The sequence below is a fragment of the Halonotius pteroides genome (assembly GCF_003605635.1).
Classification (GTDB): domain Archaea; phylum Halobacteriota; class Halobacteria; order Halobacteriales; family Haloferacaceae; genus Halonotius; species Halonotius pteroides.
The window spans coordinates 56,982-107,439 of the sequence record NZ_QMDW01000010.1 but is presented as its reverse complement, the minus strand read 5'-3'; the positions used below and the strand labels follow the sequence as shown (position 1 = coordinate 107,439).

57 protein-coding genes, 2 tRNA genes and 2 pseudogenes (1 of these 61 running past the window's edge) are annotated in these 50,458 nt (G+C 61.0%); 34 read left to right on the top strand and 27 right to left on the bottom strand.

Annotated features, from left to right (window positions below; genetic code table 11):
* Positions 1 to 1,067 precede the first annotated feature (1,067 nt).
* From DP106_RS08820 to DP106_RS15835, 4 genes are read right to left on the bottom strand one after another with little or no spacing between them, the layout of a single operon-like run.
* Positions 1,068 to 2,441: a glutamate-5-semialdehyde dehydrogenase gene (locus tag DP106_RS08820; RefSeq protein ID WP_120084761.1), complete on the bottom strand. Its 1,374-nt coding sequence runs from the start codon at positions 2,439 to 2,441 to the stop codon at positions 1,068 to 1,070.
* Entirely contained in the window at positions 2,434 to 3,351 is a 918-nt protein-coding gene (gene proB / locus DP106_RS08815) for a glutamate 5-kinase (RefSeq protein WP_120084759.1), read from the bottom strand. Before proB ends, DP106_RS08820 begins: the two co-directional genes overlap by 8 nt.
* Complete coding sequence (gene proC, locus DP106_RS08810) at positions 3,344 to 4,114, bottom strand: pyrroline-5-carboxylate reductase (RefSeq protein ID WP_120084757.1); 771 nt, start codon at positions 4,112 to 4,114, stop codon at positions 3,344 to 3,346. The genes proB and proC overlap by 8 nt, the downstream gene beginning before the upstream one ends.
* 47 nt (positions 4,115 to 4,161) lie before the next feature.
* A complete protein-coding gene (locus DP106_RS15835) occupies positions 4,162 to 4,332 on the bottom strand; it encodes a hypothetical protein (RefSeq protein ID WP_165857856.1) in 171 nt (56 codons plus the stop codon).
* 200 nt (positions 4,333 to 4,532) lie between these two features.
* On the opposite strand from DP106_RS15835, the gene DP106_RS08805 reads away from it, so the two are divergent.
* The 3 genes from DP106_RS08805 to DP106_RS08795 all read left to right on the top strand — a co-directional run bounded on the left by DP106_RS08805 (position 4,533) and on the right by DP106_RS08795 (position 5,754).
* On the top strand, positions 4,533 to 4,937 hold the full coding sequence (locus tag DP106_RS08805; RefSeq protein ID WP_120084756.1) for a CBS domain-containing protein: 405 nt from the start codon (positions 4,533 to 4,535) through the stop codon (positions 4,935 to 4,937).
* A 173-nt stretch (positions 4,938 to 5,110) separates the two neighbouring features.
* Positions 5,111 to 5,527, top strand: a complete 417-nt coding sequence (locus DP106_RS08800; RefSeq protein ID WP_120084754.1) for an AbrB/MazE/SpoVT family DNA-binding domain-containing protein — start codon at positions 5,111 to 5,113, stop codon at positions 5,525 to 5,527.
* The gene (locus tag DP106_RS08795; protein ID WP_165857855.1) at positions 5,431 to 5,754 is read left to right on the top strand and encodes a PIN domain-containing protein; all 324 of its coding nucleotides are present in this window, start codon (positions 5,431 to 5,433) and stop codon (positions 5,752 to 5,754) included. Before DP106_RS08800 ends, DP106_RS08795 begins: the two co-directional genes overlap by 97 nt.
* Here the strand turns inward: DP106_RS08795 and DP106_RS15510 are convergent.
* From DP106_RS15510 to DP106_RS08785, 3 genes are all read right to left on the bottom strand, one after another.
* Positions 5,715 to 5,906 carry a hypothetical protein gene (locus DP106_RS15510; RefSeq protein ID WP_133305120.1) on the bottom strand — a complete coding sequence of 64 codons (192 nt, stop codon included), beginning with the start codon at positions 5,904 to 5,906 and terminating at the stop codon, positions 5,715 to 5,717. The two genes, DP106_RS08795 and DP106_RS15510, sit on opposite strands and share 40 nt — an antisense overlap.
* 176 nt (positions 5,907 to 6,082) lie before the next feature.
* Positions 6,083 to 7,051, bottom strand: coding sequence for a hypothetical protein (locus DP106_RS08790; RefSeq protein WP_120084751.1), 969 nt, complete (start codon positions 7,049 to 7,051; stop codon positions 6,083 to 6,085).
* Between the two features lie 45 nt (positions 7,052 to 7,096).
* On the bottom strand, positions 7,097 to 8,008 hold the full coding sequence (locus tag DP106_RS08785) for a serine/threonine-protein kinase RIO2 (RefSeq protein WP_120084750.1): 912 nt from the start codon (positions 8,006 to 8,008) through the stop codon (positions 7,097 to 7,099).
* A 202-nt stretch (positions 8,009 to 8,210) separates the two neighbouring features.
* Between DP106_RS08785 and DP106_RS08780 the strand changes: the two genes are divergently transcribed.
* Both DP106_RS08780 and DP106_RS08775 read left to right on the top strand, forming a co-directional pair.
* On the top strand, positions 8,211 to 9,077 hold the full coding sequence (locus tag DP106_RS08780) for a deoxyribonuclease IV (RefSeq protein ID WP_120084749.1): 867 nt from the start codon (positions 8,211 to 8,213) through the stop codon (positions 9,075 to 9,077).
* 3 nt (positions 9,078 to 9,080) lie between these two features.
* Complete coding sequence (locus tag DP106_RS08775) at positions 9,081 to 9,887, top strand: class I SAM-dependent methyltransferase (protein WP_120084747.1); 807 nt, start codon at positions 9,081 to 9,083, stop codon at positions 9,885 to 9,887.
* Between the two features lie 3 nt (positions 9,888 to 9,890).
* On the opposite strand, the gene DP106_RS08770 is transcribed toward DP106_RS08775, so the two are convergent.
* Positions 9,891 to 10,553, bottom strand: coding sequence for a DUF7095 family protein (locus tag DP106_RS08770; RefSeq protein ID WP_120084746.1), 663 nt, complete (start codon positions 10,551 to 10,553; stop codon positions 9,891 to 9,893).
* Between the two features lie 187 nt (positions 10,554 to 10,740).
* On the opposite strand from DP106_RS08770, the gene ncsA reads away from it, so the two are divergent.
* Positions 10,741 to 11,712: a tRNA 2-thiolation protein NcsA gene (gene ncsA, locus DP106_RS08765; protein WP_120084745.1), complete on the top strand. Its 972-nt coding sequence runs from the start codon at positions 10,741 to 10,743 to the stop codon at positions 11,710 to 11,712.
* A 39-nt stretch (positions 11,713 to 11,751) separates the two neighbouring features.
* On the opposite strand, the gene ftsZ is transcribed toward ncsA, so the two are convergent.
* The 3 genes from ftsZ to DP106_RS08750 form a co-directional block, all read right to left on the bottom strand.
* Positions 11,752 to 12,933, bottom strand: coding sequence for a cell division protein FtsZ (gene ftsZ, locus DP106_RS08760; RefSeq protein WP_120084744.1), 1,182 nt, complete (start codon positions 12,931 to 12,933; stop codon positions 11,752 to 11,754).
* 2 nt (positions 12,934 to 12,935) lie between these two features.
* The gene (locus tag DP106_RS08755) at positions 12,936 to 13,118 is read right to left on the bottom strand and encodes a ribbon-helix-helix domain-containing protein (protein WP_120084743.1); all 183 of its coding nucleotides are present in this window, start codon (positions 13,116 to 13,118) and stop codon (positions 12,936 to 12,938) included.
* Between the two features lie 189 nt (positions 13,119 to 13,307).
* Positions 13,308 to 13,889, bottom strand: coding sequence for a double zinc ribbon domain-containing protein (locus DP106_RS08750; protein ID WP_120084741.1), 582 nt, complete (start codon positions 13,887 to 13,889; stop codon positions 13,308 to 13,310).
* A 117-nt stretch (positions 13,890 to 14,006) separates the two neighbouring features.
* Between DP106_RS08750 and DP106_RS08745 the strand changes: the two genes are divergently transcribed.
* The 17 genes from DP106_RS08745 (at position 14,007) to DP106_RS08665 (ending at position 27,729) form a co-directional block, all read left to right on the top strand.
* Positions 14,007 to 14,080, top strand: a tRNA-Tyr gene (locus DP106_RS08745).
* A gap of 490 nt (positions 14,081 to 14,570) precedes the next feature.
* Positions 14,571 to 15,179: a translation initiation factor IF-2 subunit beta gene (locus DP106_RS08740; protein ID WP_120084771.1), complete on the top strand. Its 609-nt coding sequence runs from the start codon at positions 14,571 to 14,573 to the stop codon at positions 15,177 to 15,179.
* 60 nt (positions 15,180 to 15,239) lie between these two features.
* Positions 15,240 to 15,884 carry an HAD family hydrolase gene (locus DP106_RS08735; protein WP_120084740.1) on the top strand — a complete coding sequence of 215 codons (645 nt, stop codon included), beginning with the start codon at positions 15,240 to 15,242 and terminating at the stop codon, positions 15,882 to 15,884.
* Complete coding sequence (gene cbiB, locus DP106_RS08730) at positions 15,875 to 16,804, top strand: adenosylcobinamide-phosphate synthase CbiB (RefSeq protein WP_120084739.1); 930 nt, start codon at positions 15,875 to 15,877, stop codon at positions 16,802 to 16,804. The genes DP106_RS08735 and cbiB overlap by 10 nt, the downstream gene beginning before the upstream one ends.
* Positions 16,797 to 17,573 carry an adenosylcobinamide-GDP ribazoletransferase gene (gene cobS, locus DP106_RS08725; RefSeq protein ID WP_240625371.1) on the top strand — a complete coding sequence of 259 codons (777 nt, stop codon included), beginning with the start codon at positions 16,797 to 16,799 and terminating at the stop codon, positions 17,571 to 17,573. The genes cbiB and cobS overlap by 8 nt, the downstream gene beginning before the upstream one ends.
* A complete protein-coding gene (locus tag DP106_RS08720) occupies positions 17,558 to 18,205 on the top strand; it encodes an NTP transferase domain-containing protein (protein ID WP_321167547.1) in 648 nt (215 codons plus the stop codon). Before cobS ends, DP106_RS08720 begins: the two co-directional genes overlap by 16 nt.
* Before the next feature lie 66 nt (positions 18,206 to 18,271).
* Positions 18,272 to 19,276, top strand: a complete 1,005-nt coding sequence (gene cobD / locus DP106_RS08715) for a threonine-phosphate decarboxylase CobD (RefSeq protein WP_120084738.1) — start codon at positions 18,272 to 18,274, stop codon at positions 19,274 to 19,276.
* Between the two features lie 56 nt (positions 19,277 to 19,332).
* Entirely contained in the window at positions 19,333 to 20,025 is a 693-nt protein-coding gene (locus DP106_RS08710; RefSeq protein WP_120084737.1) for a cob(I)yrinic acid a,c-diamide adenosyltransferase, read from the top strand.
* 1 nt (position 20,026) lies between these two features.
* Positions 20,027 to 21,616 carry a cobyric acid synthase gene (locus DP106_RS08705; RefSeq protein ID WP_120084735.1) on the top strand — a complete coding sequence of 530 codons (1,590 nt, stop codon included), beginning with the start codon at positions 20,027 to 20,029 and terminating at the stop codon, positions 21,614 to 21,616.
* A 24-nt stretch (positions 21,617 to 21,640) separates the two neighbouring features.
* On the top strand, positions 21,641 to 22,375 hold the full coding sequence (locus DP106_RS08700; RefSeq protein WP_120084734.1) for a hypothetical protein: 735 nt from the start codon (positions 21,641 to 21,643) through the stop codon (positions 22,373 to 22,375).
* A 66-nt stretch (positions 22,376 to 22,441) separates the two neighbouring features.
* Entirely contained in the window at positions 22,442 to 22,711 is a 270-nt protein-coding gene (locus DP106_RS08695; protein ID WP_120084733.1) for an eL43 family ribosomal protein, read from the top strand.
* 2 nt (positions 22,712 to 22,713) lie between these two features.
* Positions 22,714 to 22,848 (top strand): DNA-directed RNA polymerase subunit P, encoded by a 135-nt coding sequence (locus DP106_RS08690; RefSeq protein ID WP_021040784.1) that lies wholly within the window; start codon positions 22,714 to 22,716, stop codon positions 22,846 to 22,848.
* Between the two features lie 8 nt (positions 22,849 to 22,856).
* Complete coding sequence (locus DP106_RS08685; RefSeq protein WP_120084732.1) at positions 22,857 to 23,135, top strand: KEOPS complex subunit Pcc1; 279 nt, start codon at positions 22,857 to 22,859, stop codon at positions 23,133 to 23,135.
* Positions 23,136 to 23,273: 138 nt separating this feature from the next.
* Positions 23,274 to 23,666: a prefoldin subunit beta gene (locus DP106_RS08680; RefSeq protein WP_120084730.1), complete on the top strand. Its 393-nt coding sequence runs from the start codon at positions 23,274 to 23,276 to the stop codon at positions 23,664 to 23,666.
* Positions 23,667 to 23,912, top strand: a complete 246-nt coding sequence (locus DP106_RS08675) for a DUF3194 domain-containing protein (RefSeq protein WP_120084729.1) — start codon at positions 23,667 to 23,669, stop codon at positions 23,910 to 23,912.
* A gap of 78 nt (positions 23,913 to 23,990) precedes the next feature.
* Positions 23,991 to 26,177: a phosphoribosylformylglycinamidine synthase subunit PurL gene (gene purL, locus DP106_RS08670; RefSeq protein ID WP_120084728.1), complete on the top strand. Its 2,187-nt coding sequence runs from the start codon at positions 23,991 to 23,993 to the stop codon at positions 26,175 to 26,177.
* A 391-nt stretch (positions 26,178 to 26,568) separates the two neighbouring features.
* Positions 26,569 to 27,729, top strand: coding sequence for an ABC transporter ATP-binding protein (locus tag DP106_RS08665; protein ID WP_205738912.1), 1,161 nt, complete (start codon positions 26,569 to 26,571; stop codon positions 27,727 to 27,729).
* A 12-nt stretch (positions 27,730 to 27,741) separates the two neighbouring features.
* Here DP106_RS08665 and DP106_RS15830 read toward each other — a convergent pair whose 3' ends face one another.
* On the bottom strand, positions 27,742 to 27,915 hold the full coding sequence (locus DP106_RS15830) for a DUF7550 family protein (RefSeq protein WP_165857854.1): 174 nt from the start codon (positions 27,913 to 27,915) through the stop codon (positions 27,742 to 27,744).
* A gap of 95 nt (positions 27,916 to 28,010) precedes the next feature.
* Between DP106_RS15830 and DP106_RS08660 the strand changes: the two genes are divergently transcribed.
* On the top strand, positions 28,011 to 29,783 hold the full coding sequence (locus DP106_RS08660) for a glycoside hydrolase family 13 protein (RefSeq protein WP_120084725.1): 1,773 nt from the start codon (positions 28,011 to 28,013) through the stop codon (positions 29,781 to 29,783).
* Between the two features lie 72 nt (positions 29,784 to 29,855).
* On the opposite strand, the gene DP106_RS08655 is transcribed toward DP106_RS08660, so the two are convergent.
* Both DP106_RS08655 and DP106_RS08650 read right to left on the bottom strand, forming a co-directional pair.
* On the bottom strand, positions 29,856 to 30,173 hold the full coding sequence (locus tag DP106_RS08655; RefSeq protein ID WP_120084724.1) for a hypothetical protein: 318 nt from the start codon (positions 30,171 to 30,173) through the stop codon (positions 29,856 to 29,858).
* A gap of 124 nt (positions 30,174 to 30,297) precedes the next feature.
* Positions 30,298 to 31,302: an alcohol dehydrogenase gene (locus DP106_RS08650; RefSeq protein ID WP_120084722.1), complete on the bottom strand. Its 1,005-nt coding sequence runs from the start codon at positions 31,300 to 31,302 to the stop codon at positions 30,298 to 30,300.
* Between the two features lie 318 nt (positions 31,303 to 31,620).
* Between DP106_RS08650 and DP106_RS08645 the strand changes: the two genes are divergently transcribed.
* From DP106_RS08645 to DP106_RS08630, 4 genes are all read left to right on the top strand, one after another.
* Positions 31,621 to 31,959, top strand: coding sequence for a toxin-antitoxin system TumE family protein (locus tag DP106_RS08645; protein WP_120084721.1), 339 nt, complete (start codon positions 31,621 to 31,623; stop codon positions 31,957 to 31,959).
* 18 nt (positions 31,960 to 31,977) lie between these two features.
* Positions 31,978 to 32,412 (top strand): HVO_A0114 family putative DNA-binding protein, encoded by a 435-nt coding sequence (locus DP106_RS16230; RefSeq protein ID WP_120084720.1) that lies wholly within the window; start codon positions 31,978 to 31,980, stop codon positions 32,410 to 32,412.
* Between the two features lie 84 nt (positions 32,413 to 32,496).
* A complete protein-coding gene (locus DP106_RS08635; RefSeq protein ID WP_120084719.1) occupies positions 32,497 to 33,594 on the top strand; it encodes a hypothetical protein in 1,098 nt (365 codons plus the stop codon).
* Positions 33,595 to 33,886: 292 nt separating this feature from the next.
* A complete protein-coding gene (locus tag DP106_RS08630; RefSeq protein WP_120084718.1) occupies positions 33,887 to 34,879 on the top strand; it encodes a deoxyhypusine synthase in 993 nt (330 codons plus the stop codon).
* Here DP106_RS08630 and DP106_RS08625 read toward each other — a convergent pair.
* On the bottom strand, positions 34,876 to 36,567 hold the full coding sequence (locus DP106_RS08625) for a sensor histidine kinase (protein ID WP_120084716.1): 1,692 nt from the start codon (positions 36,565 to 36,567) through the stop codon (positions 34,876 to 34,878). The genes DP106_RS08630 and DP106_RS08625 overlap by 4 nt on opposite strands.
* A 167-nt stretch (positions 36,568 to 36,734) precedes the next feature.
* Here DP106_RS08625 and hisF point away from each other — a divergent pair, with 167 nt between their 5' ends.
* Positions 36,735 to 37,550 carry an imidazole glycerol phosphate synthase subunit HisF gene (gene hisF / locus DP106_RS08620; protein ID WP_120084715.1) on the top strand — a complete coding sequence of 272 codons (816 nt, stop codon included), beginning with the start codon at positions 36,735 to 36,737 and terminating at the stop codon, positions 37,548 to 37,550.
* Here hisF and DP106_RS08615 read toward each other — a convergent pair whose 3' ends face one another.
* The 4 genes from DP106_RS08615 to DP106_RS08600 all read right to left on the bottom strand — a co-directional run bounded on the left by DP106_RS08615 (position 37,551) and on the right by DP106_RS08600 (position 39,696).
* Positions 37,551 to 37,835 (bottom strand): DNA-directed RNA polymerase subunit L, encoded by a 285-nt coding sequence (locus DP106_RS08615; protein ID WP_120084713.1) that lies wholly within the window; start codon positions 37,833 to 37,835, stop codon positions 37,551 to 37,553.
* A 367-nt stretch (positions 37,836 to 38,202) separates the two neighbouring features.
* Positions 38,203 to 38,838: a uracil-DNA glycosylase family protein gene (locus DP106_RS08610; protein ID WP_120084712.1), complete on the bottom strand. Its 636-nt coding sequence runs from the start codon at positions 38,836 to 38,838 to the stop codon at positions 38,203 to 38,205.
* A gap of 47 nt (positions 38,839 to 38,885) precedes the next feature.
* Positions 38,886 to 39,362, bottom strand: a complete 477-nt coding sequence (locus DP106_RS08605; protein ID WP_120084711.1) for a DUF5793 family protein — start codon at positions 39,360 to 39,362, stop codon at positions 38,886 to 38,888.
* 139 nt (positions 39,363 to 39,501) lie between these two features.
* A complete protein-coding gene (locus DP106_RS08600; protein WP_120084710.1) occupies positions 39,502 to 39,696 on the bottom strand; it encodes a cold-shock protein in 195 nt (64 codons plus the stop codon).
* A gap of 266 nt (positions 39,697 to 39,962) precedes the next feature.
* Between DP106_RS08600 and DP106_RS08595 the strand changes: the two are divergent.
* The 3 genes and pseudogenes from DP106_RS08595 to DP106_RS08585 form a co-directional block, all read left to right on the top strand.
* A pseudogene (locus DP106_RS08595) lies at positions 39,963 to 40,199 on the top strand (type II toxin-antitoxin system HicB family antitoxin); the annotation flags it as partial.
* Positions 40,200 to 40,450 (top strand): annotated as a pseudogene (locus DP106_RS08590) (type II toxin-antitoxin system HicA family toxin).
* 80 nt (positions 40,451 to 40,530) lie between these two features.
* Complete coding sequence (locus tag DP106_RS08585; protein WP_120084707.1) at positions 40,531 to 41,712, top strand: type I restriction enzyme HsdR N-terminal domain-containing protein; 1,182 nt, start codon at positions 40,531 to 40,533, stop codon at positions 41,710 to 41,712.
* 102 nt (positions 41,713 to 41,814) lie between these two features.
* Here DP106_RS08585 and DP106_RS08580 read toward each other — a convergent pair.
* From DP106_RS08580 to tuf, 4 genes are all read right to left on the bottom strand, one after another.
* Positions 41,815 to 41,886, bottom strand: a tRNA-Ala gene (locus DP106_RS08580).
* Between the two features lie 4 nt (positions 41,887 to 41,890).
* Positions 41,891 to 42,499, bottom strand: a complete 609-nt coding sequence (locus DP106_RS08575) for a rhomboid family intramembrane serine protease (protein WP_120084706.1) — start codon at positions 42,497 to 42,499, stop codon at positions 41,891 to 41,893.
* A 181-nt stretch (positions 42,500 to 42,680) separates the two neighbouring features.
* Positions 42,681 to 42,989: a 30S ribosomal protein S10 gene (rpsJ, locus tag DP106_RS08570; protein ID WP_021060477.1), complete on the bottom strand. Its 309-nt coding sequence runs from the start codon at positions 42,987 to 42,989 to the stop codon at positions 42,681 to 42,683.
* Entirely contained in the window at positions 42,990 to 44,255 is a 1,266-nt protein-coding gene (gene tuf, locus DP106_RS08565) for a translation elongation factor EF-1 subunit alpha (protein ID WP_120084704.1), read from the bottom strand.
* Between the two features lie 194 nt (positions 44,256 to 44,449).
* Between tuf and DP106_RS08560 the strand changes: the two genes are divergently transcribed.
* Positions 44,450 to 45,025 (top strand): hypothetical protein, encoded by a 576-nt coding sequence (locus DP106_RS08560; RefSeq protein ID WP_120084703.1) that lies wholly within the window; start codon positions 44,450 to 44,452, stop codon positions 45,023 to 45,025.
* 44 nt (positions 45,026 to 45,069) lie between these two features.
* Here DP106_RS08560 and DP106_RS08555 read toward each other — a convergent pair whose 3' ends face one another.
* The 3 genes from DP106_RS08555 to DP106_RS08545 all read right to left on the bottom strand — a co-directional run bounded on the left by DP106_RS08555 (position 45,070) and on the right by DP106_RS08545 (position 48,951).
* On the bottom strand, positions 45,070 to 46,029 hold the full coding sequence (locus tag DP106_RS08555) for a homoserine dehydrogenase (RefSeq protein WP_120084702.1): 960 nt from the start codon (positions 46,027 to 46,029) through the stop codon (positions 45,070 to 45,072).
* Positions 46,026 to 46,556, bottom strand: coding sequence for an amino acid-binding protein (locus tag DP106_RS08550; protein ID WP_120084701.1), 531 nt, complete (start codon positions 46,554 to 46,556; stop codon positions 46,026 to 46,028). The genes DP106_RS08555 and DP106_RS08550 overlap by 4 nt, the downstream gene beginning before the upstream one ends.
* Positions 46,557 to 46,764: 208 nt before the next feature.
* Positions 46,765 to 48,951 carry an elongation factor EF-2 gene (locus DP106_RS08545; protein WP_120084699.1) on the bottom strand — a complete coding sequence of 729 codons (2,187 nt, stop codon included), beginning with the start codon at positions 48,949 to 48,951 and terminating at the stop codon, positions 46,765 to 46,767.
* Positions 48,952 to 49,297: 346 nt separating this feature from the next.
* Here DP106_RS08545 and DP106_RS08540 point away from each other — a divergent pair, with 346 nt between their 5' ends.
* Positions 49,298 to 50,035: a DUF5781 family protein gene (locus DP106_RS08540; protein ID WP_120084698.1), complete on the top strand. Its 738-nt coding sequence runs from the start codon at positions 49,298 to 49,300 to the stop codon at positions 50,033 to 50,035.
* Between the two features lie 4 nt (positions 50,036 to 50,039).
* Here DP106_RS08540 and DP106_RS08535 read toward each other — a convergent pair whose 3' ends face one another.
* On the bottom strand, positions 50,040 to 50,458 hold the 3' portion of the coding sequence (locus DP106_RS08535; protein WP_120084697.1) for a CARDB domain-containing protein. Its footprint extends 910 nt past the window's final position; the window shows 419 of its 1,329 coding nt (coding positions 911–1,329); its start codon lies off the right edge, out of view; the stop codon is at positions 50,040 to 50,042.

The window sequence follows — 50,458 nt, the reverse complement described above, 5'->3', positions numbered from 1 at the left end:
CGAGTGCATATCTTCTCCAAGCAGACACTCAAACTAACCCGATGTGATCGACTGATTGTGTGTCACCGCGATGTTCCTGTTAGTCGGTCTATTCACTCTCACTGCTGTTGCTCCTGAAACGGTTCTCGGGGTCGGTAGCGGGGCTATATCCGGCTCCGCTGTTTCGGGCACCCACCTGTCAGAAATATATAAATTCGACAGACACAAATAGGCATGCGGCGAAACCAAGCTGTGCCCTCCAAGCGAGACATAATCGGCCCGAAGGGCCCATCTACGGGGCTCCGTTGGGCGGATTTCCGATGGCAACGAATCCTGGCTTTCGTCAGCGGACTCGGAGGTATCATCCTATATCTCTGGATTGACCCGTTTCGGCATGTCGCTGACTGGGTTGCTGCCGGAGTTGTGCCCCTTCCGATCGGGTTTATTCTCTACGGGCTTACCGGCCAGTCGTGGCGAACTGCGATGGGTATCGCGGTGGGTGTTAGCGTTGGAAACGTGATCGCAACTGCGCTTAACGCAGCTGGCATCCACCTGCTACCCTGAAACATCTGGATTCGCTATGCTATCTCTGTTGGTATCATATTTTTCGGCATATTCACACCTAAAGCGGCGAGGATGCAGGGCTGTCTATTTTTGCTGTTATCGGTGAATGTGCGGTCAAGCGCGATTCCAGCGTTCACACCACCTAAGAGAACCACTACCGGAAGTTTATCGGCGAGCAGCGTACTAGTTGCTGTCACAAGCATCACGGTGGGCGTCAGCACTCCGATGAGGGTGTACCAATATGTAGCCTGTGAACCCGACCATCTCGTTCGGTACGGAGGAAACCCAAGAAAGGCGTATCCGACAATCGCCCAAACGACCGCAGTGATCCCATCAGATCAAATATCACCTTGTCGAAGGTCGAAAGAATAGCCAACCATAAGGCCGGTTCCGACTCCAATAGGCCATGCGAACCATTCTGTAATATACCACGATTTAGTTGGATGGCTGAGAGAACCTCTACTGTATTGAGCGCAACCGGGTCAAATCGCCGCCTGACAAGGGTTTCAGCGGAGTTCAGTGGGTTATTTCGACAGCTCGCCGGGCACCCACTCGCCGTCGAACTCCTTGTGAGTGAACGGGCGAGGATCGTCGCCGGCGTAGGTCGCCACGAGGTGGCCGTCGCCTTCGAGGTGGTATTTGTAGGTCGTCAACCCTTCCAGCCCGACCGGGCCGCGGGCGTGGATCTTCCCCGTCGAGATGCCGACCTCCGCGCCGAGGCCGAACCGGTAGCCATCGCTGAAACGGGTCGAGGCGTTGTGGAAGACGCTGGCCGAATCGAGGCTCCGCATGAACCGGCCGGCGCGGTCGGCGTCCTCGCTGATGATCGACTCGGTGTGTTTGGAGCCGTGGGCGGTGATGTGGTCGATGGCGTCGTCCAGCGAGTCGACAACTTTGACGGCGACGATGAGGTCGCCGTACTCGGTTTCCCAGTCGGCCTCGCTGGCGGCGGCGACATCGACGATCTCTCGGGTGCGCTCGTCGCCACGAACCGCCACGTCGGCCGCGGCGTAGCGTGTGACGATCTGTGGGAGGAACGCCTCGGCGACCGACTCGTGGACAAGCAGGGTTTCGACCGCGTTGCAGACTGCGGGGTACTGCACCTTGGCATCGAAGGCGACTTCGGTGGCCATATCGAGATCGGCCTCGTGGTCGACGAAGATGTGACAGATCCCCTCGGTGTGGCCCAGAACGGGGATCGAGGTGTTGTCCTGAACGTACTCGACGAAGGAGGAACTCCCGCGAGGCATCAGTAGATCGATCGACTCGTCCATCTCCAACATTGCGGTCACGTCGGCGCGGGCCTCGACGAGTTGCGCCCAGCCCTCGGGGATCGCGTCGTGGTCGGCGGTCGCCTCGCGGATGAGCTCAAAGAGGACGCGGTTGGACTCGCTGGCCTCGCTGCCGCCTTTGAGCATCACGCTGTTGCCGGATTTTATTGCGAGGGCGGCGATCTGGACGAGGGCGTCGGGACGGGACTCGAAGACGGTGCCGACGACGCCGATGGGGACGGCGAGCTTGTAGAGTTCGAGATCTTCGTCGAGTTCGCGGGCGACGAGCGTCTCCCCGAGGGGGTCGTCTTGGCCGGCGACACTACGAACCATCTCGACGATGCTGTCGAGTTTGGCATCCGAGAGTTTGAGGCGATCGACGAGTGCCTGGGTGTACTCGCCGGCTTCGAGCAGCTCCTCGGCGGTCTCGACATCCTCGGCGTTGGCCGATTGGATGGCTTTGCGGTTATCGTCGATGGCGTCGGCGATGGCGTGGAGTGCGGCCTGTCGGTCGGCGTCGTTGACGTTGGCGAGATCGAGCGCGGCGGTTTCGGCGGCGTCAACTTTCGCGTCGATGGCTTGGTCGGTCGCTCCGGCGGCGTCGCCGGTCGCGTCGGGATCACTCATTGTCGACACCGTTGATCGGGAGAAATATCGTTCCTACGGTTTCGCCATCGGCGATCTGCGCCAACACATCGGGCTCGGTTGAGGCCGCGATGATGCCGGGCAGCCCGTGTTCACTGACGCGGCGGGCTCCCTCGACTTTGGTCTGAATGCCGCCGAAGCTCTCGGTCGAACTCTCGTCAACGATAGCCTGTACCTCGTCGTAGTTTTCGCCGACAGCGTCGATCAACGTCGCGTTGGCGTCGGTTTTCGGGTTGCCGGTGTAGACGCCGCCCACGTCGGTCAGCGTCACCAACAGGTCGCCGTCGATGCCGATGGCGACTGATGACGACAGCCGGTCGTTGTCGCCGATCCGCAGCTCCTCGGTGGCGATAGCGTCGTTTTCGTTGATGATCGGCACCACATCCCACTCCAACAGCGTCTCGATTGTGTTGCGAATATTGGTGAAGCGATCCGGGTTGTCAAGATCGTGTTGGGTGAGGAGGATCTGGGCAACCTTCGTGTCGTAGCGGGCGAAGCTCTCGCTGTATGCGGTCATCAGCTGACTCTGGCCGATCGTCGACAACGCCTGGGACTCCTCGATCGTCTCGCTTTCGTAGCCGATCCGGCCGATCCCGGCTCCGACAGCCCCCGAGGAAACGAGGACGACCTGCTTGCCGCGGTCGCGAAGGTCGGTGATGTCGTCGACGAGTTTGTGGAGCTTCGACAGCGAGAGGTTTGATTCGTCGTCGGTCAGTGAGTTGGTGCCGGCCTTGACGACGACGCGGTCGGCGGCGGCAGCCTGCTGGCGGGCGACGGTCACGGCGTCGGCCTCAAGGGTGATCGCAGCGCCGTCGGCGTCGCCAGCGGCGACGTCAGCGTCGACATCGTCGGCGTCAGCGTCGACATCGTCGGCGTCAGGCGCGTCACTCATCGGCAAACTCGGCGGCCATCTCCCGGGAGCGATCCTCGGCGGCGTGGACGGCCGCAGCCACGTCTGCCGCAACATCACTGTCCCACAGCAGTTCCATCCCCTCGATGGTTGTCCCGCCCGGCGAGCAGACCGCGTCGATCAGGTCGTCGATCGATTGCTCGGAGTTGAGGACGGTTTCGGCCGCGCCCTTGAACGTCTGGGCGGCCAGCGTCTCGGCCTGATTCTCGTCGAGGCCGCTGTCGACGCCGGCGTCGGCCATCGCGCCGATGAGATAGAAAACAAAGGCAGGGCCGCTGCCGTTGACCGCGGTGGCGATATCCATCTGTGTCTCTTCTATTTCGGCGTACTCGCCGACCTCCTCAAGGAGTGCCCGCACCGTGTCGTCGACCGCGCCGGTGACCGCGGCGGCCATATTCCGGGTTTCGGCGTTAAGATTCGGCATGAGTCGGACGATATCGGCGTCGGTGAGATCAGCGAGGTGGTCGGTGGAGACGCCGGCTGCGATCGAGATCAGGGTCTGGTCGCCCCCGAGATCGAGGGTCGGCAACAGGTCGCCGACCGAGTCGGGTTTGACCGCCAACACGACGTAATCGGCTTCCGCGGCGACCGCGAGGTCGTCGGTCGTCTCACAGTAGTCGGCGACTGACGCGCGGGCGTCGGGGTCGACATCGCAGCCGACAAGGGTGTGATCCCCGTTTTCGGCGAGGCCCTCCAGCAGGGCACCCCCCATGTTGCCGCAGCCAACAACGCTCAGATGAGTCATGTCTCAGCAAGCGAGCGAGACGACCATAGGCACTTTGATTTTGCTGGCTATCCGCGTTCGAAGATCTCGGTGACGGTATCGCGGGCGATCCACCGGCTGCCGGTGTCGTCTTCGATCATCACCCAGCTCGGATAGATCTCGACGGCAACATCGTGGAAATCACCGGCGGTCGTCTGCACGTCAGCGAGGTCGATCGTCGTGATCGGTTCCTGTGGCATCGACTACAATGTACCCGCCGACCGACCTGGGTTTTGCGACTCGGCGGGGAGAGTGACACCCTGTTTCGGGCGTGGTTTACGAAGTAGCTATATTCCGGCCTAAATTTGTTCTTTTATCTAAAGTTGACAGGTGCGCAGCGTTTTGTTTTGTTCCATGCAGCCGCAGACACTTATTAATAGAAACAGTACATAGAACTAGTATGGAGATTGAAGCTGTTCCCGTTGAGCAACTCATGACGACCGACCTCGTGACTGTCACCCCCGACGAAGGGGTCGAAACGGCCGCCGGCACTATCTTACAGAGGGAAGCAGGCTCGTTGGTGGCCCTTGAGGACGGGCACCTCGCTGGGATTCTCACCTGTACCGATCTCACGGAACTCGTCTCGGATGGGGCCGTCCCCGCGGATGCCACCGTCGACGACTACATGACCGAGGACGTGACGACAGTTGCCCCCGAGGAGTCGATTCAGGACGCCGCGGTGAAGATGATCACCAGACAGATCCAGCATCTACCCGTTGTTGATGAGGAGGAGGTAGTCGGGATGCTGTCAACGACGGATCTCACCGCCCACCTTACCTACATGGACAGCAGCGGGACGGAGTAGAACTCTCGCCCGCGGCGAAAGATATCAGCCAGTACCGCAGAGACATCGTCGTCACCGGTGGCGACAGCCGTAACCGAAGGTACGCACGGTTCGACCTCCTTCTCGCGGGAAGATCGTACACTCGATTAGAGTATTACAAAAATTAGAGTAATACTGCCGACCAGCCAGTACATATGAGCGACGCCGAAGAGGGAACCACCGTCACCGTCACGAGCAAGGGCCAAGCGACGATCCCGAAAGCCTATCGCGAGAAACTCAGCATCGAGACGCCGGGGCGTGTCCGGTTCATCGAAACAGAGGCCGGCGAGATCGTCATCCGACCGGTCAAACGGCCCTCGGAGCTCCGCGGCGCGCTGGCCGCCGAGGCCGACAGCGAGACCGCGGCGACTGATCTGCTCCGGGAGGAACGCGAGCGGGAGCGGGGCGCGCTCGACGAGAAACACGGGCTCGACGAGGAATGGCGGTCGTCTTCGACGGCGACCGCGCGGGCTACGTGGCGACGATCACGCTCGCGGAAGTCCGATATAGTGCAGCGCGGAAGGCGTCTCCCGAGGAGGCCGACGCCCACATTCGTCGCCTGCGGGAGGTAGGCCTTACCGAGTACGAGATCGACGACTGCTGGCAGACGGCGTCGGAGCTGAAACGCAAGCACGCGCTGGCCGTCGGCGACGCCTACGCCGTCGCTGCCGCGGATGCTCTCGATGCCGACCGCGAGGGCGTGACGCTGTTGGTTGGTGCTGACGACGATTTCGACGCTGTTGAGAACGATCCGGATCGTCAACAGCTAATCGAGCGGCTTCGAACCGAAGCCGTGTGAAACGCGCCTCTATATTCGAGGGAATCGTTGGTGATCGTGACCGAGACGGCGGTCACCCCCTCGCGGTCGTGGTTGCGAAACGCCAGTGCGGGCTGGGCCGCGCGGCGACCGGGGGCGTCGACGGTGTCAACCGAGAGCGTCTGGACTGGCATACGAACTGCTACGGGAACGGCGTATGAAAACCGGGGTACTGCGTTTCTGGATGTGAGACTGAGTGGGGCGGTTCGGCGATTGCTTCGAAATAATTGCGGACGACAAGAAATGTTCATCAAACGTAGAGATTGCAACTATGGATTTCGCGAGGACAGACACTCGCTGCCAGCGCAGCCTATGTTAAACTTATTGCAGGCGTAAAAAATAACAGATACACCACGGTGGTATAGACGACTAGCAATCCGACAGAGCGCTTATTCGTCGTAATGAACTGGTCGAATCGAAGAGTTCCGAACGCGATGTAACTGAATCCGACTATGTGTTTAGTCACACGCGTGGTCAAGATCACCAACACCAGCGAACCAAACGTACCCAGCAATAATGACAGGCCCCAAGCGACGCCTCCGAACACAGGAAGTACCACCACCGCTGAAATAACAAACGTCCCAATTATACCCAAATTGCGACCATTACTTTTCAGTCTTCCAGCCTCCTGTACGAACTCATGTAATTCATCAATATACTCATCTCGCCGGTCTGGAATCGCATTACGGAGCACATAGTAAGCCATCTCAAGATACATCCGTCCCAACAAAGTGGTGATGAGAAGCCCGAATAGCGCACGAATTGACTCGATATGCTCAATTACATCCTTGGCTGAGCTTAGGTCGCCGGTCTTTTCTGCCGCGTTTCGATACCGAAGGTAGAATAGTGAACCCCAGCCGAGCTGGTAAATACGGAACACAGATTCCGCGGAAGCAATGTATATCAGTGCACTCAGGATGGCTACTAACGTTGTTGTCTTAGCCAGCATCAATGGTACCAGATGACTCACAGTTGTTGCAGCGTACTGGAATATTTGCACGACGCCGATAATCGCACACAATTCAACGGGACGCACAGTCTTCTCAATAAACAGGTTCTCGTTCGCAAAACGGCCTGTAAACGTCAGCCATCGAAGAAACGATATTATCACTAAACTCAGGACCGCAATGAGGGTGACCACACCCTGAATACCGTCAGGCCTTATTATTCCAACAATTGTGGTCAGCAAAGGAGCGAACACTAACTCAAATTGTAATTGTTGCTTTTTCGAACGCTGAAAGATGATCTCTGACAGGTAGTCAGGATTTTTGTCCTTCATTTGTATCCTCACTTGTAGCTGTTTTATATCGCGCTCAGCAGTTTATCACTCTGTATACGCCGAAATAGAGTCAAACTCGTCGCGCACAAGATCGGCCGCCAGCGCGTCCAGATCGACGGCTTCCGGCGTTTCGTTCGGATACTTCCGACAGAAGTAGTCGTAGACGTTCTCGACGTCCCGCGCCAGCAACTCGCGGGCGTTCTCGTGGTCGGTTCCAACGGCCTGCGGCCAATCAAAGATCGTGATCCCGTCGTCGTCGACGAAGATGTTGTACTCGCTGAGATCCGCGTGGACGTACCCTGCCTCAAAGGCCGCCGCGGCCTCGCGCAGAATGAGATCCAACACACCAACGACCTGCGCAGATTCCAGTTTGGCATGTGAGAGCTCCGCGCCGGTGAGTTTCTCCATGACGATCGCATGCCGGTTTTGATCGACCGGCCGCGGCACCGACACGTCGGGATACAGCCCTTCGAGCGTCTCGAACTCTCGTTCGGCGGCCTGGCGGGCGGTGTAGAGCCACGACACGTGGTCGCGGTCGGCGGTGTACTCGCGTTCGCGTTGGACTTCCCGGAAATTCGTATAGCCCTCACGGTGATACTTCAGCGCCATTGGCCGAAACGACTGCACCTCATAGACATCGCTTTCCTTGCCGACGCCCAGCGGCGCGCCGATGCCCGCAAATGTATCCCGTTCGGCGAAGGTACGAAGCGCGAGGGCGTCATACCCCTCGAAGGTGAGTTGGTAGCCCTCATACTGGATCGTCTTGCGCTCGATCAGCTCGTGGCGCATACAGCGATCAATCCGGTAGTCGACCTCCTCGGCGGTCAACTCCGCGTATTTCGGGATCTCCTCGCGTTGTACCCACTCGGAGAAGCGCATCCCCTGTTCGATCCCCGACAGCAGATAGAAGTCCGCGGGCTCAAGCTCGCGGAAGAAGGACGCGATGTTGTCGACCATAGCAAACGGTCGCTCGCACGGCCTAAAAGCCCGACGAGTCCACGGAGCGATAGCGATAAACTTTATATGGCGATATCAAATCGCTGAATCGGCCGCCGCCGGTGGCTGGAGCACACATCAGAACCACAGTTGCGGGTGCGGAAGGAACAGCCGTCACGATCCCACCGAAGCCGCTTTGAAGGGGCTGACCCAAATCCACCGTATGCACGTCGGCGCACACGTTTCGATCTCCGGATCCCGTGTTTCCTCTGACACCGAAACCCCCGAGTACGACGATGTTCGCAACGCTGTCGACCGCCAGCGCAACTTCGGCGGCAACTGCGGACAGATCTTCACCACCTCACCGCAGGTCTGGCAACAACCCGAGATCAGCGACGAGGCTGCCGCGGGCTTCCGTGAGCTCACCGACGAGCGTCTTGACGGCCCGTGGGTGATCCACGCCGCCTATCTTGTCAATCTCTGTACGCCGAAAGACGACCTCCGGCAGAAATCTCTCGACAGCATGCAGGCCGAACTCGACGCGGCCGCCAAGTTGGGCATCCCGTACGTCAACGCCCATCTCGGGGCTCACACCGGCGCAGGCGTCGAAGGCGGTCTTGACAACGCCGCAAGCGTCATCGACGACCTCGACGTACCCGACGGCGTCCAGATCCTCATCGAGAGCGACGCCGGCAGCGGCACCAAACTCGGCGGCGAGTTCGACCATCTCGCCGGGATTATCGACCGCACCGACACCGACATCGGGATCTGTATCGACACGGCCCACACGCTCGTCGCCGGCAACGACCTCACGACGCCGGAAGCCGTCGACGAGACCGTCCAACGGTTCGACAACATCGTCGGCCTCGACCACCTCGAATACCTCCACCTCAACGACTCGAAACACGACGTGGGCACCCACAAGGACGAACACGCACTGATCGGTGAGGGTTACATCGGTGCGGACGGCATCGCCGCTATCGTCAACCACCCTGATCTCCGCGAGCTGCCATTCGCTCTCGAAACACCGACCGAGAACGGCAAGGGCTTCGCGTGGAACATCGAGCGCGTCAACGAACTCCGCAACTGAGCCGTGCGCCGGTTTTCAGCCGACTATCTCAGCCGGACGCGCGAGGGGATGTGGGCCGACTCCCGAGACGCTCTCGCCGATCTCGATCTCTCGAACCGCGAGCGAATCCTTGATCTCGGCTGCGGCACCGGCGAACTCACGCGCGTGCTGGCAAGCGAGTCTGACGCGGACGTTGTCGGCGTCGACGCCGACCGGCGGCTGCTTGACGTTGCCGGCGATCACGTTCCCTGCGTCGCTGGCGACGCGCTCCGGTTGCCGGTTGCCGACGACAGCGTCGACCTCGTTGTCTGTCAGGCTCTGCTGATCAATCTTCCTGAGCCAGCCGCCGCCCTCAGGGAGTTCGCCCGCGTCTCGACCGATCTGGTCGCTGCGATCGAGCCGAACAACGCCGCCGTCAACGTCGATTCGACCGTCGACAGCGAGGTTGCCCTCGAATCACGGGTTCGAGAGGCCTACCTCCGCGGTATCAGCACCGATGTCGCCCTCGGCGAACAGGTCAAAACACTGTTTGGTGAGGTCGGCATCGAACCGCTCTCGACCCGACAGTACGACCACGAAAAGCGAACAGAGCCACCGTACAGCGAAGACGCGCTACGAAGCGCGAAACGGAAAGCCAGCGGCGAGGGATTGGCCGACCACGAGACCGAACTCCGCCGCGGCGTCGACGGGGAGAGGTATGATACGCTGCGGCGAGCGTGGCGTGAGATGGGCCGAGAGGTCATCGGACAGATGCAAGAGGAGTCATACGAGCGCGTGGAGACGGTGCCGTTTACCGTGACTGTCGGACAGGTCGATAGCGACGCCGACTGAGGATCAGATCACGTCACCGCGCACGCTCGCACCCGTTTGTTCGGTGCGGTAGCGGCTGACAGTGTCAGCAGCCGTATCTGCGGTATCGGCGTCGACACCTAGCTGTTCCAGCGCGCCAGACAACGTCGGAAACGGAAGTTCGCCGCCACGAAGTTTGCCGAGGAGGTCGTCGTCCCACTGGCCGTCAACCCACAGACAGACGCCACGGGGATCAAGGATCTGTTCGTAGGACTCACGATCAAGTGCGCCACGCAGCCGCTGGGTAACGTTTTCGTCAAAACTCGCATTACAGACCTCCAGATGGATTGGCTCGTCGTCACCGAGCAGGTGGGCGGCCAAACACTTCTCGGGGGCAGCGTGGCTGTTGTCGTTGGCACGGATGTATTCCGGGAACTCGTCGGCCCACTCGGCGTCGACGCTCTGGCCGACGCCTTTGACGCCGTGGGATTGGTAATACTCCGCGGCGGCGTCGCTGTCGCCACGCAGTAAAATGTCCTTCGTGAGATAGATATCGAGCCGATCGATCGGATCAAGGCCGAGAGCAACATCACCATAGACCCAGATCTCCCGGACTGGCACCGGCATCGGCTCTGAATCGACCGTTTCGATCAGTTCGACGACGCGGTCGATGGCGGCGTCGCGGTCGAGTGTGACCTCAGCTGTCATTACTGACTCTGGGACTGCGGGACACAAACCGGTTTCGGCGGCGTGGGGTCGGGTTGTTGCGGGGTGAACTGCTGTGTACAGCAACCCGATCGGGTGTCGTGTGACACGCTGTCTCGGTACCGACGAATGTGGCCACTCGCTTCGAAGAGCGAAACGGGTATTCCAGCCGGCCGGCAACGGGCCGGTAATGGAGTGCGACAAATGCGGCCGTGATGCCGTCATGCAGGCGGCGCACTCCGGCAGCCATCTCTGTGAGACACATTTCTGCCGGTCGGTCGAGAAACGCGTCCGACGCCGGATTCGGGCGGATACGCTGCTTGATCCGAAAGCGACGCCTGAGAGCCCCGAAACGTGGGTTATCGGCCTCTCCGGTGGCAAAGACAGCGTCGTCCTCACCCACATTTTAGACGAAACCTTTGGGCAAGACCGCCGCATCGAGATGCTCGCGCTGACGATCCACGAAGGGATCGAGGGCTATCGCGACGAGAGCGTCGACGCCTGTATCGAACTCGCCGCCGAGTTAGAGATGCGTCACGAACTCGTTAGCTACGAGGAGGAGTTCGGGGTTCGGATGGACGATGTTGTTGAGGAAAATCCAGAAAACATGGCCCCCTGCGCCTACTGCGGCGTGTTTCGGCGTGACCTCTTAGAGGGGTACGCCGACAAGTACAATGCCGATAAGCTGCTGACCGGGCACAATCTCGACGACGAGGCCCAGACCGCCTTGATGAACATTTTCGAGGGCGATGTCAAACAGATCGCCAAACACTTTGATGCGAGTATCGGCGACTTCGAGGAGCGCGCCGAGCAGGACGATTTTATTCCGCGTGCCAAGCCTCTCCGGGATATCCCCGAAAAGGAGGTTGCTCTCTACGCCCAACTCATGGAGTTGCCCGCCCACATCACGGAGTGCCCTCACGCCAGCGAGGCCTACCGCGGGGAAATTCAGAAGCTGTTGTGGAACCTCGAAGAGAACCATCCCGGGACACGGCACTCGATCATGGCCGGTTACGAGGAGCTCGCAGAGTTAGCTGCCGACCGCTACGGTGGCGAGAGCGACGATACCAGCGACCTCGGCGGGTGCGAGCAGTGCGGCTCAACGACAAGCAGCGATGTCTGTCGAAAGTGCCGGCTGCTGGAGTCGATACAGGCCGTCTGAGGGGACCGGCTAAAACAGCGAAACAAAAACAGCGCCGCGTCAGCGGATGACGTCGAGACCGTTGTTCTGTTCGACCTCTTGTTTGCCGCCGTCGGACTCCCAGGCTGCGGTGTCGGAACCGACGTTCGTGCTGGCGTCGAACTCGGCGGGCTCGCCTTCGATGCTGGCGCGTGACTGATCGGCCTGTTTTTGGGTTGTGGAGCCGAGCACCTGCGCGCTCTGGACGCCGGTCATGATCGCCATGACGCGGACTTTGCCCTTGTACTCGTCTTGAATCCGGGCCCCCCAGATCACGTTTGCACTCGCCTCAAGCCGTTCGGTGATGTTGTTGGCGATTCCCTCGGCCTCCTTCAGCGTGAGGTCGGGGCCGCCGGTGATGTGGACGAGCCCGCCGCTCGCGCCGCGGTAGTCCACATCCAGCAGTGGATGGTTCATCGCGTCGCTAACCACCTCTTGGGTCTTGTTTTTGTCCTGGGTTTCGCCGACCAGCATGACAGCGACGCCGCCCTGATTCATGATCGTCGACATATCCGCGTAGTCGAGGTTGATCAGGGATGGCTGGGTAATCGTCTCGGAGATCCCTTTGACCGTTTCGGCGATGATCTGATCCATCACCGAAAACGCCTTGCCGATCGGGAGGTTCGGGACGTAGTCGAGCAGCCGGTTGTTGTCCAGCACGATAATCGAGTCAGCCGTGTTACGGAGGCGTTCGAGACCCTCCTCGGCTTTGACCGTGCGGGCGCGTTCGACGTTGAACGGCGTCGAGACCATACCGACGACGATGGCCCCCTGTTCTTTGGCGATATCCGAGATCACCGGGGCTGCACCGGTACCGGTGCCACCACCCATGCCAGCAGTCACAAAGACCAGGTCGGCATCGCCGAGCACCTCCTTGATCGTCCCTTGGGCCATTTCGGTGGCGCGTTCGCCCATCGAGGGGTCGCCACCTGCGCCGAGCCCCTGGGTGAGAGATTTACCGACAAGGATCTTCGTGTCGGCCTCGATCATCTTTAGGTGCTGTTTGTCGGTGTTGACAGCGACGGTTTCGGCACCGTCGACGCCGATGTTATACAGTCGGTTGACCGTGTTGTTGCCGGCTCCGCCCGCGCCGACGATGACGATCCGCGGATCGCCGAACTCATCGTCATCGTCGAAGCTGGCGTCCATGTCACGGTCTTCCGCTTCCGCGTTATCGAGGGCGTCTTGGACGATATCTTGCACCGTTACACCTTCGCCCAGCTGCGCTCGTTTTTGTTCTGCCGCGGCTCTGTACTCTCGGTCTCGTTGAGCATCTCTCGGACGGCCGACCGGATCGCCTCACTCCGGTTTGGGAACTGGCCGGTTTCGACCATTTCCTCGACCTCGTCGATCTGCTGCTTTGGAATTCGTAGTGTCACACGCTCCATGGTTACATTCCCCGGTAAGACAGTCGGCGACGCCGACAGCCCCACAGCGTGCCACCGGTAGGCACACTGTAAGACAGTTGTCTTACGCATTCGTAACACTATGCTGAGGGTATATAAAAATACCGGCGAGTGTAAGACAACCCGCCTATCGTGGCAGACACAGCACCGTGAGGGCGGGAGGTCTGTCTGTCATTGGGTATCCAACACGTCGGCCGCTGGGGTGCGACGGCCGCAGCCGGGACAGAACGCCCAATCCGAGCGAAGCTCGTCGCCGCACTCACAGAACAGCCGTCGAGAGGCTTTTTCGCCGCAGTTCGGACAGTAGACGTGGTCGCTGTCGATGTCCTCACCACACTGATCACAGCTGTGGGCGACAGCCGCGTCAGCCGCCGGCTTGGGCTGTGTGTCGTTCTCAGTATCGGGCGTCTTACGCTCGACGGTTTGATCGGCGACGGCAGCCTCATCGGCGACCCCTTCAAGTGTGATGTTGACCGATACGTCGGTGTCGGTCGCGGTCGGTTCGCGGCGGGCCGCCAGCGCGGAGTCGACGCGGTCGGCGACGAGGCGGTCGATGCGCTCGTCGATGAGGGCGTCGATCGAATCCGTGTCGGACGTTTGGGTGGGTGTGTCCGTCGATTGCGCGGCCGTCTCACGTTCCGGGTCGTCGAGATACCGACGGAGGGCCTCCCGCATCACCTCGGATTTCGAGGCATCGAAGGCCTCCAATCGGCCAACGAGGTCATCGTCGGCGCGGAACGTGATCTTACTCATACCTAACAGGTGTGTTATACAGGGTAATCAATCTTCCCACGCTGTCAGACATCTGGCAGCCGACGCGGCGGTCGGAACAGTAACCCTTAATTGTGCCACCGGGATACGATTGAGTGCCCGCCCTTAGCTCAGCCTGGTAGAGCAGTCGACTGTAGATCGACTTGTCCCCCGTTCAATTCGGGGAGGGCGGATTTTCCTGCGAACAACGTGAGCAGTGTAAACTCCGTCCCGACCCGTATTGAGCAGCGAACGACCGCAGGGAGTGAGTGGGTTCAATTCGGGGAGGGCGGACTTCCTTTCCAGTTGATTCAAAACCGACTGTAGACCGACTTGTCCCCCGTCCTCGTGAGCGGAGCGAATGAGGGCTCGGAAGTCGCGTGAAGCGAAGCGAGCGCGTCTTCCGGCGTTCAATTCGGGGAGGGCGGATTTTCCTACGAACAACGTGAGCAGTGTAAACTCCGTCCCGACCCGAATTGAGCAGCGAACGACCGCAGGGTGTGAGTGAGTTCAATTTGGGGCAGACGCAGTTTCCGGTTGATTTGGTGCCGACACCGTTGACTCTCACAGCGACGCCGATGAGAGCTGTTGCCGGCTATGGGGGTCGTCTTAGGCGCGTCGCTTCCGTACAATGTGTACCGCTGTCTCACAACGCATTTAGCCGACGACGACATCACCACACGTATGGACTACGAGGCGACGCTTGACCGGGCAATGGAGGAGTTGCCGGATTTCGAGGGCTCAGACGAACGGCTGGACGTGCCAGACGCCGAAGCCCAGAAAGACGGCGCGTTTACACGACTGACCAACCTCCCGACGGTCGGCGACGCGCTCAACCGCGAGCCCGACCACATCCACAGTTCGATCCAACAGGAGCTCGGTACCGCCGGCCAGTACGAGGACGGCCGCGCGCGCTACAACGGCGAGTTCTCCGGGGCGGACTTCGATGCCGCCATCGACGCCTACATCGCCGAGTACGTCACCTGCTCGGAGTGTGGCCTCCCAGATACGAAACTCGTCACCGAAAACCGCACCCAGATGCTGCGCTGTGAGGCCTGTGGAGCGTTCCGTCCGGTCGCCAAACGGCAGTCGAGTTCCCAACGTACCGACCGCCCGGATGTTGAGGAAGGCGAAACCTACGAGGTCAAGATCACCGGCACCGGCCGCAAGGGCGACGGCGTCGCCGAGAAGGGCAAATACACCATCTTCGTCCCCGGCGCGGAGGAAGGCGACGAGGTCGAGATCTACATCAAAAACATCAGCGGCACGCTCGCCTTCGCGCGCCTCGCGTAGAACACGCCACCCCCGGCTGGCACCGATGTTTTCAAGCCGCAGGTAGCATATCCATTCATCGTGACCGCTACGGCCGCCTTCGTCTTCGATCTGTTTGGCACGCTCGTCGCTGTCGACGACACACCCCAGCCAGCGGCGGCCGTCGCCGACGCACTCGCCGCCCGCGGGATCAGCGTCCCTGACGACTGGGCGAGTGCCTACCGTGAACCACATATCGACGCCGAGGAAGGAGCCGAGATCCCACTACCAGCCCACGTCGCCGCCGCCCTCGCCAGCCGTGGGGTCGACGTGTCGGACACCACCGCCGGTCAGGCCGTCATCGACGCCTTCGAGCCGGTTGTCGAGACCCGCGCGGGTGCGGTTGAGGCCGTCGCCGCCGCCGGTGAGGCCGGCTCGGTCGGGCTGCTGTCGAACTGTGCGGTGCCTACGTTAGTGGCCCGAACGCTCAGCCGATCAGCACTCGACGACGAAGCCTTCGACGCTATTGTTGTCAGCGTCGACTGCGGCTGGCGTAAACCCGACCCCCGGGCCTTCGAAGCGGTGGCCCGCCAGCTCACCGTTGCGGCTGCCGAGCTTGTCGTCGTCGGTGATACACCTGCGACCGACGGCGGGATCACCGACTGCGGTGGCGAATTCATCGACGTCACCGAAACGTCGCTGCCCACCCTCCAAACAAGCCTCACTGAGAGTCAGCCATGTCGCTGATGGCTGCCGGTGTCGTCCTCGCGGCTGTCAGCCTCGATCACGTCGTCGGCGAGCCGCCGGCTCGGCTGCATCCGGTCGCGTGGTTCGGGCGGCTGGTTGGCCCGCTCGACCGCTCGTGGGACGCGCCTCGACTTGTCGGTGCTGTTGGGGCGTTCTGTCTGCCGTTGCTTGCGGCCGTGGTCGTCGCTCTCGGCGTCGGGCTGGCTGGCGACATCGAACCGCTGGCCGGTGGCGTTGTCGCCACCATCGTTCTGTTTTCAGCGATGAGCCTTCGGTTGCTCTGTACGACAGCCATCGACGTACTTGAGCAAACAGAAACCGACATCGCGGGCGCACGCGCGTCGTTACTCGCCTTGGCTGGTCGAGACGCCAGCGACCTCTCAGCCGGGCACATTCGGAGCGCGGCCGTCGAGAGCGCGGCGGAGAATCTCTCGGACGGCTTTGTCGCGCCGCTGGCCGGCTTTGGTATCGCCGGTGTCGTCGCCAGCCGGTGGCTCACTCCTGTCGCAACGCTGGCGGTGGCGACCGCGGCAGCGGCGTGGATCAAGGCCGTCAACACGATGGATTCGATGGTCGGCTACCGCTCGAAACCGGTCGGCTGGGCGGCCGCGCGGCTCGATGACCTCGTCATGTGGGTGCCCGCACGGCTGACGGCACTGACCCTCTCGGCGGCCGCGCGGTCACCTGATCCGTTGGTGATGGGCCGCCGGTGGGCCCAAACGCCGGCTTCGCCGAACGCCGGCTGGCCGATGGCAACGCTGGCAGCCGCTCTCGATGTCCGCCTCGAAAAGTCCGGCCACTACACGCTCAACTCGGTGGCATCGTTGCCAACGTTGACTGAGGGCCACCACGGGGTCACCCTCGTCGGCCGGGCCGGCTGGCTCGCCGCGCTCACAACGGCGGTGGTCGTCGGTGTCTGACTTGACTCCCGGTGTTGGTATCGGCCGCGCGATTCGTGGCGCGATCGGCTTTCTTACCCGGATTCCGGTCGGCGGCAGCGAAGCCGACTGGAATGCCTTCCGGCGGGCGGTCTACAGCCTTCCGGTGGTCGGCTATCTCGTCGGCGGCCTTGTTGGGGGTGTGTTTTTCCTCCCGGTGCAACCGCCGACGCTGGTGGCGGCCTATCTCGTTGGGCTCTATCTGCTGACAGGCGTCACCCACGCCGATGGGCTGGCAGATCTTGGGGATGCAGTGGCAGTTCACGGCGACGCTGACCGCACACGGGCGGTACTGAAGGATTCGGCTACCGGTGTCGGCGGGGCCCTCCTCTTGGGTGTGACGCTGCTGGTAGTGGCACTCGGCGTCCTGTCGTTTGCGGGTATCGGCTCGTGGCGGGCGTTCCGGCTCGTCGTTGCCGCGGAGGTCGGCGCGAAACTCGGGATGGCCCTCGTCGCGTGTTATGGCCGACCGGCTCACGACGGTCTGGGATCCCAGCTTGTCGGCGAGCTTGATCACCGCTCGTTTGCGTCAGCCATCGTGGTCTCCCTGCCGGCGGTTGCTGCCGCGCCGACCGGGCTGTCGGTAGCCTTGCTGGCGACGGTGGTGACTGGGCCGGCGGTCGGATTGGCGATACTGACGTGGGGGCACCGCGAGCTCGGCGGCGTGAGCGGTGACCTCATCGGAGCGACCAACGAGGTGGGTCGTGCACTCGCATTGCATGTGGGGGTGTCGGTATGGATTCTGAGCTGAACGAGGGGGAGGTGACGACCACAGCCGAGAGACGGGCGACGACCGGACTGGTCATGTGTGGCGGCGAGGGAACACGGCTCAGACCGGCGGTCGGCGATACTGAAAAACCGCTCGTGGAGATCAACGGCGAGCCGATGATCGATCGGGTCGTCGCCACCCTGCAGGCGAGTTCGCTTACAACTGTTGCGGCGGGGGTCTCGCCGGCGACACCCGAAACGGCCGCCCATCTCACCGAAATCGACGGCGTCGACTGTATCGAGACAGCAGGTGACGGGTACGTTGCCGACCTCAACGAGGCAGTTGGTCGGCTCACCACCCCGGTTGTGACCGTCGCAGCCGACCTCCCCCTCGTGGCCGCCGACCACGTCGACCGGGCGGCGGCAACCGCCGGCGAGGAGTCTCTGACGGTCTGTGTACCGGTATCGCTCACAACAGCCCTCGGCGTCAGCGCGGAGACAACCACCGAACACGACGGGACAACGGTCGTGCCAACCGGGCTCAACGTCGTCGGCAGCGAGGATGGTCAGACAGCCGTCTGGGAGGACAGCCGCCTCGCGTTCAACGTTAACCGGCCGGGAGATATCGACGCGGTTGAGCGGTGGGTGGATCGGCGAGATCGAACAAACCGGTAATGCAGCGAAACGGAGCCGTCTGCTCCGGGCTCAGGGTTTTATGTGGCGTACGACCAATTGGCTGCTGTGGATCCAGACGCGATCGACGCCGTGACCCGTGTCCCCCACGGTGGCGAATCCAACCCGGAGCTTGTCGATTTTAGTGCCAACACAAACCCTCGGCGACCGGGCGGCGTCGCTCGTGTCTATGAGGCTGCTCTCGCAGCGGCCGGCCGCTATCCAGGCGATGAGTACTACGCGTTCCGCGCGGCGGCCGCCGAGTATATCGGCGTCACCGGCACCGAGATCATCCCGACAGCCGGCGGGTTAGCCGGCATGCGCCTGCTGTGTTCGATTGTCATCGACAGCGGCGACAGCGTTGCGATCCCAAAACCGAGTTTCAGCGAGTACGCCCGCGAGGTTCGACTCCACGGCGGTGAGCCGGCGTTTGTCCGCCACGACGAGATCGCCGATATCGATCCAGCCGCCCACCGCATGGTGATCGTCTGTAACCCGAACAACCCAACCGGTGAGAGCTACGATCACACGAGACTGCGAGCCCTCGCCGATCGGTGTCAGGCGTCTGAGACGGTGCTGCTGATCGATGAGGCGTTCCTCGATTTTACCACAGAGCCCTCGCTTGCCGGCACCCCCGGTGTCGTTGTCGCCCGATCGCTGACGAAGATCTTCGGACTCCCGGGGCTTCGGGCCGGCTTTCTTGTCGCCACCGGTGACCGCCGAGAACGGCTCGATACCGCCCGGCCAACGTGGGCACTGAGCACGCCCGCCGCCGCCGTCGGTTCTCACTGTCTTGCCGATACCGACTTTGTTGCCGAAACGCGGGAACGTGTCGACGCCGAGCGCGAACGGATGCGACACCGCCTGACCGAGCGGTTTCGAGTCTCCCCCTCCGAGGCCCCGTTTTTGCTCTGTGAGACACGCAAGCCGGTTGAGGCGGTGCTCACAGAAGCCCGCGAGGCGGGGCTCACCGTTCGCGATGCGACGACGTTCCGCGGACTTGACTCACATATCCGCATCGCGGTAAAACGAGCCCACCAGAACGATCGCCTGCTTTCGGCGTTCGACGTATAGCGGCAGCCCAATCGGCTGAACACAACTGAGATACCCCTGGCGTCCAAGAGAGGTGTATGACATCCAACTCCGAAGCTGACCCACCCGGCCATCGCCAAACACCAGGTGGCGGCGTCACCCCTGAGGCCCGACCCATCGAGCCGGCCGCACCCAACGAGTTCGGCCTCGTACAAGCCTTCTGGGGCGACGGTAAGGGCAAGACAACTGCGGCAATGGGAATGGGATTTCGCGCCGCCGGCCACGGCTACCGCGTCCACATGCTACAGTTCATGAAGGGCGGGGCCGACAGCGTCGACGACGTACGCGGCGAGTACAACGCGATCGCCGCAACGGCCGGCTTCTCGTATGAGAACACCGGCCACTACGGCTGGCACAACATGGCCGACGGCAGCCGCGAGGCCGACCACGAATCGGAAGCCGACGCCGGCTTCGAGCGCACTCAAGAGCTTGTTGCCGCCGCAGCCAACGCCGATCTCACCACCCCATTTGCGCTCGACAGCGACCCCGAAGCGGGTGTCCACATGCTGATTCTCGACGAGATCCTCTATGCGGCCGACCGCGACCTCGTTGCGCCCGAGGCGGTCTGTGAGCTCATCGAGACCAAACCCGACGCTCTTGAGGTTGTGCTCACCGGCAGCCACGCGGAGCCCACCTATCTCACCGACCACGCCGACCTGATCTCCGAGATCAGCAAGCACAAACATCCGATCGACGCCGGTCAGCGCGCCCGCTCCGGCACCGAATACTGAGATGGCCCACACGATCCTCGTCGCCGGCACCGCCTCCCACGTCGGCAAATCGACGGTCGCGACGGGGCTCTGTCGGCTGCTGGCTGATCGCGGCGTCTCGGTCGCGCCGTTCAAAGCCCAGAACATGAGCAACAACGCACGGGCGGTGCCGCGTGCACCCGAAACGATGGGTGAAGCGAGCGACGCCGTCAGCGACGACGGTGGCGACAACGACGCCTACGGCGAGATCGGTGTCTCCCAGTACGTCCAAGCCCGCGCCGCCCGCGTCTCACCAACGACCGACTGCAACCCCGTGTTACTCAAACCCCGCGGTGAGGGCGAATCCCAACTTGTCGTCGATGGCGTCGGCGTCGGCCACTACGCCGCCGGCGAGTATTACGACGCCCACTGGGAAACGGCCCGTGCGGCCGCCGTCGCCGCCCACGACCGCTTGGCGGCCGCCCACGACGTGATCGTCGCCGAGGGCGCAGGCTCCATCGCGGAGATCAACTTCCACGACCGCGACCTCGCCAACGTCGAAACCGCCCGCGTTGCCGACGCCGACATCGTCCTTGTCGGCGACATCGAACGCGGCGGCGTTTTCGCCTCGCTGGTCGGCACGCTGGAACTCATGCCCGATGATCTCCGCGACCAGGTTGTCGGCGTCGTCATCACGAAGTTCCGCGGTGACGCCGATCTGTTGGCTCCCGGGATCGACGCCTTCGAGGAGCGAACCGGCGTCGATGTGCTCGGCGTTGTTCCCTACGACGATCCCGGCCTCCCGGCCGAGGACAGCGTCGATCTGCCGGCAACCGATGAGCGCGCCGTCCGCGGTGACGACGACGGCGTCGCCCCTGAGCATTCGGTGACGGTCGCCGTCCCGCGGCTTCCCCGCGTCTCGAATTTCACCGATCTCGAGCCGCTGGCCGCCGCCGCCGGCGTTCGGGTCGCATACGTCCCACTCGACGCGTCGCTCGCTGACGCCGACGCGGTCGTGTTGCCGGGCACGAAGAACACGGTCGATGACCTGCTGGCGATCAAAGACGCCGGCTTCGACGATGAACTCCAAGCCTTCGGTGGCCCCGTCGTCGGCCTCTGTGGCGGGTATCAACTGTTGGGTGAGGAACTTCGCGGCGTCGACACCGAGGCCAGCAGCGCGGCGGCCGCCGAGTTGTCCGCAACGACGCTGCCGGGGATCGGTCTGTTACCCGTGGCAACGACGTTTACCCCGGAGAAACGGGTTGTCGATACGACACTCGACCTCGACGGAACCGGCCCGCTTGCGGGCGCAAGTGGCGCAGTCTCGGGCTACGAGATTCACATGGGAACCACCGAGGCGACAGGAGGTGTCGAAACACCGTTCGCCCGTGGTGACAACGCGAGTGCCGCGCTCGGTGCAAGCGCGGGCGACGTGGTTGGCTGTTATCTCCACGGGCTGTTCGAAAACGAGACGGCGCGTCGGGCGTTCGTCGGTCGGGTCTTTGAGGCGGCCGGTCGTGAGCGACCCACAGGGGCGACGCCCAACGCATCGCCGTACGCACAGGCCGCCGCGCTGGTGGCTGAGAACTGTTCGCTCGACGTTCTTGCTGCACTGCCCGACGATCAAGACTAAGCCACGGCCGCTCCGAGTAAGCCTGTGAGCGTTCTTTCGTTGCTCCGGCTTTACACCGCCGCCGACTTCGCCGACTGGTACCGGATCGGTGCGGAATACGTCGACGGCGTCGCCGAGGAGATGGGGTTCGACACCGCCGAGTTTGTCGACTACGAGGCTGGCGTTGCGGCGATGCGAGACGGGCGACCACCGGCGTCAGTTTCGCCCGCGGTTCGACGGTCGATTGCCGCTGACCTGCTGGCTGACGCCGTTTTCTCCGAACCATTCTGTGAGTGGCTGCCGCTGTGGTATGAGGTGAGCCTCCTGGGGCCGGTACGATACTGTGAGTACCGGCTGCGAGCAGTTGCCGAACCATACTGTCATGAACTGTCCGTCTCGGTGCCGCGATTCAGTCGGCCAGCCAACGCCCTTGTCGACGGCCGGCCGGCCCCGGCCCACCTCGATAGCTTTCGTGAGCAGTTCATACTCGCGGATGCCATCCTCCATCTTGAATGGTTCGTCCACGTTGCTCGTGAATCCGGGATTGTGGTACCACAGGGGTTGATCGATCGTACCCACGAAGAGAGCCTCGCGTACTACACCGGTCACCGCGAGTCGTTGTCGCCACAGGTACAGCGGTTTCAGGCCGCGCTGTTTGCCGACGACAGATGGGTGCGAGAGATCGATGCGGCCTACGGGCTCGACAGCACGCTGTTTGAGCTGTGGGAACGGCTGCTGCGTGCGGAACGAGAGCGGCTTGAAGCGGCGACACAGCGCTAGCGGCGGCAGGGGTCTTCAGACCGACTCAACAGCTTTTTATTCGCGCTGGCGGTATCGTGTTGCACTATGGCTGAGGACAAAGCACGATCTACCGGCAGTGCCGGTCGATTTGGGGCCCGATACGGGCGTGTCTCCCGCAAACGAGTCAAGGAAATCGAAGCAGGAATGCAGAACGCCGAGGTCGACGGCGACGATGTCACCCGCGTCGGCACCGGCATCTGGGTTAACGAGGAGACCGGCGAGAAGTTTACCGGCGGTGCCTACAAGCCGAAAACGCCCGGTGGCCAACAGGCAACCCGTTCGATCCGCGCCGCCCTCGCCGAAGACGAGGAGTAACAATGAGCTACAAGTGCTCGCGCTGTAAACGCGACGTGACGCTCGATGAGTACGGTGGCGTCCGCTGTCCGTACTGTGGGCACCGCGTCCTCCTGAAGGAACGCGGCGGCGGCATCAAGGAAGTCGACGTCCACTGACGGCGGTCGTGTCACAGCTTCATTCTACGCAGTTGCGTTTCAAGTATCCGACAGCAACAGCTGCGCGGCGGGTCGAACGCAGCATCGCTGTCGAGGTCGGCGAACTCGACGACGATCGCTCGGCGGTGAGCGTCGACCGCGACGGGGTTGTTCTCACCGTCGAGATCACCGCGGCCGACCGCGTCGCGCTTCGCGCCGGAATCAACAGTTGGTGTCGCTACGTAGCAACCGCCGAGACGGTCGCCGACGACGTACTGGCTCAGCCACAGCTCCGTGGTTTGCGGTAACAGAAGCCACACCGCTGGAAGCCAACGCTGGCGAGAGCCGACAACGGCACAAACGCAATACGAACCCGACGCCGTCGGTCGATCAGGCGGCCGTCGGAATTGCATGGCTTTTTCCATGTGGCGACCGTCCTGTAGGGTATGCAGGGTAACCTACCGCCGGAAGCGCAGGACAAACTCGAAACGCTGCAGGATCTTCAAGAGACCGCCCAAGAGGTTTCCGAGCAGAAACAGCAGACCGAGGCAACGCTCACCGAAACCAAGGCTGCACTCGACGCCCTCGACGACGTTGACGACGAGTCAACCATGTACCGAGAGGTCGGCGAACTCCTCATCGAGACCGACTACGAGTCGGCGTCCGGCAAGCTCGAAGAGAAGGTCGAGGATCTCGAAGTGCGCGCCGAACAGCTTGACAAACAGGAGACGAAAGTCCAAGAGAAATTCGAGAGCCTGCAGGACGAGCTCCAGCAGATGCTCGGCGGCGCGGGCGGCCCGCAGGGCCCGGCCGGTCCGGGCGGCGCCGGCGGCGCGTAAATGAGTACGGAACCGGACGACGAAACGGTCGTCAGCACCGCTGCGGAGGCCGCTGAGGGGGTTATTCTCTCACGGTTTGCGAACTCCGCGATCACAGATGTCGATATCACCGTCACCTTCGAGGATGGCGTGTTAGATCTCGATATCTATCTGAACACGGTCGACGATGCTGCGGCCGACCCGGAGGCCGTCGCCGACGCGGCGATCGATGCCGCCGAGGACGCCGTCGACGAACTTTTTGCGTGAGCCCGTTGCTGCCGTATTTTGGTGGTCACACCCCGAACATGAAAAGAGATTAAGCCGGCGGTTGGAAAGAGAGGCCAAATGAGTCTCTCGGAGTCCGACCGCGAGTTGATCACCGCCGAGCTCGGCCGTGAGCCGACGCCCGCCGAGGCGAATCTCTTCGAAAACCTCTGGAGCGAACACTGTGCCTACCGCTCCTCGCGGCCGCTGCTCGGAGCCTTCGACAGCGAGGGCGACCAGGTTGTTATCGGCCCCGGCGACGACGCCGCCGTCATCGCCGTCCCCGAACCTGACGCCGCTGACACGCCCGCAGGCGAGCGCACACCCGAAGACTACAGCGAGACCTACATCACGCTCGGCATCGAGAGCCACAACCACCCGAGCTACGTCGATCCCTACGACGGCGCGGCCACCGGCGTCGGCGGCATCGTCCGGGATACGCTCTCGATGGGGGCGTATCCGATCGCACTGGCGGACAGCCTCTATTTCGGTTCCTTCGACCGCGAGCACTCCCAGTATCTCTTCGAGGGCGTCGTTGAGGGGATCAGCGACTACGGCAACTCTATCGGCGTCCCGACGGTCGCCGGCAGCGTTGCCTTTCATTCGGACTACGTCGGCAATCCACTCGTCAACGTTGCCTGTGTCGGCGTGACCGACGAGGAACGCGTCGTGACCGCTGAAGCCCAGCAGGCCGGCAACAAACTTGTTCTCTTCGGCAACGCGACCGGCCGCGATGGCCTCGGCGGCGCGTCGTTTGCCAGCGAAGACCTCGACGAGGATGCCGAAACCGAGGATCGCCCAGCGGTACAGGTCGGCGATCCCTACAGCGAAAAGCTGCTCATCGAGGCCAGCGAGACGCTGATCGACGAGAACCTGGTTCAGTCGGCCCGCGACCTGGGTGCGGCCGGGCTCGGCGGGGCGTCCTCGGAACTCGTCGCAAAGGGCGGCTTCGGCGCGGACATCGCGTTGGATCGCGTCCACCAGCGCGAACCCAACATGAACGCCCTCGAAATCCTGCTGGCCGAATCCCAAGAGCGGATGTGCTACGAGGTCGCCCCCGAGGATGTCGACCGCGTGGCCGAAATCGCCGAGCGGTTCGATCTCGGCTGTTCGGTGATCGGTGAGGTCAACGAAGGCAACTATACGTGTACATTCGATGGCGAAATCGTCGTCGACGTTGCCCCTGAATTCCTCGCGGAGGGCGCGCCGATGAACGACCTCGATAGTGTCGCTCCTGAGCCCGCCGAGCGCGACCTGCCGGACGCCGATCTCGACGCGGCAATCGAGGCCGTCATTGCGAACCCCAACACCGCCTCCAAGCGGTGGGTGTACCGACAGTACGACTACGAGGTCGGCCTCCGAACCGCGATGAAACCCGGCGACGATGCGGCGATCATGGCGGTTCGGGAGACGAGCGATGCCGACGATACAACGGGCGCGGGAACCGGCCTCGCCATCTCGTCGGGCGCGAATCCGAACTGGACGAGTGTCGATCCCTACGGTGGTGCGCAAGCAGTCGCCCTCGAGAACGCGACCAACATCGCCGCCAAGGGTGCGACTCCGCTCGCGGCGGTGAACTGTCTCAACGGCGGCAACCCCGAGAAACCCGACATCTACGGCGGGTTCAAACGGATCGTCGACGGTCTTGCGGAGATGTGTGCGGATCTCTCGACACCGGTGGTCGGCGGCAACGTCTCGCTGTACAACGATTCGGAGGCCGGCCCCATCCCGCCGACGCCGACGCTGGCGATGGTCGGCACAAAAGCCGGCTACGACGCGCCGCCGGCCGCACTCAGCGGCGAGGGCGAACTCCTCGTCGTCGGCAACGCCGGCGACGCCCTCGGCGGGTCTGAGTATCTCAACGCCGCCGGCGGCAGCGATGCGTTCCCAAAACTGCCCGAAAACCCAGCCGAACTCGTCGCCACGGTCGCCGAGGTCGCCCGCGACGAGTCGACACTGGCGACTCACGACGTGAGCCACGGCGGGCTGGCGGTCACGCTGGCGGAGTTGCTGACAGCCGACGCCGGTGCCGACGTTGCCGTCGGCGACGCGGTCGCGCTGTTCGACGAAACGCCCGGCCGGGTCGTCGTCGAGACGACTGATCCCGAGAGCGTGCGCGAGGTCTTCGACGGCGTCGCAGCTGTCGAATCGCTCGGCGAAGCGACCGCTGACGGCGCGTTGTCGCTGACGGTCGGTGACGAAACGGTCGAACTCGAATCGGAGACAGTCACCGATCTGCGAGATGTGATCGCTAAGACAGTGGAGTGACAGTCGCTCTCGCTGTCGATTCGATTGTGGCCGGCGAATGGAGGTAACGAAGGACTGGCGATCACCGTAGTGTCGTTTTAACCTTACAGAGATAATACCGCTGCCGACAGCTATCGCTTGTGGTGGTCGGGTTGAAGCGTGGGGGTGTCGGTATCCTACGTCGACGCCCCGTTGCTTCACCGGAGCCGAGGCGACAGCGGGTAACAACACTGTTGGTGTGGCCGATGGGACGGAAGCCGACATGCTTTTAGGATGTCCTAAAGTAGTGTGGCAGCAAGAACGGAGCGGCCATGGCCACCGTCGCTGGCTTTCGGTTGCTCCATTTCGGATCGCTATGGCAAACAACTCACTCATGCACGGCGCGGTCGCACAGGACGCCGAGCACCCGACGATGGCCGATGAGTCGGAATCAACCGTCGACGATCCGATTCTCGAAGTTGATGGGGTAACCAAGGAGTTCAGCAAGGAGACCGCGGTTTCGGAGGTTTCGCTGGCGGTCGAACGCGGCGAACTCCTCACGCTACTCGGCCCCTCCGGGTGCGGGAAAACAACGACGCTCCGGCTGCTGGCCGGGCTTGAAACGCCGACAGCGGGAGAGATCACACTTAACGACAAGCCGGTGGCACGGCCAGCCGAGGCGACCGACCCTGAGGAACGAGATGTGGGGATCGTCTTTCAGGACTTCGCGCTGTTTCCGCATCTCTCGGTGCGAGAGAACATCGCTTTCGGGGTCGACGACATGGACGCTGTCGACACTGAGGCCCGTGTCGATGAGCTTCTGGAGTTAGTGGATCTGCCTGACCACGGTGAAAAGTCGCCGGATCAACTGTCGGGCGGACAGAAACAGCGCGTCGCGCTCGCCCGGTCGCTCGCTCCTGAGCCTGCGGTGTTGCTGCTTGATGAGCCGTTTTCAAATCTCGATGTTCGGCTGCGGGTCGAGATGCGCGAGGAGGTTCGATCAATTCTCAAGGAAGCTGGCGTCACCGCGATCTCGGTCACCCACGACCAGGAGGAAGCGCTCTCGATCTCCGATCGCGTCGCCGTGATGAACAACGGGGAGATCGAACAGCTCGGTCGCCCTGAGCGCGTATACGAGCAACCAAAATCCCGCTTTGTTGCCTCCTTCCTCGGCCGGGCAAGCTTTGTGACGGCATACGTCCACGACGACACCGTCAAAACCGGGATCGGAACGTTCGATGCCCGAACACTCGACGGCTACGCCGCGGAGTATGACAGTATCGCTGTCGACGTACTCGTCCGACCTGACGACCTCCGGGCTGGCCGGGCCCACGAGGAGCAGACCGACGGCGAGGTTGTCTCCCGACAGTACGTCGGCCCATCATTCATCTACCGGGTCGAACTCGATAGCGGGGATACGATCCACTGCCTACACAACCACGTCGAGGATTTCGAGCTCGGCGAGCGTGTGACCGTTGATCTCGTCGCCGATCACCCGCTGGCGTGGTATCCACGCCCTGGGATCGACGAGACAGGCGAACAGTGTGGGGTCACTGGGGACGGCGATTTCTGTTCGTTCACCGAGAGCCTGTAGTCGACAGCCGGCTCACAGCGCGATCAACGGGAGTCCAAACACGACGAGGAGGCCACCAAGCAGTATGAGCCCGCCGGTCGTCGCTTGCTGGCGGGTAAACGACTGCATCGGGGCAGTAACACGGGTGGCCGTCCCCTCCTCGTGTCGGTCGAACGGATCATCGTCGGTGTGGTCGTGTGCGCTCATTAGCTGACTGTTCGCTGGTAGCATCCTAAAACACACGCATCAGCATTGTCGCCGGAAACAGAGGTATTAACGCAGTCGGACGAACAAGAAGAGATATGACAGCCTCGACGACGGACGAACAGCTTCTTGACCGTGCATGGTGGAAAGAATCGGTTATCTATCAGATCTATCCGCGGAGTTTCAATGATACAGACGGCGATGGGGTCGGCGATATCCCAGGGATCATCGAAAAACTCGATTATCTCGACGATCTCGGCGTCGATATCATCTGGCTCAACCCGGTGTATGAGTCACCGAACGCCGACAACGGATACGACATCGCCGACTACCAGTCGATCATGGACGAGTTCGGGACGATAGACGACTGGGAGGAGCTGCTGGATGGTCTCCATGACCGCGATATCAAGCTCATCATGGATCTCGTGGTGAACCACACCTCCGACGAACACGAGTGGTTTGTTGACGCCCGCGATCCCGATAGCGACTATCACGACTACTACATCTGGAAGCAGGGTCGCACTGATGTCGGGGGCTTCACCGGCCATCTCGGCCCCGAAGACGAGGCCCCACCAAACGAGTGGGAGTCCTTCTTCGGCGGCCCAGCGTGGGCCTACGACGAGGATGTTGGCAAGTGGTATCTCCATCTGTTCGACGAGAAACAGCCCGATCTGAACTGGGAAAATCCCGACGTGCGCGACGAGATCTTCGAGATGATGGAGTGGTGGCTTGAGAAGGGGATCGACGGCTTCCGGATGGACGTGATCAACCTTCTCTCAAAGCCGGATTCGGTGACGAAACACGACCCGCCGCGAAACGATACCGAGGTCTGGGAGACCTTCGACGGCCCACGGATGCAGGAGTTCCTCGATGAGATGCACGACCGCGTGCTCGCCGACCGCGACGTGTTCGCCCTCGGCGAGATGATGGGTCGGATGGATATGGAGACCGCTATCGACTACGTCGGCCGCGATGGGCCGCTGTCGACCTTGTTCCACTTCGATCACGTCCTGCTGGATCACGGCGGCGAGATCTGGGAAACCAACGAGTGGACGCTCAACGACCTGCGGGACTCGTTTAATCGCTGGCAGTACGGGCTCGCCGAGGACGGCTGGAATAGCATCTACCTGAGCAATCACGACCAGCCGCGGCTGGTCTCGCGGTTCGGCAACGACGACGAGTACCGCGAGGCGTCCGCCAAACTGCTGGCAACGCTGATCTTCACGTTACGCGGGACACCGTACATCTTCCAAGGCGCGGAGATCGGCATGACGAACTACCCCTTCGACTCACTGGAGGAGTTCCGCGACGTGGAGACGATCAACCCCGTGCGAAACGCCCTCGAAAGCGGCGAGATCGAGCATTTCGACGACATCAAACACGGCCTGCGGCACAACAGCCGCGACAACGCCCGGACGCCGATGCAGTGGGACGACAGCGAAAACGCCGGTTTCACCGACGGCGAGCCGTGGATCGGCGTCAACCCGAACCACGACGAGATCAACGTCGAGGCCGCCCGCGCCGACAAGGATTCGATCTGGCACTACTACCGCGACCTGATGGACCTCCGGAAGGACAGCGACGTGAGCGACGTGCTGGTCTACGGCGACTACGAGGTGCTGATCAACGACCACGAGGAGGTCTGGTCGTACGTGCGTACGCTGGGCGGGGAGCGACTGCTAGTTACGCTCAACTTCGCCGAGTTCGAGAGCCACACCTGGATTCCGGAGTATGAGGTTGAGTTCAATCCCCACGAGATGGAGGCCGAACTCCTGGTGTGTAACTACGGAGCCGACGAGCGGGCAACCGATGTCGACGCCGCGGCCTTCGATCTGCGACCGTGGGAGGCGCGGATCTATCGGTTGCGCTGAGCTGACGCTGTCGAGTACAACTTTGTCCGTCGAAAACGACCGCAACGGCGATCGACAACAGGTGTGACTGTGTTAGGCCGATATGCGACACCAGGAGTTTGCCGCCTCAAGCGCGGAGACCGCTGAGCTAAAGCCAGCTTGTGTAACCCCGTAGAACAGCTCTCGGCCAGCAGGCGTTTGCAGCTGGAGGATATCAGTATGGTTGGTCACGCGATACACGCTGAGCCGCCACCCCCCCGCAGTGCGGTACCACTCTGACTCAAGTGAGGCTTCAGCGTCGTCGACGACACGCGATCCAAGCTCCCAGCTCAGCCGTGTGGTCGGCTGCAGTGAGTCCGGCACCGAGTCAGGAAGGATCGAACAACTGTGTGAGTCACAGTGAGCTGACATGGGCTAAAAAATGGGGCTATGGCAAATAAAAATAATCCGTTTGTGGCAATGGAGCCGCGTCGGGCGGGAGGCGAGATAGCTCGATGTGTTGAAAACGGGGGCGGTGCTTGGTGTGAGTCGCGGTCTACATCGTAAGTACGGCTCTGAACCGTGCGTCGTTGGAGATCATCCGGTCGTATGCGGTTGCAACGTCGGACAGCGGGTAGGTTTCGATCTGCGGGGTAATCTCTCTGAGAGAGCTAAATTCAAGCGTATCCTGTGAGTCGCGGGCGTCACCGGAACCCCAGCCTTCGACTGATCCGGCAGTACCGATAAGATGCTGGGCGTTCACCGCAACGTCCTCACCGGGGACACCAACGATGATCACCGCACCGTCGTTGCCGATGCCCGCAACAACCGAGGAGATCGCTTCACTGGAGGGAGCTGTTGCGAGCACCCCATCGGCACCGCCGAGCGATTGGATGGCTGCTGCCGAGTCACGCTCGCTGGCGTTGATAAAGTGATCAGCACCCAACTCCATCGCGAGCGATTCCTTGTCCGGGCTGCGGGAGAGCGCAACCGTCTCGTAACCGGCAGCGTGAGCGTACTGGATCCCGAGGTGACCGAGGCCACCAACGCCCTGGACGGCGACGAGATCCCCGGGTTGGAGATCGGCGTTGCGAAGCGCGTTGTACGTCGTGACGCCCGCACACAGAAGCGGGGCCGCATCAACAGCGGCGAGATCGTCCGGCACCGCTGCGATCGCCTCGGCCGGGACGGTGGTGTACTCGGCGTAGCCACCATCGAAAGTCAACCCGGTAATATCGGCGTTGTCGCACTTGAGGAACTCACCGCGTCGGCAGGGCTCACAGCTGAAACAGTGGCCGCCGTGCCAGCCAGCACCAACAAACTCGCCTTCGGCCCACTGTGAAACGTCGTCACCGACCGCATCAACGTAGCCGGTTACCTCGTGGCCCGGCACACGCGGGTAGCTCAGTTGTGGATGGCCGCTCTCTTTGACGAAGGCGTCGCTGTGACAGACGCCACAGGCTTCGACCGCGATCCGTACCTCGTCGGCTGCGGGCACAGGGATATCCCGCTCAACGAGTTCAAACTCAGCACCGGCTTCCGGCACAACGGCTGCTTGCATTGTTTGAGACACACCACTACTTTCGACCGAACGCGAAAAAAGCTAGCTATATCATGAGGGTGTGGTCGAAATGGATCGGGTGTTTGTACGATCACATTGGGCTATCGTTTCATAATCTTAGAATGATATTATCTGAACCCAGACGGCCCAGCGTGGTGCGCTTCGAGACGAACGGGCGACCGATGTCGACGCCGCTGGCTTCGATCTGCGGCCGTGGGAAGCGCGTATTTATCGGCTGAAATAACGCGTTGCCTGCGGTAGCTGTTGGTAGTAGAACCAACAGTCTCACACTGATGGCTCACAAACCAACAGCCGGGGATGAACCTCACGGACGACGAGTTAGACGGGTTCACCTTTCGGAAGCGGTACGCCGACGGGACGTTCATTCGGTTAATGATCCGCCGAACGGCGGCCGACGCGTACCCGTCCGGATGGCGGTACGCGCTCCACTACGGCGCGGTCGCCCCCGATGCCGTCGATAGGGAGACCCTCGACGACGGAACGATCCGCCGGTACGACAACGCTCACGAGGCCACCAAGGGCCACGAACTCCACATTGCACCCGATCCCACACCAACAACGGTCCAGTTTCCCGGCATGGTCGAACTGTACGACCGGTTCTGGAACGAAATCCCGAAAGCCCGAATCAACCCGTGAGGCCACGAGGTGATACACATGACACTATCCGACGCATTCGACGACACGACGACGGCCGACACGCTGCTCGTCACGGTACAGCACGACGACGACCTCTACCGCGACGGCCGCGAGGCAATCGAGCGGCTGCGCCGTAGCGACGGGGTCAACGACCCCGACAGGTTCGCCTTCGAGAGTTCCGACCTGCTGTTCGAGACGTTCAATCCACGTACGATGGCGTTGCTCGAAACCATCGCCGACGCCGCTCCCGAGAGCATCCGCGAGACCGCGCGGCTCGTCAACCGCGACGTGAAAAACGTCCACGAGGAACTCTCCGAACTCGAACGCCTCGGCGTGATTCGCTTCGAGACGAGCGAGCGGGCGAAACAGCCGATCTTCCCCTACGAGGAAATCGTGATCAGTCTCCCGTTCGATCACGGCGGGGCTTATGATATCACTCACACAAGGTCTTAGATGGATTTCTCTCAGTCTATCTCTGCATTGATCTTGAGCTTCTGATCCCCTAACTTGATGTAGTCTGAATTATGAAAAGTGTATATGACTGACAACGGCTGGGTTGCCTCCGATGCGACAAAATATAAATTCCATGATCAAAGACCCAATTGGATTAGTCTCGCGGCAGTTGCAGTTGCTGTTGATGATTTAGATGATTTTAATGAGGCGTATTTCGATGTTGTTAAACAGAAATCCAAACAATATAATATTGAAACACAGCACCCAATAATTAAAGATTCAGATATCACGAGATGGGTTACTGATTGGGATCGTGCAGAAGCACGTCGAGATATTGTTACTGAGCTGTTGTCCATCGATACAATACGTGAGGTGCAGTTTGTTGAAACCTCGTTGTCTCCAATGTGGATTGATATTTTTGATGAAAATGAAGATGATAAGAAAAGAATAGAATCTCAAAAGTTTATGAACAATTTCTTGGAAAAATACTATAACATAATTGCAATATGGGAATACTTACGGAAGAAAGAGACTAGACCGCATCATCTTCCTCACGATGACTGGCCAATACACAAGAACGTAATGACGGACGATTTTGGCGGCCACATTTCTGAAGCGTGGCTTGGAGTAGGTGGCTTGGCAGATCAAATTCAGGTTGTTCCTCAGGGCGATAAAACGTATCCTCTCCTTTCTCTAGCAGATCTAACGATGGATATGGTCAAACAACAGGTAGACGAGTGGGGCGAGAAGGAAATCTACGAATTTTTAAAAAACATAACCCCAGATGAATCTGCGTACGTGGATTCAAAAGCTATTGATCATGGAGATGATTTAGAGAAGATGATCCCACACACTGCAGAGAGCATCCGTAGCATTCTGCATTATCCTAGCCCAAAAATATATTTGGAAACCGGAAGATCGATGGACTCGGCGAAGGCAAAATCCTTAGATATTTTCGATCACGCCTGCAAATTCGCTCAAGAAAATAATGGATGTGTGAAATTTTTTAACGAAAGCAGAGACAGAGATTATATGTGCAAGGAAGATTATCTGATCGTACTAGATAATCCCGGATCGTTGAGTTGTTATCAGGAGCTCAATGATAGAAAAGCAATCACCGTTATGGATCGAAAAGAGGCTAAGAATTTTTTCAGGGATGAAATATCTGCGTATATTGATTAGAGAAGTCACTACGTGGTTTGTGTAACACGGTTCCGGGGAGGGAACCGTAGGAATACGCGTCCCGGGGAGGGACGCGTCGTAAATAATGTTAGTGGCTGAGTGAATAAATAATTTATTGAATACTCTCGTAGATGAACAGGCTGAGTTAACCTGTTTAAAATGAGGATTTTTTGATTTACATTTGGGCATATGAGTATAGATTGTACAGGCTGCAGTTGTCTGATTTTGCGCCAATGACATTGTAGTGGCCCCAACCCGATTCGTTCAAACCCTCGTAGCCCAACGCTCACACATGAGCGACGACACGAGCGAAGAGACCCACGACCACGTCGTGCCGGGCAGCGACAACGAGCCCGATACCGAAGACGTGGCCGGCTACGATTTCCGCGGCGAGTTCGATCTTGACGACTTACTGGACAGCTACGCGACGACCGGCTTTCAGGCAACCCACCTCGCGGAGGGCATCGAGATCAGCAAGCAGATGCAGGACGACGACGCGACGATCTACCTCACCTGCACCTCCAACATCATCTCCTCGGGGCTGCGGGAGGTCGTCGCCTCGCTGATCCGCGAGGGCCACATCGACGTACTCATCACAACCTCCGGCTCGCTGACCGAGGACGTGATCAAATCCGCCCGGCCGTTCAAGATGGGCGAGTGGGACGCCGACGAGGCCGAACTCCGCGAGCGAGGGATCAATCGCTTGGGCAACATCTACGTCCCCTCAGATCGCTACGTCTGGCTCGAACAGTATCTGTATGATTTCTTCGATGACTTCTTCGCCGACGAACAGATTCGCACGCCGACCGCGTTCGCCCGCGAGCTGGGCGAGCGGCTGGACGACGAGGATTCGGTGCTGAAACAGGCCGCCGACCACGACGTGTCCGTCTACTGTCCCGCCCTGACCGACGCCGAGGTCGGCAACTTCCTCTATTACTACAAACAGGCCAACGATGTCGACATCGGCATCGAGATCCTCGACGACTACGACAAGCTCATCGAACAGGGCCTGCTGGCCGATACGACCGGGTTGATCGCCGTCGGCGACGGCGTTCCGAAACACCACGCGATCATGACGAACCTCTTCCGCGGTGGCGCGGATTATGTGGTTTACATCTCGACGGGGATGGAGGGCGACGGCTCACTGTCGGGCGCGCCGCCGGACGAGGCCGTCTCCTGGGGAAAGATCAAACAACAGGAGACAAACTACACTCAGATCGAAGCCGAGGCGACACTGGTGTTCCCGTTGTTGGCGGCCGCGGCGTTCCACAACCGCGACGACTAAGCCGGCGACTGATTGAACCGTAGCGTGATCGTGGTGCCGTTGTCGCCGGTATCGTAGGTGATCGACCCATCGATCTCCTCGACAACCATCGTCACGATCCAGAGGCCGAGCCCGCTCCCATGTGAGAGAACGTCCTCCCGACCGCGCTCAAGCACCGTGAGCTCATTCACTGGAATGCCGGGCCCGTTATCAGCGATCGTGAGCACCACCGCGTCGGCCTGCTGATTGAGCGTGACCCGCACCTCCGCGTCGGCCGCAGGGTTGTGCTCGGCGGCGTTCTCGATGAGATTTTGCAGGGCGGGTTTGATATCCGGCGTCACCTCGACCGTACACGCAGACGGACAGTCGACGACGAATGTTGTCTCGGGATACCCCTGTTCGTACTCGGCGACCGTCTGACTCAGTAGCTCACACATCGCCACCGGGGTTGTGCGCCCGCGGTGTTCGGCGACATCCTTCATCGTCCGCGCTTTGGTGCTGATCGAAAGCAGGTCGTCGGCGGCCTCAAAGGCAGCACGGGCCTGAGTTTCCTCCGTTCCATCGAGTTTGTCAATCAGAGCTTGGCTGTTCGCTTGGACGATGTCGACCTTGTTGCGGATGTTGTGTCTGAGCGCGCGGGTGAGGATCTGTTTGAGGAGTGCCAGATTCTCCGCTCGACGACGCTGAGTGGTGATATCCCGAACCGTGATCGCAACGCCGTAGCTGTCGCCAAAGGAGTCCAGCGGCGCGGCATACAGCCGATGTACTCGCTTATCACCGTCGCGGCTGAGTGTCACCTCGGCGTCGGTTGGAGCGGCAAGATCGGCGGGCACCGCGTTGATAACCGCCGTTGGCAACGCCGTATCCGCGCGTTCGCCGGCGGCCACCGCCGGAAACATCGCCGCCGCCGGGGCGTTGAAATCCACGATCCGCTGTTCAGGGTTGAGGACGAGTACCGGCGCGGTGATCCCATCGATCACATCGGACATATCGACCGGCGTGTAGCCAAACAGATCGTAGCGGTACAGGCCGACCACGTAGGAGACGCCGACACCTGTCACCGCTAACGCAGGGTAGTCGACACCGGAGACCGCGTGTGGAATCCCCGATTCGACCACCTCAATCAAGATCGCGCCGGACGTTGCAACAAAAACGAGGGCGATCTGCCAGGCCTGCACGTAGTTTGCGGTCAGCAGCTTATAGAGGATCAGCCCGGAGCCGGCCGCAAACGCTGCCAGCGCAAGCACCTCGACAACCCCGGAAAGCGCGGTATCAGTCCAGGTGACGAAGGCAAACGGCTCCCTAATGGTCGTTGGATTCGTGTTTGTCCGTGCCGCGATCGGTGGAAACGACTCCACGGCAAGCATGCTCCCCCCGACGGCCGCCAGCGGGTAGGCAACCGACCGACGCATGAGTACCGAGCGGTAGCCAGCATAGACCACAGCAAAATACAACCAGACGAGCGTCATCAACACCTGAAAAAACTGCTCGATGAGGTGGAGCTCCCAGGCAAGGGCAACCGGGCCGACGATCCTGAGCAATACGGTCGCATTCCACGCGACAGTGACCCCAAGGAACAACAAAAATGCCTGTGCGGCATGCTGGTCGCGACGGTGGTATGTCCAGATGGCACTCCCGAGCCCGAGCACACACGCAAGACCGAACACAAGCACGTGCCAGAAGCGCACGCTACCAGATTCAAGAAGCATTGGACGTGATGGAGGGCGCGATACGGTATCCTGTTGTACTTACCGCCGGTGTATAATACCAGCCTTTCCGACGTTGACGAGACAGATCTTACCGGAGATCCGTGCCGTTGTCAGTTCCCCCGTTGCAGACGATTTTTACCCGGTGGTTGCGTAGACGGTCGTATCAGATGACACTCACAAAACGGATTATCCCCTGTATCGATGTCGACCTCGATGAGGACGGCAACGCCGCGGTTTACACCGGGGTCAACTTCGAGGATCTCAAATACACCGGCGACCCCGTCGAGATGGCGAAAGCCTACAACGAATCCGGAGCCGACGAGTTCGTCTTTCTCGATATCACCGCCTCTGCCGAGGGGCGGGAAACCATGCTCGAAACCGTCTCGGCGGTTGCCGACGAATGCTTCATCCCGCTGACTGTCGGCGGCGGAATTCGGACGAAAGACGACATCAAGGAAACGCTGCGCGCTGGCGCTGATAAGGTCTCGATCAACACCGGCGCGTTGGAACGTCCGGAACTCATCACCGAGGGCGCGGAGGCCTTCGGCAGCCAGTGTATCGTCATCTCCGTCGACGCCCGCCGCCGCTCCGACGATGAGGGCGAACAGTACGTCACCGTCGACGGCGAGGAAGTCTGGTTTGAATGCACCGTCAAAGGCGGCCGGGAGGGCACCGGTCGCGACGTGATCTCGTGGGCAAAGGAGGCCGAAGACCGCGGCGCGGGCGAGCTGTTCGTCAACTCCATCGACGCTGACGGCACGAAAGATGGGTACGACATCGCGCTAACGAAGGCGGTCTGTGACAATGTCTCGACGCCGGTGATCGCCTCCTCGGGGTGTGGTGGCCCAGGGGATATGGAGGAAGTCTTCGTCGAAGCAGGTGCAGACGCGGGGCTGGCAGCCTCCATCTTCCACTTTGATGAGTACAGCATCGCCGACACAAAAGCCTATCTCGCTGACAAAGGCCTCCCGATCCGGGGGTAACTACGCCGCCGTCTCGAAGGCGTCTTTGAACGCGTCAGTCGTCTCCCGAACCGCGCTCGCGCCGTCGGCTAAGGCATCCAGCGGATCGCGGCCGTCCTCGGTTGTAATCGACAGGACAGGTTCGGTCTGGCCGCCGGACTGCTCGGGGTTCATGTTGTAGGTCGCGGCGGAAACGCCATCGGCCTCAAGCAGTTCCCCTTTCAGGACGTTCATGAATGTGTGATCCTCGCCGGCGATCTCGATCCGCAGCTCCGTGTCGGTTTTCTCGATAACGCGCAGTTCCATAATCGCCGTTTGGGCGGTCACCGTTTTACGCTTTCGTTGTCCGAGACTGGCGACCGAGAATGAAAGGAACATGCTGACAGCGATAATCTAACCATACCGCAGGGCTGACAGCGCGCGGAAGGCGGCCCGCGAGGGGCCGTCTGACTGACCAAGCCACTGTGGGAGCACTAGTCCACAGCGTGTCGGCGACGCTGACGCGTCAACGCCAGTTCGCCGATAAATGATTGCACGGATGGGCGCAAAAAGGCTTCCGACGGGCTAAATTTCGCCAGCCGACCACGTAATTCTGGGTAAATGCTCATCTAAAAAGCGATACAGCGTGAACTGTCGGATTCAGAGGCGATGCACCGAACGTTCGTCCGCTCGGCTACCGAACGTAGTATGGATCACTGCCGGCAATGAACCGCCCCAGATCGCTCTCTCGACGGAAGTCCGTCGCTTGGAGCCGATCAAGAGCGGTTTTCAACACGTCGCCGTCGTCGGGGCCCCAGTCGGCGGGCTCGGCGACTGGCATCACGAGCCAGCCGCTGCCACGAACCTCCGTCGCATGGAGGTCGGTCATCTCGGTTGCCGGCGTCCACGAGCGAGCGGTACAGGTTTCAAACACATGGCGGGTCGCGCGTTCACCGACCGGGAGCAGGACGTGGGCCGCGATCGCGCGGAGTTCGGCGTCGAAAAACGGCTCCAGCTCAGTGTACTCGCGGTCGGTCGGCCCGCTGTCGGTTGGAGAGACACAGAGATGCAGATACGAGAAGTAGGTGGAGTTGACCATCGGCTGATCGCCGGTTGTGTCGAGTAACCCGGTCGCTTGCAAAGTTGATTGGAGGGTCTCAGCACTTGCTGTCTCGGTAAACGGCACGCCGGTGTCGACCCCGCCGTGGCTGCCTGGATGGTCGCCGATCACGTGAAAGTCGGCGTTGGCATCGCCGTAGCCGGGGACGAACCGCTCACAGGGCGGTTGAAGATCAAAGGGATTGCTCGTCCGATCGGTAACGTTGCGCACGGGAAACGGTTGGGTGGAGGACGCTAACTGTCTATTGGTTTCGGTCGCTACAGCTCAACGCCGGAAGGGATCAGACTCTGGCTGCGCAGCAGATCACCCGCATCGTCGTAGACGAGGAAGGTGCCCTTGTCGTAGGTCATCGTCTTGCCGTCGGCCAACGAGAGCCGGATCCGGTAGCGGGCGTCGGCCGCGTCGGTCGACTGGCCGTACTCCCGGGCCGCGTGGATGAACCCGAAGACATCCTCGGCGTCCTCGTTGGTCTCGAAGATGAACTCGCCGGTCAGCCGGTTGGTGACGCCGACAACGCCGGTAGCGTCATCGGTGTCGTCGAAGGGATCCCGGAGTCGGAAGGCGACATCGATCTCCTCGCTGTCCAGCGGTGTCCCGTCGACGCCGGTCAGACGGTCGATCAGCTCCTCGGCCGGCCCGGAAAACTCGATTAAGGCGAGTGGCTGTTCGGGGTCGTCGTCGGCCTCCACCCACTCAAGATTGCGCACGTCGAGGTCGAAGTGTTCACGCCGCATTCGGTACTTGTGTTTCGGTTTCCGTGGGTATCAAGCTGACGCCCGGTGACCATAGCAGCACCGCTGGACGGGTGAGAAATCAGGAAAATCTGATCGCGTCGATGCCGCGACGCTCGTTGCTGCGCGATTGGAGCTGGCCTTACAGGCGCTCGAGGTTCGTCGCTCGCGGACCCTTCGGGGACTCTTCGATGTCAAACTCGACGTCCTGGCCCTCTTCGAGGTCCGGGCCGCCAACGTCTTCCATGTGGAAGAACACGTCGTCGTCAGCATCGTCAGTATCAATGAATCCGTAGCCGCCAGTGTCGTTGAAGAAGTCAACCGTACCGTTTGCCATTGCAACTTGACCGAAGAGCCGGAGGTATGTAAATCCCCCATGAGAGTCGATAGCTCGGGGCGTGTGAGAGGGCACTACAAGCAGACATGATAGCAACCAAGCCAGCCCACGGAGTCGCTCCGCAGCCACGGGGCGGGTTGTGGCTACTGAACTTCTCGGGTGGATGTCGCACACAGGACACGTGATGCGAAAGAAAGCGGTGGCGGCCGAACCCTTCTCCAGAATTCAAACAGGGGTGCGGGGACACAGCCGGCCGCACATGCGACAACCGCGCCGAGGGGGTCGAATTCATCTACGAGGACGACAGCCGGATCACCGCCCGAGACCTCGAAACCGGCGTGGCGTCCTACGGTGAGATCAAAGCCGAAGCACTCGTGATGCTCGCTGAGGCCTTGTCACTGCATACGGGCGAGGGGGAGCCAGTGACCGACGAGACACTCCGAGAGTTCGGACTTGACCCAGAGAACACGGACGACGAGTCCCTCCCAGAATTTATGCAGTAGATGGTGCGGACAAATTTCTCCGGGCAGGAGATCGCAAATGTACTCCGCAATCACGATTTAGACGGGCAGGCCAGCGAGGGAGCCACCTGAAACTTCGATACGAACACCCCGAAGCCGACGAGGTGCGTGTCGTGTCGATCCCGATGAAATCAGAGGACGAAATTCCGACAGGGACGTCACAGTCGATTGCCGAGCAGTGCGGGGCAGCGGATTTCCACGCATGGTGTGCGTGGATCGATAAGAACTGTTGAGTGGCAACGAACGCATTCATAATTCCAAACAGCCGCCGAGTCGCACTATTTTAAATGGGTTCGCTGACCATACCACTGCCATGCAGCGGGACGAAGTCGAGGAGTACGTCGGGCGGTGTCAACAGCTCATCGAGTCGTCACCGCAGATGGACGAGGAGAACACGAAGGTCAAACTCGTCCAGCCGTTTCTCGAACTCCTCGGCTGGGATCTCTACTCGACGGAGGTCGCCCTCGAATACACGATCCCGATGGCCTCGGGTAGCACGCACGTCGATTACGCCCTCCTCGTTGGCGACTCGCCGGTGGTGTTCGTCGAGGCGAAGCCGGTTCGGTCGTCGCTAACTGATGACGAAGTCAGCCAGTTGCGGAGCTACATGCGACAGGAGCTCGATGTTGACTGGGGGATTTTGACCAACGGCCAGTCGTTCGAAGTGCTCACGAAGAACCGCAACGAGAACGGCGGCGAGGAGGTGTCTGTCGTCCAGTTCGAACTCGGCGATCTGACCGAGAACCCCGGTGTGCTGGAACTACTCACGAAGGAATCGATTCGGTCGGGGAAGTCGGACGAGGTCGCCGAACAGGTCGCCCAGACGAACCGCGCGATCAACGCGCTACAGGACAACGAGGACGGCGTCACCGACGCTGTAACCGACGCCGTTGAACGCGAGGTCGGCGAACTGACGATTGATCTGGAGGAACAGGCCCGCGAGTTCGTCCAAGGGCTCGTCTCGGTGCTTCGAGAGCAACGGCAGTTTGTGAGCGACAAACCACAAGAAGAAATCGAAGAAGAGCCTGACAAAGCGGATGATTCATCCGAAGAAATCAACGCGAAACGTAGTCGAATCGCTGGAACGATCGATCGAACCGAAATCGAGGGTGATGGTGATTCACGCGTTGCAGTGTTCCCAACCAAAGAGTCCGGCGTGCCGTTTCTCGAAGAAAACGAAGCGTGGGGCTTCGTTCGCGTTGGTAGCGAGTTCGATTACGTAGGGATGTACGTCACCGGCGACGTAAGAGAAATCAAGTACGTCGCTCGGGTGGCGGACGTAGTTGATCCCGATGATGCTGAGTTGTTGCGGGAACCGATGGATTACAAAGACGCTGCCAAAATAGACGATGGAAAGAAGGTAATTACCTTCGAACCGGGATCACTCTACGAGCTTGAATATCCAATCCCATTCGAATCAAAATACCCGCAAGGGCTACGATACACGACCCTTGAGAAATTACGGACTGCAGAAACAACCGATGATGTGCTGTAGGCGAATCAGTGTTTAACGATGGACTCGTCGGGACTCCCGCGAGCGAACGCAGTGAGCGAGTGGGAGTAAGACGAGTCCACGAACCGAGCGAAGCGAGGTGAGTGGACTCGTCGGGATTTGAACCCGAGGCCTCTTCCTTGCGAAGGAAGCGATCTACCGCTGATCTACGAGCCCGCATTCAAATTCTGCCGTGGCGCGTACTTGTAGCTTCTGTTTCGGCCGACGACGTATCGAGCACCCCCGCCGCACCAGCCACAAGCCCAACGAACAGCCCGGTGAAATGCGCGACCAGTGCGACCCCCGGCTGGCCGGTCAGCACTGTTACCGCCAGCGCGGCCACCGCGTAAAGGGTCACCTGTGCCCGCGGAGAGAGCCGCAGCCGATCCAGCAGCGTCGTCGACACCGTGTTGCCGGCCAACAGATAGCCGACCAGCCCGAAGACCGCGCCACTGGCCCCGAGCACCGCGGTCGCCGGGCCAACCAATCCGCTAACGACGACCTGGGCAACCCCCGCGAGCGCGCCAACCGTGAGGAAAAACAGATGAAAGCGCAGCCACGTTGTTCGGCGTTCGACCGCGAACCCGGCGACGACGAGGACGACGCTGTTGGCGATGAGATGCCCCAGCGAGGCATGCGCGTAGATGCTGGTAACGATCGTCACCGGATCGGCGGTGATCGGTGGCGCAAGGACGAACAGGCCGCCGAGGCCGACGAACGACAGCGGTATCTGCAGGAGGAAGACGATCAAGACAGCACCGAGTGTATCGATCGTCGGACTCCGATTCATGACTGCTGTTCGGTAGGGACGGACAAAAGCGGACTGTCAGCAGCACCGACGATCCAGTCGGTGATCGAACGATATCGACCCACCGAAGGCGAGCCGCACAGCTCGTGGAGTGATAAAATGAAAAGCGGTGAGCCACGGGTGGCCTTAGCGCGGCAGCAGCTGTGTGAGCAGCCGGGCGGGGTCAGTCTTCAAGAACGATCTCGATGCTGACTTCGTTGGGCACCTGCACGCGCATGAGCTGGCGGAGCGCGCGTTCGTCGGCGTCCAGATCGATCAGCCGCTTGTGAACACGCATCTCCCAGTGCTCCCACGTCGCAGTCCCTTCGCCGTCAGGCGACTTCCGCGAGGGGATCTCCAGGGTCTTCGTCGGCAGCGGGATCGGCCCGCTGAGCGTGACGCCGGTTTTCTCGGCGATTTCCCGCACGTCGTCGCAGATGTCGTCGAGATCCTCGGGGTGGGTGCCGGCGAGGCGGACTCGTGCTTGCTGCATTTATCGCTCGTTGACGTCGAGGACTTTGCCGGCCGCGATGGTCTGACCCATGTCCCGCACCGCGAAGCTGCCAAGCTCCGGAATCTCACCCGAAGGCTCGAGGCTGAGCGGCTTCTGCGGACGCACCGTCACGATGGCGGCGTCGCCCGACTGGATGAAGTCCGGGTTCTCCTCGGCGACTTCGCCCGTCGAGGGGTCAAGCTTCTGATCGAGAGACTCGATGGTACAGGCGACCTGCGCCGTGTGGGCGTGGAAGACCGGCGTGTACCCCGAGGTGATCACCGACGGATGCTGCATGACGACGAGCTGGGCCTGGAACGTCTCGGCGACGCTTGGTGGGTCGTCGGCGGGGCCACAGACGTCACCGCGTCGGATGTCGTCCTTGCCGATGCCACGGACGTTGAAGCCGACGTTGTCACCGGGGCCAGCGCTCGGCACCTCTTCGTGGTGCATCTCGACGGTTTTGACCTCGCCGCCGACATCCGAAGGCTGGAAGGAGACGTTGTTGCCTGGCTCCATCGTTCCGGTTTCGATCCGTCCGACCGGGACGGTACCGATGCCGGAGATGGTGTACACGTCCTGGATCGGGAGTCGGAGCGGCGCGTCCGTCGGCGGCTCGACTTCCGGCAGGTCGTTGAGGGCTTCCAGCAGCGTGTCGCCGCTGTACCAGCCCGTGTTGTCGGAGGCCTCGGCGATATTGTCGCCCTCGAAGGCCGAGATCGGAATGAATTTCGCCTTTTCGGTGTCGAAGCGAACCTGATTGAGGAGGTCGCCGACCTCGTCTTTGACTTCCTCGTATTTGCTCTCGCCGTAATCGACGAGATCCATCTTGTTGACGCCGATGATGAGCTCGTTGATACCGAGGGTGCGAGCGAGGAACACGTGCTCGCGGGTCTGGGGTGCGACACCGTCGTCGGCGGCGACGACGAGAACCGCGTTGTCGGCCTGACTCGCGCCCGTGATCATGTTTTTCACGAAGTCGCGGTGGCCCGGACAGTCGACGATGGTGAAGTTGTACTCGTCGGTGTCGAACTCCTGGTGGGCGATGTCGATGGTGACACCGCGCTCTCGCTCCTCGGCGAGGTTGTCCATCACGTAGGCGAACTCAAAGCCGCCTTTGCCTTTCTCTTCGGCTTCTTCTTTGTGCTGTTCGATCACGTGCTCTGGGACGGAGCCTGTCTCGTACAGGAGGCGTCCCACAAGCGTGCTCTTGCCGTGGTCAACGTGGCCGATGATGGCCAAGTTCTGGTGTAGTTTATCGCTCATGGGTGAAGTCACGCGCTAAGGCGTTCTGTGTGGCTTCTTTCGACAGTTCCCCGTAAAACCATTACGATACGTCTCCCGGGCGATACCGCTGCCGTCTTGCGGTTTGTGCGAGCACGTACCACGCGCTGTGGGGTGTGGCCGGCCCTACCCATCGACAGCAGGGGTATTAACTCGCCGCACGCCAACGACTCTGTATGAACGGCCGGCTCGGGCTCATCGGTGTCGTGTGTGCGGCCGTGCTGCTCGGCGTGACGACCCTTGCGGCCCCGCCCACCACCGGCCAGACGGGGATCGTCGCCCAGCAGAGCAGCGTCAACACCGACAATGTCCGAATCACGGGCACCGTCGGCGACGCTATCGACGACGTCTCTCTCGACGGCCAGACCAGTCTCCGAATCCAGTGGCCCGACGGCTACACCATCCAGTCGGTGACACCCGTGGCCGACAGGAGCCCGGACAACGCGGTTGTGTGGGGTGGTGCGGAGACAGAATTTGTGACGGGTGATCCTCGAATCGTTCTCACCACTGAGGGTGGGGGGCTCACGCCGGCCATGCTGATCGGCGTTATCCTTGTTATCCTGCTGGCGGGCGTCGGCGGCTGGTTCTACCAGCGACAGCCAAGCGGCGGCGGTTCCGTGCGGGCCACCACAGACGGTGACGCCGCTCATGACGACCGCGAGATGACCACGACCGACTCGGCTGGCAAGGCCACAGCAACCACAGCCGATGATGACAAACCTAACCCAGAACGTCTCAGCAACGAGGAGTAGCTGTTCGAACTGCTTGAGGAATTACGGCGACCGCAAAGATCCGCTTAGTCGACGAGACGACTCACGTCCGACAACACCGCGGTCGCGGTTTCGGGGCCGCCTGCGCCGCGGCCGCTGATGTTGAGCCGGTCGGCATGCGTCGTCTCCAACTGAACGATATTGAGCGTCCCCGTCACCGACAGCGGGCCGTCGTCAGGCACAAGTCGCGGGCCGACGCGAACGCCGTCCGGTGTCGCCTCGCCGATCAACCGGATCGTCCGGCCGTCCTCGGCGGCGAGTTCAAGCGCGGTACCGGGGATATCGGTGATCCCCTCAACCGTCGCGTCGTCAAGGGTGTACTCCTCGTCGCCGTCAGCAAGGACGTTCGAAAGGATGACGAACTTCAGCGCGGCGTCAATCCCCTCCACGTCGAAGGTTGGGTCGGCCTCGGCGACACCGAGATCCTGCGCTTCGGCGAGGACATGGTCGTAATCCAGTCCCTCGGCGGCCATCCGCGAGAGGATGAAGTTCGCGGTTCCGTTGAGCACCCCACGGGCGGCGGTGATGTGATCAGCACCGAAGTCGTCGATCGTCGAGCAGATCGGGATCGCACCGCCAACAGTTGCCTCAAACCGGATCTGACCGTCGCTGTCGGCCTCCAACTCGCGGAGATCGCCGTACCGCTCGGCGACCGGCCCCTTGTTGGCGAGGACGGCGTGGTTGTCGCGGTTGAGCGCGTGGGCGATGTGTGAGAAACCGGGTTCGGCGTCGCCGAGCGTTGTCGGCGTTGCTTCGACTAAGACATCGTAGTCAGCATCGAGGGCAGCATCGGGATCGCTGTCGCCAACAACACCTTCGTCGGCTTTACGCTTGAGGACGGCGTCGGTGTCGATGCCGTCAGGGTCGATTGCGGCCGACGAGGAGTCGGCGACGGCGGTGACGGTGTGGCCGTACTCGTCAGCCAACTCGACGACCGAGCGACCGACCGCGCCAACGCCGAGGACAGCGAGTCGCGCGCCGGTCATTGGGTGCCCTCCGTGAGCGGCTCGATGACATGGAGATCCTTGCCGTCGGCGATCTCGCGAAGCGTCGAGAGCACCGCGTCGGTCGTCCCCGATTTGGTTTTAAGACGCAGCCGTGCGCTCGAACTATCATCGTTGCCACGAGGAGCCGACAGTGAAAGATCGGTCAGCGACGCGTTGGCGCAGGCTTCGACCTGTTGGAGGGTATCTGAGAGGTCGGTGTCGACGAGGTGGCCGACCAACAGCACAACCAACTCTTCGTCGTACCGCTCGGAGCCAGCCTGAATCACGTTGACACCGCCCTCTCGCAGGGAGTCGACGATCCGCTCGAAGCGATCCGGCGCACAGGAAACGTCGACCTCGACCGGGATGTGGCCCCGGGGAGTGACGTTGCCGCGCTCGTGGTAGATCGACATGAGATTGCCGCCAGCTTCCGAGATCGGTTCAAGCGCACCCAGCAGTTCACCCGGCTCGTCGACAAGTTCAAGCCGGATCGTGTGGGTTTGGGACTCGCCTGTGGTGTCGCTCATCGGCGACCACCCCAGTGGGGTGTGCGTGTCGGTGGACACGGTGTCGATCCCGACAGAGAGCCACAGCTCCGTCGTGCGATACTGTTCGGTCGGGAACGTGCCGTGTCCGTCGGCATACAGGTGTCACGTTTTGACGGACGGTATAAGACTGCATCGAAGGCGGCTCTCCGACGACAAACCCAGCGATCACAACGCGTCGACAGCGGCGTTAGATGTAGTCGATGCTCGGCGGGAGTTCCTGTTTCATCCCTTTGCGCTCGCGGATCTCGCTGATGATCTCGGGCTGGAGGCTGTCGACCAGCACGCGGAAGCCAGCGTTTTCCGTATTCCAGGAGGCACGACCCTCGGTGGCCGAGCGAATATCGGAGGAGAAACCGATCATCTCCTCGACGGGGGCGATCCCCTCGATCACCATGAGGTCACCCTCTTGATACATGTCGTCGACGCGGCCGCGGCGGCCCTGGATCTCACCGGAGGCATCGCCCATGTACTCCGAGGGTACGTCGATGCGAACGTCCTGAATCGGTTCAAGCATCTTGATCCGCGCATCGATCAACGAGCGGTGTACCGCATCGCGGACGGCCGGGATGACCTGTGCCGGACCACGGTGGATGGTGTCCTCGTGGAGTTTGGCGTCGTGGAGGCGCAGCAGCGCGCCCTGGACAGGTTCGGCAGCCAGCGGCCCGTCGTCGAGAGCATCTTCGAGGCCTTCGATGACGAGCTCCATCGTCTCATTCAGGTGCTGAATTCCTTTTGTCTCGTCAATAAGGACGTTGGTGTTGAAGATGTGTTCGACATCCTGTGAGGTGTCTTTGTCCATGCCGGCCTCCTGGAGGGCCTCACGGCGTTCGAGCTCCGGCATATCCATCGAGGCCTTCCCAAGGTGGATCGCATCGACGATATCCTGATCCATCGGCTCGGCGGTGATGTAGAACTTGTTGTGGCGGTTCGGCGAGACACCTTCGACCTCGCGGGACTCCTCCTGTGGCTGCTCCCGGAAGACGACAATCGGTTCGCCGGTGTGGACGTCGATGCCTTGGTTGTCGCGGATCCGGTGGGTGATGACTTCGAGGTGCAGCTCGCCTTGGCCGGAGATCAGGTGTTCACCGGTGTCTTCGTTGATCTCGATCTGGATCGTCGGATCCTCTTTGGCGACCTGCTGGAGCACCTCGATGAGCTTCGGCAGGTCGTCCATCGTCTTCGCCTCGACACTCTTCGTGATGACGGGCTCGGAGATGTGTTCGATCGACTCGAAGGGCGTCATCTCCACGCCGGAGACAGTCGAGCCGGCGATCGCATCCTTCAGGCCGGTGACGGCGGCGATGTTGCCGGCAGGAACGGCCTCAACCTCCTCGCGTTCGCCACCCATGAAGATCCCGACCGACTGGACGCGGTTGGTGCCCGCAGTGCCGGAAACGTAGAGCTCTTGGCCCTTTTCGATCGTTCCGGAGAACAATCGCCCCGTAGCGATCTCGCCGGCGTGGGGATCCATCGAGATATCCGTCGACATGAAGACAACCTCGCCGTCCTCGTCGACCAGCCGCATGCTTTCGGCGAGATCGGAGTCGGCGTCGCCGCGCCAGACCGTCGGGATACGACGGGGCTGGGCGTCAACAGGGTTCGGGAAGTGCTCGGCGACCATGTCAAGGACGACGTTCGACAGCGGGGTTCGTTCCTGCAGTTCCATCCGACCTTCCTCGCCGCTGCGTTCGAGCTCCATGATATCGCCGAAGTCGATGCCGGTGCGCTGCATCGACGGCATCGAGACGCCCCACTTGTAGAGCGCCGATCCGAAGCCGACGGTGCCGTCTTCGACCGAAACCGTCCAGTCGTAGTCCTCCTCTTCGGTCATCCCGCGGATGAGCTCGTTGACATCGGAGATCACCGACAGCAGCCGCTTTTGCATCTCTTCGGGGCCTTCCTGCAGCTCGTTGATGAGCCGGTCGACCTTGTTGATGAAGAGTGCGGGCTTGACACCCTCCCGCAGTGCCTGCCGGAGGACGGTCTCGGTCTGTGGCATCGCGCCTTCGACGGCGTCGACAACGACCAGCGCGCCGTCGACGGCACGCATCGCCCGCGTCACGTCGCCACCGAAGTCGACGTGGCCCGGCGTGTCGATGAGGTTGATGAGGTGGTTGGTGTCCTCGTACTCGTGGGTCATCGAGACGTTTGCCGCGTCAATGGTGATGCCGCGTTCCTGTTCGTCCTCCTCGGTGTCCATCGCGAGCTGTTCGCCCGCGGTCTCATCGGAGATCATGCCCGCACCGGCGAGCAGGTTGTCGGTCAGCGTCGTCTTCCCGTGGTCGACGTGGGCGGCGATGGCGATATTCCGGATGTTCTCCGGATCGTTCATCAGCCGCTCACACTCGTTGACGATCTTCTTTCGTCGGCCCATTATACAGACGGATACCGGCAGGAGGGTGAAAAGCATAGTGTTTCTCCTCGGGTTTATTCGCCCGTAAACGACGGTTAGGAGCCGAAAACCGACGACAGTGTGGTAAGTTGGCACAAGAGAAACGACAGTCCGACAGTCGGTAGCGGCAAAACTGACCAAGCCACGCTTCTGGCGGCCTGCGAAAATCAAAGATGTTCGGGCGACCAGAAGCGCAGCTTCTGGTAGACTAAACCAGCGAGAGCATCGAGGGTTTGCTACAGCTAAATCATTGATTCAGCTTCTCAGCTGATAGCCATCTATAGCCGCGAAACACCCATATAGCTGCCAGCCTTTGACATATTCACACATGGATGTTCGTGTTCACGGTGCTGTCGCGCCGGGGCCGTTTTTGAGCGCGGCTGACCTCCTCGAAACCGAATATAGTCTCTCACAGCCGGTCGAGGTGCATATCCGCGAAAACCCAGACGAGCGCACGTGGGCGGCGCATTACGACGACCACCACGTGCTCAACATCTCCCGCCAAGCGGCTACCAGTGTGTTGGCACGCGAACTCGCCCTACATGAGTTCGCCCACATGGCCCGCTATGAGCAACGCCACGCCTCCCACATCCAATCGACCGACGAAGCCCTGTTTCTTGCGCTATCCGGCGAGTCGGTTGAACGGCAAAAACTGGCCCACTGCTATCAGATCGCCAACCACATGAAGGACATCTACGCCGACGATATCACCCTCTCGCTTGCGCCCGCAAGCAAGCTCGTGGACTTTTTCGCCTCGAAGCTCGCAACGGCGATTTCCGACCACAACAGCGACGAAAGCGGATTTTCTCCAGTCGAAACAACGGGGGCAGATCCGGAGATGACCGTCGTCAACGCCGCCTTCGCCTTGGCGTTAGTTGAACGGCACGGGCTTGTCAACACCGAACATCGACTGTACGAGTTGGCCAACACAGCGGCCGACGTAGCGCCAGAGGTTGATCTCGCGGGGTTTAAACGGCGGTTCAAAACGCTGGGCGACGATCCGACCGAAAGCGAGTATCGGAAATCGTTGGTGGAGATGACACGTGCGTACGCGACAGCGGAATGAATAGTTAGGTTGTCTCGTAGCTCACGGTGTCGACAACCGAGCTGCCGTTCTCCCCGTTGAGTGTGATTGTTGCCGTGTAGCCGCCTTGTGGTGGGTTTTCTACACCGGTGTTGCTGCCACTGTCACCGACAGTCACAACGATATCAGGGTTGTTCGAATCGTTCGTGATATCAGTTGTAAAGTTACCACTCAGATCAAACGTCGCGGTGTTACCGCTGTAGTCGCCACTGTTGACACTGATCGTTGATCTATCAGGGCCACTGCCCAATTGCCGGGTCATCTCGACGGTGATATCCGTCTCATCAAGATTGGTGAGTGTTGCTCCCTGGCCGTTGTCGCTGTAATCGACGTCAATCGTGTCGATATCTTCGCCGTCATTGAAATCGTTCTCATTGACCGTTGTGGCACGCCACGTGTGAACCG

Excerpts from the sequence above, each read along its gene's own strand:
- tuf (WP_120084704.1), bottom strand. The coding sequence starts at position 44,255 with ATGAGCGATAAACTACACCAGAACTTGGCCATCATCGGCCACGTTGAC.
- DP106_RS08545 (WP_120084699.1), bottom strand. The coding sequence starts at position 48,951 with ATGGGCCGACGAAAGAAGATCGTCAACGAGTGTGAGCGGCTGATGAAC.
- DP106_RS08650 (WP_120084722.1), bottom strand. The coding sequence starts at position 31,302 with ATGCAAGCAGCCGTTGTGCCGGAAGCCGGTGCTGAGTTTGAACTCGTT.
- ncsA (WP_120084745.1), top strand. The coding sequence starts at position 10,741 with ATGGAGTGCGACAAATGCGGCCGTGATGCCGTCATGCAGGCGGCGCAC.
- DP106_RS08720 (WP_321167547.1), top strand. The coding sequence starts at position 17,558 with ATGGATTCTGAGCTGAACGAGGGGGAGGTGACGACCACAGCCGAGAGA.
- cbiB (WP_120084739.1), top strand. The coding sequence starts at position 15,875 with ATGTCGCTGATGGCTGCCGGTGTCGTCCTCGCGGCTGTCAGCCTCGAT.
- DP106_RS15510 (WP_133305120.1), bottom strand. The coding sequence starts at position 5,906 with ATGCCAGTCCAGACGCTCTCGGTTGACACCGTCGACGCCCCCGGTCGC.
- DP106_RS08645 (WP_120084721.1), top strand. The coding sequence starts at position 31,621 with ATGAACCTCACGGACGACGAGTTAGACGGGTTCACCTTTCGGAAGCGG.
- rpsJ (WP_021060477.1), bottom strand. The coding sequence starts at position 42,989 with ATGCAGCAAGCACGAGTCCGCCTCGCCGGCACCCACCCCGAGGATCTC.
- DP106_RS08820 (WP_120084761.1), bottom strand. The coding sequence starts at position 2,441 with ATGAGTGATCCCGACGCGACCGGCGACGCCGCCGGAGCGACCGACCAA.
- DP106_RS08770 (WP_120084746.1), bottom strand. The coding sequence starts at position 10,553 with ATGACAGCTGAGGTCACACTCGACCGCGACGCCGCCATCGACCGCGTC.
- DP106_RS08695 (WP_120084733.1), top strand. The coding sequence starts at position 22,442 with ATGGCTGAGGACAAAGCACGATCTACCGGCAGTGCCGGTCGATTTGGG.
- DP106_RS08575 (WP_120084706.1), bottom strand. The coding sequence starts at position 42,499 with ATGAATCGGAGTCCGACGATCGATACACTCGGTGCTGTCTTGATCGTC.
- DP106_RS08660 (WP_120084725.1), top strand. The coding sequence starts at position 28,011 with ATGACAGCCTCGACGACGGACGAACAGCTTCTTGACCGTGCATGGTGG.
- DP106_RS15830 (WP_165857854.1), bottom strand. The coding sequence starts at position 27,915 with ATGAGCGCACACGACCACACCGACGATGATCCGTTCGACCGACACGAG.
- DP106_RS08800 (WP_120084754.1), top strand. The coding sequence starts at position 5,111 with ATGAGCGACGCCGAAGAGGGAACCACCGTCACCGTCACGAGCAAGGGC.
- DP106_RS08555 (WP_120084702.1), bottom strand. The coding sequence starts at position 46,029 with ATGACCGGCGCGCGACTCGCTGTCCTCGGCGTTGGCGCGGTCGGTCGC.
- DP106_RS08680 (WP_120084730.1), top strand. The coding sequence starts at position 23,274 with ATGCAGGGTAACCTACCGCCGGAAGCGCAGGACAAACTCGAAACGCTG.
- DP106_RS08625 (WP_120084716.1), bottom strand. The coding sequence starts at position 36,567 with ATGCTTCTTGAATCTGGTAGCGTGCGCTTCTGGCACGTGCTTGTGTTC.
- DP106_RS08605 (WP_120084711.1), bottom strand. The coding sequence starts at position 39,362 with ATGCGGCGTGAACACTTCGACCTCGACGTGCGCAATCTTGAGTGGGTG.
- DP106_RS08550 (WP_120084701.1), bottom strand. The coding sequence starts at position 46,556 with ATGAGCGACACCACAGGCGAGTCCCAAACCCACACGATCCGGCTTGAA.
- DP106_RS16230 (WP_120084720.1), top strand. The coding sequence starts at position 31,978 with ATGACACTATCCGACGCATTCGACGACACGACGACGGCCGACACGCTG.
- DP106_RS15835 (WP_165857856.1), bottom strand. The coding sequence starts at position 4,332 with ATGCCACAGGAACCGATCACGACGATCGACCTCGCTGACGTGCAGACG.
- purL (WP_120084728.1), top strand. The coding sequence starts at position 23,991 with ATGAGTCTCTCGGAGTCCGACCGCGAGTTGATCACCGCCGAGCTCGGC.
- DP106_RS08790 (WP_120084751.1), bottom strand. The coding sequence starts at position 7,051 with ATGAAGGACAAAAATCCTGACTACCTGTCAGAGATCATCTTTCAGCGT.
- DP106_RS08705 (WP_120084735.1), top strand. The coding sequence starts at position 20,027 with ATGGCCCACACGATCCTCGTCGCCGGCACCGCCTCCCACGTCGGCAAA.
- DP106_RS08780 (WP_120084749.1), top strand. The coding sequence starts at position 8,211 with ATGCACGTCGGCGCACACGTTTCGATCTCCGGATCCCGTGTTTCCTCT.
- DP106_RS08635 (WP_120084719.1), top strand. The coding sequence starts at position 32,497 with ATGACTGACAACGGCTGGGTTGCCTCCGATGCGACAAAATATAAATTC.
- proC (WP_120084757.1), bottom strand. The coding sequence starts at position 4,114 with ATGACTCATCTGAGCGTTGTTGGCTGCGGCAACATGGGGGGTGCCCTG.
- DP106_RS08665 (WP_205738912.1), top strand. The coding sequence starts at position 26,569 with ATGGCCGATGAGTCGGAATCAACCGTCGACGATCCGATTCTCGAAGTT.
- DP106_RS08750 (WP_120084741.1), bottom strand. The coding sequence starts at position 13,889 with ATGAGTAAGATCACGTTCCGCGCCGACGATGACCTCGTTGGCCGATTG.
- DP106_RS08585 (WP_120084707.1), top strand. The coding sequence starts at position 40,531 with ATGCAGCGGGACGAAGTCGAGGAGTACGTCGGGCGGTGTCAACAGCTC.
- DP106_RS08785 (WP_120084750.1), bottom strand. The coding sequence starts at position 8,008 with ATGGTCGACAACATCGCGTCCTTCTTCCGCGAGCTTGAGCCCGCGGAC.
- DP106_RS08675 (WP_120084729.1), top strand. The coding sequence starts at position 23,667 with ATGAGTACGGAACCGGACGACGAAACGGTCGTCAGCACCGCTGCGGAG.
- DP106_RS08740 (WP_120084771.1), top strand. The coding sequence starts at position 14,571 with ATGGACTACGAGGCGACGCTTGACCGGGCAATGGAGGAGTTGCCGGAT.
- DP106_RS08690 (WP_021040784.1), top strand. The coding sequence starts at position 22,714 with ATGAGCTACAAGTGCTCGCGCTGTAAACGCGACGTGACGCTCGATGAG.
- DP106_RS08540 (WP_120084698.1), top strand. The coding sequence starts at position 49,298 with ATGGATGTTCGTGTTCACGGTGCTGTCGCGCCGGGGCCGTTTTTGAGC.
- hisF (WP_120084715.1), top strand. The coding sequence starts at position 36,735 with ATGACACTCACAAAACGGATTATCCCCTGTATCGATGTCGACCTCGAT.
- DP106_RS08755 (WP_120084743.1), bottom strand. The coding sequence starts at position 13,118 with ATGGAGCGTGTGACACTACGAATTCCAAAGCAGCAGATCGACGAGGTC.
- DP106_RS08710 (WP_120084737.1), top strand. The coding sequence starts at position 19,333 with ATGACATCCAACTCCGAAGCTGACCCACCCGGCCATCGCCAAACACCA.
- DP106_RS08655 (WP_120084724.1), bottom strand. The coding sequence starts at position 30,173 with ATGTCAGCTCACTGTGACTCACACAGTTGTTCGATCCTTCCTGACTCG.
- DP106_RS08805 (WP_120084756.1), top strand. The coding sequence starts at position 4,533 with ATGGAGATTGAAGCTGTTCCCGTTGAGCAACTCATGACGACCGACCTC.
- proB (WP_120084759.1), bottom strand. The coding sequence starts at position 3,351 with ATGAGTGACGCGCCTGACGCCGACGATGTCGACGCTGACGCCGACGAT.
- DP106_RS08600 (WP_120084710.1), bottom strand. The coding sequence starts at position 39,696 with ATGGCAAACGGTACGGTTGACTTCTTCAACGACACTGGCGGCTACGGA.
- DP106_RS08560 (WP_120084703.1), top strand. The coding sequence starts at position 44,450 with ATGAACGGCCGGCTCGGGCTCATCGGTGTCGTGTGTGCGGCCGTGCTG.
- DP106_RS08615 (WP_120084713.1), bottom strand. The coding sequence starts at position 37,835 with ATGGAACTGCGCGTTATCGAGAAAACCGACACGGAGCTGCGGATCGAG.
- DP106_RS08630 (WP_120084718.1), top strand. The coding sequence starts at position 33,887 with ATGAGCGACGACACGAGCGAAGAGACCCACGACCACGTCGTGCCGGGC.